The organism is Streptomyces sp. NPDC002640 (assembly GCF_053592575.1).
In genome coordinates this window covers 1-57,671 of sequence record NZ_JBSFVZ010000002.1, presented here as the reverse complement: position 1 = coordinate 57,671, position 57,671 = coordinate 1, and the positions used below count along the sequence as shown (strand labels likewise).

45 protein-coding genes (1 of these 45 running past the window's edge) are annotated in these 57,671 nt (G+C 74.1%); 31 read left to right on the top strand and 14 right to left on the bottom strand.

Features of this window, described 5'->3' with window-relative positions; translation table 11 throughout:
* On the top strand, window positions 1-218 hold the 3' portion of the coding sequence (locus ACWD3O_RS02900; RefSeq protein WP_451410781.1) for a hypothetical protein. Its footprint begins 49 nt before the window's first position; the window shows 218 of its 267 coding nt (coding positions 50-267); the start codon falls outside the window, past its left edge; its stop codon occupies window positions 216-218.
* 166 nt (window positions 219-384) lie between these two features.
* Here ACWD3O_RS02900 and ACWD3O_RS02895 read toward each other — a convergent pair whose 3' ends face one another.
* A complete protein-coding gene (locus ACWD3O_RS02895; protein ID WP_451414673.1) occupies window positions 385-3,603 on the bottom strand; it encodes a tetratricopeptide repeat protein in 3,219 nt (1,072 codons plus the stop codon).
* Window positions 3,604-3,898: 295 nt separating this feature from the next.
* Window positions 3,899-5,755, bottom strand: coding sequence for a phosphoenolpyruvate carboxykinase (GTP) (locus tag ACWD3O_RS02890; protein ID WP_451410779.1), 1,857 nt, complete (start codon window positions 5,753-5,755; stop codon window positions 3,899-3,901).
* A gap of 298 nt (window positions 5,756-6,053) precedes the next feature.
* Here ACWD3O_RS02890 and trhA point away from each other — a divergent pair, with 298 nt between their 5' ends.
* Window positions 6,054-6,722 carry a PAQR family membrane homeostasis protein TrhA gene (gene trhA / locus ACWD3O_RS02885; protein ID WP_451410778.1) on the top strand — a complete coding sequence of 223 codons (669 nt, stop codon included), beginning with the start codon at window positions 6,054-6,056 and terminating at the stop codon, window positions 6,720-6,722.
* A gap of 147 nt (window positions 6,723-6,869) precedes the next feature.
* On the top strand, window positions 6,870-7,622 hold the full coding sequence (locus ACWD3O_RS02880; protein ID WP_451410777.1) for a Mut7-C RNAse domain-containing protein: 753 nt from the start codon (window positions 6,870-6,872) through the stop codon (window positions 7,620-7,622).
* A 252-nt stretch (window positions 7,623-7,874) separates the two neighbouring features.
* Here ACWD3O_RS02880 and ACWD3O_RS02875 read toward each other — a convergent pair whose 3' ends face one another.
* A complete protein-coding gene (locus tag ACWD3O_RS02875; protein WP_451414672.1) occupies window positions 7,875-9,917 on the bottom strand; it encodes a thioredoxin domain-containing protein in 2,043 nt (680 codons plus the stop codon).
* A gap of 140 nt (window positions 9,918-10,057) precedes the next feature.
* Between ACWD3O_RS02875 and ACWD3O_RS02870 the strand changes: the two genes are divergently transcribed.
* A complete protein-coding gene (locus ACWD3O_RS02870; protein WP_451414671.1) occupies window positions 10,058-10,624 on the top strand; it encodes a Uma2 family endonuclease in 567 nt (188 codons plus the stop codon).
* A 75-nt stretch (window positions 10,625-10,699) separates the two neighbouring features.
* On the opposite strand, the gene ACWD3O_RS02865 is transcribed toward ACWD3O_RS02870, so the two are convergent.
* Window positions 10,700-11,083: a hypothetical protein gene (locus ACWD3O_RS02865; RefSeq protein WP_451414670.1), complete on the bottom strand. Its 384-nt coding sequence runs from the start codon at window positions 11,081-11,083 to the stop codon at window positions 10,700-10,702.
* A 190-nt stretch (window positions 11,084-11,273) separates the two neighbouring features.
* Between ACWD3O_RS02865 and ACWD3O_RS02860 the strand changes: the two genes are divergently transcribed.
* Window positions 11,274-11,708 (top strand): hypothetical protein, encoded by a 435-nt coding sequence (locus ACWD3O_RS02860; RefSeq protein ID WP_451414669.1) that lies wholly within the window; start codon window positions 11,274-11,276, stop codon window positions 11,706-11,708.
* Window positions 11,709-11,792: 84 nt separating this feature from the next.
* On the opposite strand, the gene ACWD3O_RS02855 is transcribed toward ACWD3O_RS02860, so the two are convergent.
* Window positions 11,793-12,221, bottom strand: a complete 429-nt coding sequence (locus ACWD3O_RS02855) for an SCO4983 family protein (RefSeq protein ID WP_451414668.1) — start codon at window positions 12,219-12,221, stop codon at window positions 11,793-11,795.
* Between the two features lie 102 nt (window positions 12,222-12,323).
* Window positions 12,324-13,535, bottom strand: coding sequence for a pyridoxal phosphate-dependent aminotransferase (locus ACWD3O_RS02850; protein WP_451414667.1), 1,212 nt, complete (start codon window positions 13,533-13,535; stop codon window positions 12,324-12,326).
* A 117-nt stretch (window positions 13,536-13,652) separates the two neighbouring features.
* Between ACWD3O_RS02850 and ACWD3O_RS02845 the strand changes: the two genes are divergently transcribed.
* The gene (locus ACWD3O_RS02845) at window positions 13,653-14,588 is read left to right on the top strand and encodes a hypothetical protein (RefSeq protein ID WP_451414666.1); all 936 of its coding nucleotides are present in this window, start codon (window positions 13,653-13,655) and stop codon (window positions 14,586-14,588) included.
* A gap of 51 nt (window positions 14,589-14,639) precedes the next feature.
* Here ACWD3O_RS02845 and ACWD3O_RS02840 read toward each other — a convergent pair whose 3' ends face one another.
* Entirely contained in the window at window positions 14,640-16,268 is a 1,629-nt protein-coding gene (locus ACWD3O_RS02840; RefSeq protein ID WP_451410704.1) for an N-acyl-D-amino-acid deacylase family protein, read from the bottom strand.
* Between the two features lie 43 nt (window positions 16,269-16,311).
* The gene (locus tag ACWD3O_RS02835) at window positions 16,312-17,586 is read right to left on the bottom strand and encodes an amino acid deaminase (RefSeq protein WP_451414665.1); all 1,275 of its coding nucleotides are present in this window, start codon (window positions 17,584-17,586) and stop codon (window positions 16,312-16,314) included.
* Between the two features lie 86 nt (window positions 17,587-17,672).
* Between ACWD3O_RS02835 and ACWD3O_RS02830 the strand changes: the two genes are divergently transcribed.
* From ACWD3O_RS02830 to ACWD3O_RS02815, 4 genes are all read left to right on the top strand, one after another.
* Window positions 17,673-18,080, top strand: coding sequence for a RidA family protein (locus ACWD3O_RS02830; RefSeq protein WP_451410702.1), 408 nt, complete (start codon window positions 17,673-17,675; stop codon window positions 18,078-18,080).
* A gap of 267 nt (window positions 18,081-18,347) precedes the next feature.
* Window positions 18,348-21,161 (top strand): ATP-binding protein, encoded by a 2,814-nt coding sequence (locus tag ACWD3O_RS02825; RefSeq protein ID WP_451414664.1) that lies wholly within the window; start codon window positions 18,348-18,350, stop codon window positions 21,159-21,161.
* A gap of 84 nt (window positions 21,162-21,245) precedes the next feature.
* A complete protein-coding gene (locus ACWD3O_RS02820) occupies window positions 21,246-21,956 on the top strand; it encodes a hypothetical protein (RefSeq protein WP_451410700.1) in 711 nt (236 codons plus the stop codon).
* 73 nt (window positions 21,957-22,029) lie between these two features.
* Window positions 22,030-23,319: an Nramp family divalent metal transporter gene (locus tag ACWD3O_RS02815; protein WP_451414663.1), complete on the top strand. Its 1,290-nt coding sequence runs from the start codon at window positions 22,030-22,032 to the stop codon at window positions 23,317-23,319.
* 32 nt (window positions 23,320-23,351) lie between these two features.
* On the opposite strand, the gene ACWD3O_RS02810 is transcribed toward ACWD3O_RS02815, so the two are convergent.
* Together ACWD3O_RS02810 and ACWD3O_RS02805 are read right to left on the bottom strand one after the other, a co-directional pair.
* Window positions 23,352-23,987: a class I SAM-dependent methyltransferase gene (locus ACWD3O_RS02810; protein WP_451414662.1), complete on the bottom strand. Its 636-nt coding sequence runs from the start codon at window positions 23,985-23,987 to the stop codon at window positions 23,352-23,354.
* 226 nt (window positions 23,988-24,213) lie between these two features.
* Window positions 24,214-25,944: a chitinase gene (locus ACWD3O_RS02805; protein ID WP_451410697.1), complete on the bottom strand. Its 1,731-nt coding sequence runs from the start codon at window positions 25,942-25,944 to the stop codon at window positions 24,214-24,216.
* Window positions 25,945-26,267: 323 nt separating this feature from the next.
* On the opposite strand from ACWD3O_RS02805, the gene ACWD3O_RS02800 reads away from it, so the two are divergent.
* The 11 genes from ACWD3O_RS02800 (at window position 26,268) to ACWD3O_RS02750 (ending at window position 36,064) form a co-directional block, all read left to right on the top strand.
* Window positions 26,268-27,569: a hypothetical protein gene (locus ACWD3O_RS02800; protein ID WP_451414661.1), complete on the top strand. Its 1,302-nt coding sequence runs from the start codon at window positions 26,268-26,270 to the stop codon at window positions 27,567-27,569.
* Window positions 27,570-27,670: 101 nt separating this feature from the next.
* Window positions 27,671-28,381, top strand: a complete 711-nt coding sequence (cpaB, locus tag ACWD3O_RS02795) for a Flp pilus assembly protein CpaB (RefSeq protein WP_451410695.1) — start codon at window positions 27,671-27,673, stop codon at window positions 28,379-28,381.
* Between the two features lie 10 nt (window positions 28,382-28,391).
* Window positions 28,392-30,017, top strand: coding sequence for an AAA family ATPase (locus ACWD3O_RS02790; protein ID WP_451414660.1), 1,626 nt, complete (start codon window positions 28,392-28,394; stop codon window positions 30,015-30,017).
* A 347-nt stretch (window positions 30,018-30,364) separates the two neighbouring features.
* A complete protein-coding gene (locus ACWD3O_RS02785) occupies window positions 30,365-30,700 on the top strand; it encodes a TadE/TadG family type IV pilus assembly protein (RefSeq protein ID WP_451414659.1) in 336 nt (111 codons plus the stop codon).
* Between the two features lie 18 nt (window positions 30,701-30,718).
* The gene (locus ACWD3O_RS02780; RefSeq protein WP_451414658.1) at window positions 30,719-32,095 is read left to right on the top strand and encodes a CpaF family protein; all 1,377 of its coding nucleotides are present in this window, start codon (window positions 30,719-30,721) and stop codon (window positions 32,093-32,095) included.
* Window positions 32,092-33,033: a type II secretion system F family protein gene (locus tag ACWD3O_RS02775; protein WP_451410691.1), complete on the top strand. Its 942-nt coding sequence runs from the start codon at window positions 32,092-32,094 to the stop codon at window positions 33,031-33,033. The genes ACWD3O_RS02780 and ACWD3O_RS02775 overlap by 4 nt, the downstream gene beginning before the upstream one ends.
* 4 nt (window positions 33,034-33,037) lie before the next feature.
* A complete protein-coding gene (locus ACWD3O_RS02770; RefSeq protein ID WP_451410690.1) occupies window positions 33,038-33,946 on the top strand; it encodes a DUF5936 domain-containing protein in 909 nt (302 codons plus the stop codon).
* Window positions 33,947-34,006: 60 nt separating this feature from the next.
* The gene (locus ACWD3O_RS02765; RefSeq protein WP_451414657.1) at window positions 34,007-34,198 is read left to right on the top strand and encodes a hypothetical protein; all 192 of its coding nucleotides are present in this window, start codon (window positions 34,007-34,009) and stop codon (window positions 34,196-34,198) included.
* Window positions 34,195-34,797 (top strand): pilus assembly protein TadG-related protein, encoded by a 603-nt coding sequence (locus ACWD3O_RS02760; RefSeq protein WP_451414825.1) that lies wholly within the window; start codon window positions 34,195-34,197, stop codon window positions 34,795-34,797. Before ACWD3O_RS02765 ends, ACWD3O_RS02760 begins: the two co-directional genes overlap by 4 nt.
* A 296-nt stretch (window positions 34,798-35,093) precedes the next feature.
* Window positions 35,094-35,402, top strand: a complete 309-nt coding sequence (locus ACWD3O_RS02755) for a hypothetical protein (RefSeq protein WP_451414656.1) — start codon at window positions 35,094-35,096, stop codon at window positions 35,400-35,402.
* Window positions 35,403-35,404: 2 nt separating this feature from the next.
* Complete coding sequence (locus ACWD3O_RS02750; protein ID WP_451414655.1) at window positions 35,405-36,064, top strand: OmpA family protein; 660 nt, start codon at window positions 35,405-35,407, stop codon at window positions 36,062-36,064.
* A gap of 68 nt (window positions 36,065-36,132) precedes the next feature.
* On the opposite strand, the gene ACWD3O_RS02745 is transcribed toward ACWD3O_RS02750, so the two are convergent.
* The 4 genes from ACWD3O_RS02745 to ACWD3O_RS02730 all read right to left on the bottom strand — a co-directional run bounded on the left by ACWD3O_RS02745 (window position 36,133) and on the right by ACWD3O_RS02730 (window position 43,256).
* Window positions 36,133-39,168, bottom strand: coding sequence for an NACHT domain-containing protein (locus ACWD3O_RS02745; protein ID WP_451414654.1), 3,036 nt, complete (start codon window positions 39,166-39,168; stop codon window positions 36,133-36,135).
* 140 nt (window positions 39,169-39,308) lie between these two features.
* Window positions 39,309-40,859: a DHA2 family efflux MFS transporter permease subunit gene (locus ACWD3O_RS02740; protein WP_451414653.1), complete on the bottom strand. Its 1,551-nt coding sequence runs from the start codon at window positions 40,857-40,859 to the stop codon at window positions 39,309-39,311.
* 356 nt (window positions 40,860-41,215) lie between these two features.
* Entirely contained in the window at window positions 41,216-41,380 is a 165-nt protein-coding gene (locus tag ACWD3O_RS02735) for a hypothetical protein (protein ID WP_356138426.1), read from the bottom strand.
* Between the two features lie 163 nt (window positions 41,381-41,543).
* Window positions 41,544-43,256 (bottom strand): hypothetical protein, encoded by a 1,713-nt coding sequence (locus ACWD3O_RS02730; protein ID WP_451414652.1) that lies wholly within the window; start codon window positions 43,254-43,256, stop codon window positions 41,544-41,546.
* Window positions 43,257-43,782: 526 nt separating this feature from the next.
* Between ACWD3O_RS02730 and mscL the strand changes: the two genes are divergently transcribed.
* The 10 genes from mscL (at window position 43,783) to ACWD3O_RS02680 (ending at window position 57,480) form a co-directional block, all read left to right on the top strand.
* A complete protein-coding gene (gene mscL / locus ACWD3O_RS02725; RefSeq protein ID WP_451414651.1) occupies window positions 43,783-44,274 on the top strand; it encodes a large conductance mechanosensitive channel protein MscL in 492 nt (163 codons plus the stop codon).
* Window positions 44,275-44,647: 373 nt separating this feature from the next.
* Complete coding sequence (locus tag ACWD3O_RS02720; protein WP_451410681.1) at window positions 44,648-45,400, top strand: sporulation protein; 753 nt, start codon at window positions 44,648-44,650, stop codon at window positions 45,398-45,400.
* A gap of 254 nt (window positions 45,401-45,654) precedes the next feature.
* Complete coding sequence (locus ACWD3O_RS02715) at window positions 45,655-48,897, top strand: DEAD/DEAH box helicase (RefSeq protein ID WP_451414650.1); 3,243 nt, start codon at window positions 45,655-45,657, stop codon at window positions 48,895-48,897.
* Entirely contained in the window at window positions 48,894-50,345 is a 1,452-nt protein-coding gene (locus ACWD3O_RS02710; RefSeq protein ID WP_451414649.1) for an SWIM zinc finger family protein, read from the top strand. Before ACWD3O_RS02715 ends, ACWD3O_RS02710 begins: the two co-directional genes overlap by 4 nt.
* Window positions 50,346-50,349: 4 nt before the next feature.
* Window positions 50,350-50,913, top strand: a complete 564-nt coding sequence (locus ACWD3O_RS02705) for a dihydrofolate reductase family protein (RefSeq protein ID WP_451414648.1) — start codon at window positions 50,350-50,352, stop codon at window positions 50,911-50,913.
* A gap of 81 nt (window positions 50,914-50,994) precedes the next feature.
* The gene (locus tag ACWD3O_RS02700) at window positions 50,995-51,936 is read left to right on the top strand and encodes an endonuclease/exonuclease/phosphatase family protein (protein ID WP_451410677.1); all 942 of its coding nucleotides are present in this window, start codon (window positions 50,995-50,997) and stop codon (window positions 51,934-51,936) included.
* 450 nt (window positions 51,937-52,386) lie between these two features.
* Window positions 52,387-53,160 carry an isoprenyl transferase gene (locus tag ACWD3O_RS02695; RefSeq protein WP_451410676.1) on the top strand — a complete coding sequence of 258 codons (774 nt, stop codon included), beginning with the start codon at window positions 52,387-52,389 and terminating at the stop codon, window positions 53,158-53,160.
* Window positions 53,161-53,590: 430 nt separating this feature from the next.
* The gene (locus tag ACWD3O_RS02690) at window positions 53,591-54,916 is read left to right on the top strand and encodes a PhoH family protein (RefSeq protein WP_451410675.1); all 1,326 of its coding nucleotides are present in this window, start codon (window positions 53,591-53,593) and stop codon (window positions 54,914-54,916) included.
* 469 nt (window positions 54,917-55,385) lie between these two features.
* A complete protein-coding gene (locus ACWD3O_RS02685) occupies window positions 55,386-56,081 on the top strand; it encodes an aggregation-promoting factor C-terminal-like domain-containing protein (RefSeq protein WP_451410674.1) in 696 nt (231 codons plus the stop codon).
* Between the two features lie 163 nt (window positions 56,082-56,244).
* Window positions 56,245-57,480: an AI-2E family transporter gene (locus ACWD3O_RS02680; protein WP_451410673.1), complete on the top strand. Its 1,236-nt coding sequence runs from the start codon at window positions 56,245-56,247 to the stop codon at window positions 57,478-57,480.
* The last annotated feature ends 191 nt before the right edge of the window (window positions 57,481-57,671 follow it).

The following is a 57,671-nucleotide window of genomic DNA, read 5'->3' as shown; positions in this document are numbered from 1 at the left end:
AATTCGACAAGGACAAGGTCACCCCGGGTGTCCTCGGCTTCATCGTCTTCGCCCTGATGGCGCTGGCGGTGTGGGGGCTCATGAAGTCCATGAGCAAGCACATGGAGCGGGCCAGGATGGTCGGCCGCGAGGAGGAACCCGCGGACGGCGGGAACGGCGCGCCCGCGTCGACGCGGGCGGACGCGGCGTCCTCCGCGCCCACCACCGCCGAGAAGTAGTCCCCGCCCGCACGGCGTGCCCGTGCCCGGTCCCCGCACCGCCGCTCCGGCCGTGGTGCGCCGGGACGCGCGGCGCGGGCCGTCGTGCTGCCCGCCCGGCACGGGACCGCCCGGCACGGGACCGGGGCCTGCCCGCCCGGCACGGGACGGTGCGGTGCGGGGCCGGTCAGCCGAGGATCTCGCGGGCGGCCCTGGTGGGGGTGAGGCCCAGGCGCCAGGCGGGCCAGGGGTCCGCCGGGGGGAGTCCGCGGCGGAGGTAGAGCTCCCAGGTGGTGACGCAGTCCGCCAGGCGGGGGTCCTTCACGTCCGGGGCCAGCGCGGCGAGCTCCCGCTGGGCCGTCTCCGCGCCGTCCGGTGACGTGCACGGCAGCAGCGTGCAGCGCAGGAACCGGCCCCAGGCCTCCGCGCGGGTGTCGCCGCAGGACGCCGCCAGCCCGATCGCCTCGTCGCACAGGCCGAGGGCCCGCTCCTCGCGTGAATTGCCCGCGTCGATCACCGCCAGCTCCAGGCAGGACCACGCCTCGCCGTGCACCACCCCCGCGCGCCGGAAGTCGGCCCGGGCGTCCACCAGGAGCTGCCGGGCGAACCCGGAGTTGCGCAGCGACCCGGCCCGCGCCGCCCGCTGGTCGCGGGTGACCCGGGCGAGGTGGTGCCGGGCCCAGCCCAGGCCGTAGACGTCCCGCATGCGGGAGAACAGCGCCCGGGAGCGCTCCAGCTCCCGGCCGGCCTCGTCGAGGTCGCCCGCCTCCTCCAGCGCCTGCCCCAGGTAGTGCAGGGTCCACGCCTCGCCGCGCAGGTCCTCGACCTCCCGGTGCAGCACGACCGCCTTGCGCAGCCCCTCCACCGCGGCCGCCGCCTCGCCGTCCGCCAGCCGGGCCCGCTCGAGCTGGGTCCGCGTCCACGCCTGCCCCCGGGTGTCCCGGGTGCGCCGGTACAGGTCCAGCGCGGTGCGCAGCTCCTGGCGGCCGCGTTCCACGTCGCCGGTGCGCAGCGCGAGCTGACCGAACTGGTACCGGGCCCACGCCTCGCCGTGCACCGCCTCCGCCGCCCGGTGCAGCGCCAGCGACTGCCGCAGGAGCTGCCGGGCCTCCGCGAGGTCGCCCCGGTCCCGTTCCACCGCGCCCAGCGCGTGCAGCGTCCACGCCCGGTCCGCGGCCAGCTCCGGCGCGGCCTGCAACTGCACCGCCTCCCGCAGCTTCGCGGCGGCCTCCGGGAGGTTGCCCTGGTGGTGCAGGGTGATGCCGAGGGACCCCAGCGCCCGCGCCGCGTCGGCCTCCTGCTCGGAGGCCCGGTAGTCGTCGACGAGGGTGGAGAGCGTGGTCCTGGCCTTGTCGAGGTCGCCGATCTGACGGGCGGCGATACCGGTGCGCCAGGTCACCGAGCGGAGCATCAGCCCCTCGTCGACGGACCTGGCCAGCTCGTTGATCTCACCCAGCCGGTACATGTCGCCGCGCAGCAGGCAGTAGTCGCAGAGCGCGCCCAGCAGGGCGTGCACGGCCGAGCTGTCCACGCCCTCGGCGTGACGCAGCGCGGCGGTGATGAACGCGGACTCGTCGTCCAGCCAGCGCAGCGCCTCCTTCGGGGAGGAGAAGCCCTGCGGGGCGGCGCCGGCCGGGGTGGACAGGCCGGTGCGGGTGGAGACGTTGCCGTCGAGCAGGCGCAGCACCGAGTCGGCGAGCCGGGCGTAGGTGCTGATCAGCCGCTCCTGCGCGGCGGTGCGCTCGGCCGGGGTCTCCTCCTCCTGGAGGCGTTCCTGCGCGAAGGCGCGGACCACGTCGTGCAGCCGGCAGCGGGTGCCGCGGACCGGCTCGACAAGGCCCGCGCGGGCCAGCGAGGCCAGGTGCCGCCAGCCGTCCTGCTCGTCGGTGTCCAGCAGCGAGGCGGCCGCCGCCGCGCCCAGCGAGGCGCGGCCGGCCAGGGCCAGCCGGCGCAGCAGCCGACGGGCCTGCTCCGACTGGTCGGCGTAGCGCAGCCACAGGGCGCGCTGCACCGGCGTGACCGGCCCGTAGGCGCCGAGGTCGTCGGCGAGGCGGGCGGGCGTGCGGGTGCCGAGGGCGGTGCCCGCCACCCGCAGGGCCAGCGGGAGGCCGCCGCACAGCCGGTGGACCCGTTCCAGGGCCGCGTCGTCCTGCGGCCGGTCGGCGCCGGGCGGGGCGTAGGCGGCCAGGGCCTCCCGGGCGGCGTCCACCGGCAGCGGCTGCACGGCGAGCTGGTGGACGCGGGCGGGCAGGTCCCGCGGCAGGACGAGCGGCGTGCGGGAGGTGACCAGCAGCAGGCTCTCCGAGCGCTCCGGCAGCAGGGCGCGCACCTGCTCGGGGTCGGAGGCGTCGTCCAGCACGACGATCACCGGCAGGCCCGCCAGGTGGCGGCGGTACAGCTCGGTGAGGCGGGTGAGCTGCTGCTCGGGGGTGGAGCCCTCGCGGAACAGGAGCTGTTCGCGGGGTGCGCCGAGGCGGTTCAGGAGGTGGAGCAGCGCCATGGGGGTGCCCGCCGTGGGGGTGCCCCCTGCTCGTGCGGAGCCGAGAGCTTGGGGGAGGGTGGGCGGCGGCGGGTCCGAGGGGGAGTCGCCGCGCAGGTCGACCAGGCAGGCGCCGCGGTACTCGTCCCGCAGGTCGTGGGCGGCGCGGGCGGCCAGCGCTGTGCGGCCGGAGCCGGGGGAGCCGTGCAGCACCACCACGGTGGGGCGGCTGTCGGCGTCCGCGCGGGCGGCGCGGGCCCAGCGGCGGAGGGCGGCCAGTTCCTCGCGGCGGCCCGCGAAGGGGGCGTCGGCCGGGGGTAACTGTTCGAACGAGCGCTCCAGCACGGCGCGGCGGCGGGCCGCGGCGCTCTTGTCGCTGCCGCGCAGCCGGGGCGGGGCCGCGGGGGTGCGCAGCAGGCGCCGCTGCTGCTCCAGCCAGGGGCGGACGCCGCGCAGCTCCAGAGCGGTGAGCCACTGCAGGCGCAGGGCCTCGGGCCCGCCGGGCTGCCGGACCGCGCCCGCGTGATGGTGCGCGGCGGGCAGGTGGGAGACGGCGGCCCGGACGACGGCGGTGGCGGAGGCGGTCACCCCCACGGACAGGCCCGCGCCGAGGGCGACGGCGCCGCCGGTGCCCAGGGCGAGGTCGGCGACGGTGGCGGTGGCGGCGGCGACGCCGGCGACCAGCAGGGTGGTGGGGCCTCGGCCGTCGCGGGCGAAGCGCTGGGCGAAGGTCGGACGCGGGGGGTTCGCCGCGTCCAGGGCACCGAGGTAGGCCTCGTACTCCGGCTGGGCGGCGCGGGCCATGCCGTCCAGGGCGGCGCGGGCGCGGGCGAGCAGCGCGGCGGGGTCGGCGCCGGTGCGCCGGGCCTCCTCCGCGACGGTGCGCTCGAGCAGGTTCAGGGCGTCCTGGCGGTGCGGGTCGCGCATGTCCGGTCCCCCTCCGGTGGCGATGCCGTGCGCCTGCGGCGGAGCTCCGGGGCGGGGCTCGCCGCCCGGGCGCCCGAGGCGCCGCCCAGTGTTCCTCCCCCGCCCTCCCCCGTCCCGAAACCGTCCACCCGCCGGGGCGTGCGCCCGGTGCGGCGCCCGAGGGCGGTGGACGGGGCGGGCCGGCCCGGGACGGCGCATCCCCGCGGAGCGTTCCGCGGGGACGGCTGTTCCGCGGCCGGCCGGGGGACGTCGCAGGTCAGGGCATACGTCGGGGCCGGCCGCGGGGTCGGGAGGGTCAGCCGAGACGGCTGACCAGGGACTCGTACTGGTCCCAGAGCTCCTTGGGGGTGTGGTCGCCGAAGGTGTTGAAGTGGTCCGGCACCAGGGCCGCCTCCTGCTTCCAGACGTCCTTGTCGACGGACAGGAGCAGGTCGAGGTCCTTCTCGGGCATGTCGAGGCCCTCGGTGTCGAAGGAGGACTTGGCCGGCAGGATGCCGATCGCCGTCTCCACGCCCTCCGCCCGGCCGTCGAGGCGGTCGACGATCCACTTCAGGACGCGGCTGTTCTCGCCGAACCCGGGCCACACGAAGCGCCCGGACTCGTCCTTGCGGAACCAGTTGACGTAGTAGATCCGCGGCAGCTTGGCCGGGTCCTTGTGCTTGCCGACCTCGACCCAGTGGGCCATGTAGTCGCCCATGTTGTAGCCGCAGAACGGCAGCATGGCGAACGGGTCGCGCCGCAGCTCGCCGACCTTGCCCTCGGCGGCGGCGGTCTTCTCGCTGGCCACGTTGGCGCCCAGGAAGACGCCGTGGTTCCAGTCGAAGGACTCGGTGACCAGCGGCACCGCGCTGGCGCGGCGGCCACCGAAGAGGATCGCCGAGATCGGCACGCCCTTCGGGTCCTCCCACTCGGGCGCGATGATCGGGCACTGGGCGGCGGGGACGGTGAAGCGGGCGTTGGGGTGTGCGGCGGGGGTGCCGGACTCCGGCGTCCAGTCGTTGCCCTTCCAGTCCGTGAGGTGGGCCGGGGGCTCCTCCGTCATGCCCTCCCACCAGACGTCGCCGTCGTCGGTGAGCGCCACGTTGGTGAAGACCGCGTTGCCCCACAGGGTCTTCATGGCGTTGGCGTTGGTGTGCTCGCCGGTGCCCGGGGCGACGCCGAAGAAGCCGGCCTCCGGGTTGATGGCGTACAGGCGGCCGTCCTCGCCGAAGCGCATCCAGGCGATGTCGTCGCCGATGGTCTCGACCGTCCAGCCGCGGACCGTCGGCTCCAGCATGGCGAGGTTGGTCTTGCCGCAGGCGCTCGGGAACGCGGCGGCGACGTACTTGGACTCGCCCTGCGGCGGCGTCAGCTTGAGGATCAGCATGTGCTCGGCGAGCCAGCCCTCGTCGCGGGCCATCACCGAGGCGATGCGCAGCGCGTAGCACTTCTTGCCGAGCAGCGCGTTGCCGCCGTAGCCCGAGCCGTAGGACCAGATCTCACGGGACTCGGGGAAGTGCGAGATGTACTTGGTGGAGTTGCAGGGCCACGGCACGTCCTCCTGGCCCGGTTCCAGCGGGGCGCCCAGGGTGTGGACGGCCTTCACGAAGAAGCCGTCGTCACCGAGCTCGTCCAGGACGGGGCGGCCCATGCGGGTCATGGTGCGCATCGAGACGGCCACGTAGGCCGAGTCGGTGATCTCGACGCCGATGGCGGAGAGGTCGGAACCCAGCGGGCCCATGCAGAACGGGACGACGTACATCGTCCGGCCGCGCATCGAGCCGCGGAAGATGCCGCCCCGGCCGTCCTTGCCCTGGAAGGTCTCCCGCATCTCGGCGGGGGCCATCCAGTGGTTGGTCGGGCCGGCGTCCTCCTCGCGCTCGGAGCAGATGAACGTCCGGTCCTCGACCCGGGCGACGTCCGTCGGGTCCGAGGCGGCGTAGTAGGAGTTCGGGCGCTTGATCGGGTCCAGCTTCGTGAAGGTGCCCTTGCTGACGAGCTCCTCGCAGAGCCGGTCGTACTCGGCCTCCGAGCCGTCGCACCAGACCACCCGGTCGGGCTGCGTCAGTGCGGCGATCTCGTCGACCCACGAGATCAGCCGGGGGTGCCGTGTGGGGGGTTCTTCCGTCGCGTCGGTGGAGACGGCCGGGGGAGCCTCGATGTCGCGCGCCACGAATCGCTCCTAATCAGGGTTGCTGCCGGTGTGCTGTTGCCCGGGACGTGGGTGGTGCGGGGTGATGCCCTTTTGGTGCATGTCGGCCGCCCCGGTCGATTTCGGGTGCTCATTCGGAGCGGATCTCACTCATATGATCTTCGGTGACGAGTGCCCATCTGTCCAGGGGGGCGCACACCTGAGCGGAGTGAGCAACCTCACTGATTGATGGATTTGCTTTCGGGGCAAGGCGGAAGTTGGCTGGTCGCAGCACCCGCCGACCCTGTACTCACCTGTAACTTACGGTTGCGTAGGTACGATGGCCGATATGACCGCACCCTCACTTCCGGAGCAGATCAAGCCCCGGCTGCGCGGCTGGCTGCACCTCGGGATGTTCCCGGCAGCTCTGATCGCCGGACTCGTCCTCACCGCTCTCGCCGACTCCACCCGGGGACGCATCGCCTGCGGGATATACACCCTCACGGCATGTCTTCTCTTCGGCGTGAGCGCTCTCTACCACCGCGGAACCTGGTCCCCCCGAATGGACGGCGTGCTCCGCCGGCTGGACCACTCCAACATCTTCCTGATCATCGCCGGCACGTACACGCCGCTGACGATCCTGCTCCTGCCGGGATCGCAGGGGGAGTGGCTGCTGTGGGGGATCTGGGCGGCCGCGGTGGCGGGCATCCTGTTCCGCGTCTTCTGGGTCGGCGCCCCGCGGTGGCTCTACACGCCCTGCTACATCGCCATGGGATGGGCCGCGGTCTTCTTCCTGCCGGACTTCCTGCGCACGGGCGGGGTGGCGGTCCTGGTGTGCGTGGTGGTCGGCGGCATCCTCTACAGCGTGGGCGGCGTGATCTACGCGCTCCGCAAGCCGGACCCGTCGCCGCGGTACTTCGGGTTCCACGAGGTGTTCCACGCCTTCACGCTGGCGGCGTTCATCGTGCACTACGTCGGGATCTCGCTGGTGGCGTACACCCGCGCGTAGGGGCGGGCCGGGCCGGGGACCGGGGCCGAGGGGCGCCGGAGCGGGCAGGTGGGTGCCGGTGGGCCCCGGAGGGTGCCGGTGGGTGCCGGTGGGTGCCGACGGGGAAATTCCGCCGGTCCGGCGGGCCGGGCGTGTCATTCTGGCCGCATGGTCGGCAGTGCGAGTGCTACGGGGTCAACGGGCATCCATGTGCGGGTCGCGCCGGAGCTGCGGCTCTTCGTGCGCGGGGGAGAGGCGACGGCGGCGGTCGACGGGGTGTCGACGCTGGGGCACGTGGTGGAGTCGCTGGGGGTGCCGCTCACCGAGGTCGGCGAGCTCCTGGTCGACGGCCGGACGGTGCCGGTGTCGCACACGCCGTCGGCGGGGGAGTCCGTCGAGGTCCGGCCGGTGGCCCCGCCGCAGCTCACCCCCGGCGCCCCGGAGGTGCCGCTGCGGTTCCTCCTCGACGTGCACCTCGGCACGCTGGCGCGGCGGCTGCGGCTGCTGGGGGTCGACGTCGCCTACGAGTCGACCGACATCGGGGACCCGGCGCTGGCCGCCCGGTCCGCGGCCGAGCGGCGGGTCCTGCTGAGCCGCGACCGCGGTCTGCTGCGGCGGCGCGAGATCTGGGCCGGGGCGTACGTCTACAGCACCCGGCCCGACGAACAGCTCCGCGAGGTGCTGCGCCGGTTCACGCCCCGGCTGCGGCCGTGGACGCGCTGCACCGCCTGCAACGGCGAGCTGCGGGAGGCGTCCAAGGCGGACGTCGCCGACCGCCTGGAGGCGGGGACGTCGCGGAACTACGAGGTGTTCGCCGAGTGCGGGGACTGCGGGCGCGTGTACTGGCGGGGCGCCCACCACGAGCAACTGGTCGCCATCGTGGACCGCGCCGTCGCGGAGTACGGCCCCGGCACGTCCTGACCCCGCCGCCCGCGGCGGGCCGGGCCGCCGCGGGCGGCACCCTTCGCGTCGGCAGCGCCCTTCACCTCGGGCGGCGTCCTTCGCCTCGGGTGGCGGCTTCCGGGCCGGGCGGTACCGGTTGCGTGCTGCCGGGCAGCAGTGCCCGCCGCCGTACGGCAGCGCCCGCCGCGGAGGCCGGCGCTGCCGCCCCGCCCCGCCCGTGCGGCAGTCGTGTCGCCGCGGGTGTGGTGACCTTGCGACGGTCAGGCGTCGTTACGGGGTCTGGACCTGGACCGCGGCGGCGAGGCGGCCCGGGTCGGTGGTCGGGGCGTCGCAGGTGAAGTTCCGGCACACGTAGGCGGTGGGGGCGCCGTCGGTGAGGGGCCGGCCGGCGAGGAGGGGGAACTCCTCGCCGCCCTCGGGCCCGGTGGCGACGACCGCGCCGGGGGCCGTGCCGAGCAGCGCCGTACGGTGCAGGGCGCGGGTGGCGTCCGCGTCGCGCGGGCCGACCACCGCCACCTCGCGGGGACCGTCGATCCACGCCTCGGCCACGGCGAGCCCCCACCCCACGAACCGCGGGACCCGGCGGGCCAGCAGCTTCACGACGCCCAGCGCCCGCTCGGCCGCCGTCCGGTGCTCCTCGGACCCGGTGTGCGCCGCGTACGACAGCAGCGCCCCGGCCGCCGCCGTCCAGCCCGAGGGGGCGGCGTTGTCCGTGGGGTCCTGCGGGCGGCGGAACAGCCGCTCGGCGTCGGACGCCGTGTCGTACAGCGCCCCCGACTCCGCGTCGGTGAACCGCTCCCGGACGTGGCCGAGGAGCAGCCCGGCGAAGTCCAGCCAGACGCCCTCCCCGGTGACCCCGGCCAGCGTGATCAGCCCCTCGGCGACGTCGCCGTAGTCCTCCAGCACGCCCGCGTTGGCGCCGGCCCGGCCGTCCCGGCTGGTCCGGGTGAGCGCGGCGTGCTCGTCCATGTGCACCCGCACCAGCAGGTCCGCGGCGGCCACCGCCGCCTCCACCAGGTCCGGCCGGTCGAAGTACGCGCCGGTCTCCGCCAGCGCGGCGATCGCCAGGCCGTTCCACGCGGCGACCACCTTGTCGTCCCGCCCCGGCGCGGGCCGCTGGGCGCGGGCCGCGAGGAGCCGCTGGCGGATGCCGTCGATCCGGGCGGCGTCGAACACGCCCTCCACCTGCGGGAGCCGCAGCACCGAGGCGCCCTCCTCGAAGGTGCCCTCCTCCGTCACCCCGAAGTAGCGGGCGGCCAGGTCGCCGTCCTCCTCGCCGAGCACCTCGGTGAGCTGCTCCGGCGTCCAGACGTAGTACGCGCCCTCGACGTGCTTGCCGGTGCCGTCGTCGCTGTCGGCGTCCAGCGCGGAGGCGAAGCCGCCCTCGGCGGTGCGCAGTTCACGGACCATGAAGTCGGCCGTCTCCAGCGCGACCCGGCGCGCGGACTCCGAGCCGGTGGAGCGCCACAGGTGGGCGTAGACGCGGCAGAGCAGCGCGTTGTCGTAGAGCATCTTCTCGAAGTGCGGCACCACCCAGTCCCGGTCGACCGAGTACCGGGCGAAGCCGCCGCCGAGCTGGTCGTACAGGCCGCCGCGGGCCATCCGACCGCAGGTCTCGGCGGCCATCTGCAGGGCGCCCTCCGACCCGGTGCGGGCGTGGTGGCGGAGCAGGAACTCCAGCACCATGGACGGCGGGAACTTGGGCGCGCCCCCGAAGCCTCCGCGCGCCGGGTCGTACTCGCGGGTCAGGCCCAGCAGGGCCGCCGCCATGTCCTCCTCGCCGGGCGCGGTGTCGCCCGCGTCACCGAACGGCGCCGTCCGGCCGGCCAGGTCCCGCACGATCGTGCCGGCGACGTCCGTGACCTCGTCCCGCCGGTCCGCCCAGGCCGCCCGCACGCCCTGCAGCACCTGCAGGAAACCGGGCTGGCCGTGCCGGGGGGAGGGCGGGAAGTAGGTGCCGAAGTAGAACGGCTCGGCGTCCGGCGTCAGGAACACCGTCATCGGCCAGCCGCCCTGACCGGTGGCCGCCTGCACCGCCTCCATGTACACGGCGTCCACGTCCGGCCGCTCCTCGCGGTCCACCTTGACGGAGACGAAGTGCTCGTTGAGGTACGCGGCGACCGTCCCGTCCTCGAACGACTCGTGCGCCATCACATGACACCAGTGGCAACTGCTGTACCCCACGCTGAGCAGCACCGGGACGTCCCGGCGGCGGGCCTCCTCGAAGGCGGCGGGTTCCCACTCCCACCAGTCGACGGGGTTGTCCGCGTGCTGGAGCAGATACGGCGAGGTCGCATCGGCGAGACGGTTCATACGCCCCAGCCTCTCACGCCACCCGACCCGCGGGCCGAAGCCCGCACGGGCCCGCATCGCTGCTGCTCTCCAGGGTCCTGGAACAGTACGCTGGGCTGAGCAGCGCCGGACCTGTCCAGGCTCCTCGAAGGAGGAACACCATGACCGCCGAGATGGTGGCGCCCGCGTGGATGCACACACAGATCAGCGCGGAGCAGTACGACTCCTGGTCCGAGGAGCAGTGCGCCGGCATCGAGATCGTGGACGGGATGGTCGTCGTGAGCCCGAGCGCCTCCAAGCGACACAACCGGCTGGCGCGGGTCCTCGCCAATGCCCTGGACGCCGCCGCGGGACCGGACTGGAACGCGGACACGGACTTCGACGTCCGCCTGCAGGACGTTCCCCTCACCAACCGTCGTCCTGACGTCATCGTCTACCGGGCAGAAACCATCGACCTCACGCCTACCCGACCCGAGCACGTACTCCTGGTCGTCGAGGTCGTGTCGCCCGGCTCGGAAACCACCGACCGGGTCGTGAAGGTGGACCAGTACGCCAAGGCCGGCATCCCCTTCTACTGGAGGGTCGAGCAGGCCGCCACCGGGGTCCCGATCGTCTACACCTACGTCCTCGACCCTGCCACGAAGGTCTACCGGGACGGCGAGATGTTCACCGGCACAGTGAAGGCCACCGCGCCGTTCCATGTCACAGTCGATCTCGGGGCACTGTAAGGAACCGAGGCGGCGCCCGCTGCCGACGGTTGGCTCTCAGCTGGCTTCCGGGCGAGCCGATCCTTGCGTAAGCCATCACGACCGAATCTGGAGCGGTCCGCCTTCTTCAACTGGTCGACGCCACCATTCGGTGGACTTGAAGCAGCCCATGAGCCAGTGCGCTTCGGCACCGTCAAGGATGATGTCCCCGATTGACGGGATGAGATCGAGGTGAAGCATCTGCTCCTGGATGCGCACGGGCTCCCAGTCGAGGTCGTGATGCAGCAACACCGCAAACGGCTCCCCGCGCTTCCGCCAGAAGACCATGGGCTCGCCAACTTCGTTGACGAACGGTTTGACGATGTCGTTCGGCTCGAAGTCGACATCCGCCATGTCCGCCCACCTGCCGACACCCTCGCGCTCCCGAGCCAAGTAGTTGCGCATGCGCCGGACGAAGGCGTCGAGGGTGGACTCGTCCAACGTGGACTCCCGCCGGACGACAACGGACCTCAACGTCTTGCGTAGCGCTTCTGCTCGGCGAAGCTGACGGGTCGCATTGGCCCAGAAGAGGCTGTTCCGCTCGGGATCGTGGACGACGCAGAGCACCGGTAGGCTGCCGTCGCGCCAGTTGTCCCCATGATCCCCGACCTGGACGCGGTACCCCCGCCGGGTGCGCGACGACGGGACCTTCGTCGTCTACGACGAGCCGGAGCGGGCGGGCCGGGCCACCTACCGGATCACCTACGCCGGTGACCTGCTGGTCCGCCCGGCCGAGGACGCCGTCCTCACGGTGGACGTGGCCAGGGCCGCGTCCGGGATCTCGCTGACCGCGCCGGCGGAAGCCTCCCGGGCCGCCGGCGTCGAGTTCACCGGCGTCCTCCGCGTCCAGGGCGTGCCGCTGGACGACCCGGCCGTGCTCACCGTGCGCGCGACCGGCCGGGACGGCACGGTGGAACTCGCCCCGGTGACCGTGGCCGCCGACGGCTCCTTCACCGTCCGGGACACCGCGCCGAGCCGGGGGAACGTCACGTACACGGTCGGCTGGCCGGGTGACGCCCTGCACGAGGGGGCCGAGGCCTCCGCCACGGTGCGCGTGCGTCGCTGACCGCCGCGGCTCCCGGTCAGGGTTCGTGGCGCCCGGTCCGCGCCGCTTCGTGGCAGGCGCGGACCGGGGCCGATCGGGGGAGCCTCAGCAGGGGCTCAGGGGGCGCTCGAGGGCCTCGGCGTGGGCCTCCATGCGCTGGGCGGCGAGGATCGCCGCCCGGGTGTCGGCACGGGACGCGGCGACCACGAGCGCGCGTCCGGCCAGGTCGTGCGCCCGGCGGTGCAGGGCGGCGACCCGGGTCTCCGGGTCGTCCTCCCGCGCCGTCACCGGGAGGGCCGCGCGGGCCGGCAGCCCGCCGCCGCGCAGTCGTGCCACCTGCTGGGCCAGCTGCTCGGCGGCCTCGTCGAGGTCCGCGCACGGCGCCTGGGAACGCAGCTCGTCGGTAAGGGCGAGCAGCGCGGCCAGGTGCCCGGCGAGCTGGAACTCCAGCTCCGCCTCACGGGACCGGCGGGGGACGTCCGAGCCTTCGGCGGCCATGGTGTGCACCGACTTGCCGCGGATCGGTTCGTACATGGGATGGCCTCCTGTGCTCTGGCAGGACGCCATCCTACATTGGAATGAGTCTAAAGTTGTGCCGAGTCGCGAACGCGGGGTCCGGACGCGCCGCGTGGTTCCTCAGCCCTGCCGGTACCCCTCCAGGAAGCGTCCGATGCGGCCGATGGCGTCGCGCAGATCGGTGACCGAGGGCAGCGTGACGATGCGGAAGTGGTCCGGCTCGGGCCAGTTGAAGCCGGTGCCCTGGACGACCATGATCTTCTCGCGGCGCAGCAGGTCGAGGACCATCTGCCGGTCGTCCTTCACCGGGTAGACCTTGGGGTCCAGCCGCGGGAAGAGGTACAGGGCGCCCTTGGGCTTGACGCAGGTGACGCCGGGGATCCGCGTGAGCATCTCGTGCGCGACGTCCCGCTGCTCGCGCAGCCGCCCGCCCGGCAGGACCAGGTCCTGGATCGACTGCCGGCCGCTGAGGGCGGCGACCACGCCGTGCTGGCCCGGCATGTTGGCGCACAGCCGCATGTTGGCGAGGATGTTGAGGCCCTCGATGTAGGAGTCCGCGTGCGCCTTCGGGCCCGAGATGGACATCCAGCCCACCCGGTAGCCCGCCACCCGGTACGACTTCGACATGCCGTTGAAGGTGAGGGTCAGCAGGTCGGGGGCGATCGCCGCGGTGGGGGTGTGGGTGGCGTCCTCGTAGAGGATCTTGTCGTAGATCTCGTCCGAGCAGACCAGCAGGTTGTGGCGGCGCGCGATGTCCGTGAGCCCGCGCAGCAGGTCGTCGCTGTAGACGGCGCCGGTCGGGTTGTTCGGGTTGATGATCACGATCGCCTTGGTGCGGTCGGTGATCTTGGACTCTATGTCGGCGAGGTCCGGCATCCAGTCGGCCTGCTCGTCGCAGACGTAGTGGACCGGGGTTCCGCCGGAGAGCGCCACGGCCGCCGTCCACAGCGGGTAGTCCGGGGCGGGGACGAGCACCTCGTCACCGTTGTCCAGCAGGCCCTGCATGGCCATCACGATCAGCTCGGACACGCCGTTGCCGACGAAGACGTGCTCGACGTCCGTCTCCACGCCCAGCGTCTGGTTGTGCATCACCACCGCGCGGCGGGCGGCCAGCAGGCCCTTGGCGTCGCCGTAGCCGTGCGCCGAGCCGACGTTGCGCAGTATGTCCTCGAGGATCTCCGGCGGGCACTCGAACCCGAAGGCGGCGGGGTTGCCGGTGTTCAGCTTGAGGATGCGGTGACCGGCGGCCTCCAGCCGGGTCGCCTCCTCGAGCACCGGGCCCCGGATCTCGTAACAGACGTTGGCGAGCTTGGACGACTGGATCACCTGCATGACGTGAGCCTACGGGGAGACGGCCACGGCCGCCTCGTGTTCTCCGACACGTCGCGGCGCGGCGAACCGGGGCTCCGGGTGTGGCCTGCGCCACGCGGGTCCTTACAATTCGCACCCATGTCCACCACCCCTGATCACGGGCCCGGCACGTACGGGGTCCCGGAGCCGCCGACGCGTCCCCCGTCCGAGGGACCCGCGCCGTTCGCCGCGTGGCCCGGAACGGGTGACGCGGAGGCCACCCGCGTCCTGCCGCCGGTGCCGGGAGGGCCGGACGGCGCGGCCGGGGCGGCCCCGGCGGTGCCGTACGGCGGCGCGGAGGGGTACGCGGGGCCGCCGCCGGGGGAGGAGCCGACGCGCGAACTGCCGGTGACACCGGGCGACCCGTACGCGGGGGCCGCCGGCCCTGGGGCGCACCCCGGGCAGCACGCGCCCGGCGGGTACGACGGCGCCCACCGCGGCCCGGGGGCCAGCGGGACCCACGGCAGCGGGGCCGCCGCGCCGTACGGGGTGCCGCAGGCACGGGGGGCCGTCGGGGCGCCGGGCGGGCGGGCCGCGGCGCGGCAGGCCGGCCGGGCGGCGGAACGGCAGGCGGTGCGGCGGCGGTGGACGCGGAGCCGGCAGACGCTGCTGGCGTCCTGCGTCGGCCTGGTCGGGCTGGGCGCGCTGACGGTGCTCGGCGTCGCGCTGTCCTCCGGCTCCGAGGAGGAACCGGCCGGGCGCGGCGGCGGCATCGCGCCCACCGGGCCGGGACTGTCGGTGGGCGACGTGACCGACCCCTCGCCGACGCCGTCCGACCGGGCGCCGCAGGAGGCGTCGGGCGCACCCACGCCCGACCCCCGGCCGACCCGCAGCGCCAGCGCCTCCCCGTCGCCCACCCGCGGCACGTCCGCCCCGCCCTCGCCGAGCAGGACCCCGGCCGAGAGCGCCTCCCCCTCCCCGCCGGCACCCACCGACCGGCCCTGGGACGACGACGACCCGTACGAGTGGGACGAGGACGAGGACGACGACGGCCGCGGCAACGGCTGGGGCAACGGCAGCCGCCGCCCCCGCTGACGCCGCGCCCCCGGCTGACGCGTCACCGGCCCGGCCGCCGCCGCTGACGCGTCACCGCCCCCGCCGTACCGCCCGTCCCGCCAGGACGTCGGTGCGGCGTCCGTCCTCGACGGCGAACCGGCCGTCCACCAGGACGTACGGGATGCCCAGCGGCCCGGTCCGCGGCGCGGCGAAGGTCGCGCCCTCGGCGACCGTGGCGGGGTCGAAGAGGACCAGGTCGGCCCGGTGGCCCTCGCGGACCAGGCCCCGGTCGGTGAGCCCCAGCCGCGCGGCCGGCCGTGAGGTGAGGTGGGCGACGCACTCCTCCAGGGTCAGCACCCCCGCCTCCCGCACGTACGTGCCGAGGTAGCGGGGGAAGGTGCCGTACGCGCGCGGGTGCGGCTTGGCGCCCCGCAGGATGCCGTCGGAGCCGCCGGTGTGCGCCCGGTGCCGCATCAGCGCGCGGACGTTCTCCTCGTGGCCGACGTGCTGGAGGATCGCCGTGCCGAGCCGGTCGGCCAGCAGCAGGCGGCGCGCCGTCTCCCACGCGGAGGTCCCCGCCGCGGCCGCCGAAGCGGCGACGGTCCGTCCCACGTGGTCCGCCAGGGAGGGGTCGACCACCCCGGAGATCTCCACCGTCTCCCACTCCACCGGCACCCCGTGGCAGCCGTCCGAGCCGGTCACCTCCAGGTCCTGCCGGATCCGCTCGGCGACCGCGTCGTCCCGCAGCCGCTCCAGGATCGCCCCCGGGCCGCCCTCGCTCGCCCAGCCGGGCAGCAGCGCGGCCAGGGTGGTGGCGCCCGGGGTGTAGGGGTAGGTGTCGAAGGTCAGGTCGCGGCCCGCGTCCAGCGCCTCGTCGAGCAGGGTCAGCAGTTCGCCGGAACGGCCCTTGTTCTCCGCGAAGTTGAGCGTCGCGTGGGCCAGGTGGAGGGCGCAGCCCGCCTCCTGGGCGATGCCGATCACCTCGCGGTAGGCCTCCAGCGCGCCCGCGCCGTAGGACCGGTGGTGCGGGCAGTAGTAGCCGCCGAACTCCGCCACCACACGGCAGAGTTCGGTCAGCTCCTCACGGCCGGCGTACATGCCGGGCGCGTACGTCAGCCCGGAGGACAGGCCCACCGCGCCCTCGCGCAGCCCGTCCGCCACCAGCTCCCGCATCCGGTCCAGCTCGGCGGCGGTCGGCGGGCGCTTCTCCCAGCCCATCGCCAGCATCCGCACCGAACCCTGCGGCACCAGGTAGGCGGCGTTGACGGCGATGCCCTCGCCGTCGAACCCCCGGTCCAGCCGGTCCAGGTACCCGCCGACCGAACGCCAGTCGAAGTCGACGTCGTCCCCGGGGCCGTTCCAGCCGGCCACCGCCTGCCGCACCTCGGCAAGGGTGCGGTCGTCGACGGGCGCGTAGGAGAGGCCGTCCTGGCCGAGGACCTCCAGGGTGACGCCCTGCGCCAGCTTGGCCGAGTGGTCGGGGTCGGTGAGCAGCGCCAGGTCGCTGTGGGCGTGCATGTCCACGAACCCCGGCGCCAGGGCGAGCCCTTCCGCGTCCAGCATCCGCGTGCCGACCGGGCGCTGGCAGCCGGCCGCCGCGGCCTCGCGGACGATCTGCACGACGCGGCCGTCCTTCACGGCCACGTCGGCCCGGTAGGACGGCCCTCCCGAGCCGTCCACCACCTCGGCGTCCCGGACGACCAGATCGGCGAGGTGCATGGCGGCTCCAGAGGGGCTGCCGGTCAGGAGGACCGGCTGTCGGTCAGAAGAAGGTGCGGATGTAGTCCACCACCGTGCCGTCCGCCTCGACCAGGGGGATCAGCTGCCACTTGTCGAAGACGGTGCACGGGTGCGAGAGCCCCATGCCCACCCAGTCGCCGACCTCCAGGTCCGCGCCCGGGGCGGTCTCCAGCCAGGCGTGCTGGTCGGAGAGCTTGGTGACGGTGACGCCCTCGGCCTCCCGCTCGGCCCCGCCGCGGCGCACCACCTGCGCCTCGGGCATCCCCAGGTCGTAGGCGGCGTCCCGCTTGCCGGCGTTGAGGAAGGCCTGCCCGCCGGCCGGGCGGGAGACGACCTGCGCCCACAGCCGGAAGGCGGGCTCCAGCGCGCCCTCCTCGGGGATCCGGGTGAACGGCGTGACCGTCCGGTAGTGGCCGTCGTCGTGCGAGACGTAGGCGCCGGAGCGCAGCAGCTTCAGCGCGGGCAGGCTGAGGGCCGGCAGATCGGCGAAGACCTCGGCGACCGTGTCGAACCAGGCGCTGCCGCCCGCGCTGACCACGATCTCCTCCAGGCCGGTGCCGGCGAACAGCCCCGCCCCGTCCAGCTTCGCGGCCAGTTCCACCAGCCGCACCAGCCAGGCGCGGACCCGCTCCGGCGTGGCGTCCGGGACCTCGCCCTCGTAACCGGCCACGCCCGCCAGCCGCAGCGAGGGCGCCGCGGCCACCGCCTCGGCGACGGCCAGGCACTCCGCCTCGGTGCGCGCCCCGGTCCGGGCACCGTCCCCGGCGGCCAGCTCCACCACCACGTCGACGGGCCGCCCGGCGTCCGGGCCCAGGGCGGCGCTCATCAGTTCCACCCCGCGCACCGAGTCGGCGTAGCAGACGAGGCGGAAGGACGGGTCGGCGCGCAGCTCGGCCGCGATCCAGCGCAGGGCGGCCGGGTCGACCAGTCCGTTGGCGAGGAAGATCCGCCGCACGCCGAAGGCCCGCGCCACCCGCACCTGGTGCGGCACGGCCAGCGTGATGCCCCAGGCGCCTTGGTCGAGCTGGTCCCGGAAGAGGCGCGGGGCCATGGTCGTCTTGCCGTGCGGGGCGAACGCCAGGCCGTGGCGCTCGGTGTACTCCTTCATCAGCCGCAGGTTGTGCCGCAGCCGTTCCGCGGAGAGGGTGAGCACCGGGGTGGTGAAGCCGCCGGTGAACAGGTTCCGCCGCTGGGCGGCCAGTTCGCCCACGGTCAGACCGTCCGCGTCCGGCGGCAGGCCCCTGAAGCGGTGGTCGATCCGCTCCTCGGCGAGACGGGCGACGGCATCCGCGGACATTCGGCCTCCTGTGCGCTGGGGGGTGCGGGGCTGGTTCACTCTCCCATGATCGGAACGCCGCCCACGAGCACCCGGAGGATTCCCGCATGACCGAGAAGACCGCGCTGACCCCCGCCACCCACACCGCACCGCCCGCGGCCTTCTCGCACGGGCTGCGCAAGGGCAACATCCTGCAGGTGGCCGGACAGGTCGGCTTCCTGCCCGCCGAGGAGGGCAAGCCCCCGACGCCGGCCGGTCCCACGCTGCGCGAGCAGACCCTGCAGACCCTCGCCAACGTCAAGGCCGTGCTCGACGAGGGCGGCGCCGGCTGGGACGACGTGATGATGCTCCGCGTCTACCTGACCGACGTGGACCACTTCGCGGAGATGAACGAGATCTGGAACGCCTACTTCGCCGAGCACCTCACCCAGCCCCCGGCCTGCCGGACCACCGTCTACGTGGGCCTGCCGCCCGGGCTGCTGATCGAGATCGACGCGCTGGCCGTCCTGGGCTGATCCGCCCGGTCCGCGGTCCCCGCCGGGCCACGCCGACGAGGCCCGGCGGGGACCTCTCCTTCGCGGGGCGCCCACATGATGGCCCCCATGTTCCCCGGCGCCCGCGAAGGAGGACCGCGCTCGACGGTCCCCCGGTCCCGGTGAGTGCGGCCGGACCCATCCTGACCCCCCGACGCGTTGACCACCCGGCGCCCGGGCGCCACTGGACAATTCCCGGTCAACGTGAGATCAAAGCGAGCATCGCCGATTGGCCGGGGGGCACACGTCATGGGACGCCGGGAGAAGCCGATCGAGCCCGGGCAGGGGAAGGCCGCCGACTTCGCGGCGGACCTCCGCGCGCTGCGGCGCCGCACCGGCAACGTGCCCTACCGCGAACTCGCCTCCCGGGTCCCCTACTCGGCCTCCAGCCTCTCCGCCGCCGCCTCCGGGCACCGGCTGCCGGGCTGGCCGGTGGTCGCCGCCTACCTGGAGGCCTGCGGGGTCGCCGGCACCGCCGAGTGGTACCGCCGCTGGCGGGACGCCGCCGGCCTGCCCCCGGAACCGGCCCCCGGCCCCGCCCCGCCGGCGCCGCACCCGCCCGCCGCGCCCGCCGCGCCCGACGGGGCGCCGGGCACGCCGCCCCACGGCCACGGAGGATCCCACGGCGGATCCCACGGCCACGGAGGACCCCACGGCCACGGAGGATCCCACGGCGGATCCCACGGCCACGGAGGACCCCACGGCCACGGAGGACCCCACGGCCACGGAGGACCCCACGGCGGATCCCACGGCCACGGAGGGCCCCACGGAGGACCGCCCGGACCGGCGGCGGGCCCCCGGTCCTGGGCGGCCACCGCCCCGGGAGCCCGCGCCCCGGTGGCCCGCGCCCCGGCGGCCGGCGCCCCGGCGGCCCGTGGACCGGACGGGACGGTCACCGGGACGGGTGGCTTCGCCGAGGGCCGCGCACCGCGCGGCGTACCCGACCCGCCCACCCGCTTCGTCGGCCGCGGACGTGAGGTCGACGAGGTCTGCCGGCTGCTGGACGACCACCGGCTGCTCACCCTCACGGGCGTCGGCGGCGTCGGCAAGACCCGCCTCGCCCAGCGCGCCGCCCGCACCGCCGGCCTGCTGCTGCGGGACGGCGCCTGCTGGGTGGAGCTCGCCGAGGTCACCAGCCCGGACGTCCTGCCGTACGTCCTCGTCGAAGGCCTCGGGCTGGCACCCGTGCCGCCGCAGTCCACCCCGGAGGACCACCTGGTCGGCGCGCTGCGCGACCGCGAACTGCTGCTGGTGCTGGACAACTGCGAGCACCTGGCCGCCGCCTGCGCCCGGCTCGCGCACCGGCTGCTCGCCGCCACCACCGGCGTCCGCCTGCTCACCACCAGCCGGCTGCCGCTCGGCCTGGCCGCCGAACGCCTCTACGTGGTGCCGCCGCTGCCCGAGGACGCCGCGCTCGCCCTACTCACCGACCGCGCCGCCCTGCTGTCCGGCGCCGCCTGGTCGGCGGACGACCTGGAACACGCCCGCGCCGTCATCCGCCGTCTGGACGGCCTGCCGCTGGCCATCGAGTTCGCCGCCCGGCGGCTGCGCGCCCTCTCGCCCGGCCAGCTCCTCGACCGCCTCGACGAGCGCCTGCCGCTGCTCAACAAGGGCGACCCGGTGGCCCCCGAACGGCACCGGTCGCTGCGCGCCATGCTCGACTGGAGCCACCAGCTCTGCACGCCCGCACAGCAGCGGCTCTGGGCCCGGCTGGCGGTCTTCACCGGCTCGGTGTCGCTGGAGGCCGCGTCCGCCCTGTGGGAGGACACCGGGAACCCCGCGCCCGGCGAGGACGCCGCCGCCCGCCCGGGCCGCGGCACGGACGGGCGGGAGGACCCGGAGGAGCTGCTGGACGCCCTCGACGGCCTGATCGGCCACTCCCTGCTGCTCACCGAGCCCGGCGACGGCGACGGCCTGCGCTACACCATGCTCGAGACGGTCCGCGAGTACGGCCGCGACCGGCTGGCCCGCGCCGGGGACCTCGACCAGGCCCGGGACCGGCACCTGCGGTGGATCCGCGACCAGGTGCGCGACGCCCACGAGCGCTGGGCGGGCCCCGGCCAGGGCCGGCGCCTGGACCGGCTGCGCCGCGAACTGCCCAACATCCGCCACGCCATGGAGTACGGACTGCGCGAGGGCGCCGGGCCGGGGCAGGCGCTCGCCGCCCTCGACGTCGCCCGCCGCATGCAGTGGTACTGGACGGCCACCGGGACGGCCGGCGAGGGCACCGGCTGGGTGCGCCGCGCCCTGACGGCCACCGCGGCCGCCGACCACGACCCGCGGGTCCGCGCCGCCCGCACCCGGGCCATGGCGGCCTGCGCGTTCCTGTGCGTGTTCCCCGCCCACCTGGAGGCGGCCGGCGAGTTCGCCGACGCGGCCGTCGCACGGGGCCTCGCCGAGGGCGATCCGGCCTCCGCCGGCTGGGGCGAGACGGTGCTGGGCCTGTCCGCCGAGATCAGCGGCCGCCCGGACTCCGCGCTCACCCACCTGTGGGCGGGGCTGGAGCACTTCGAGGCGAGCGACGACCGCTACGGCGAGCAGCAGCTGCTCAGCATCCTGGCGAGTGCGCTGTGGGCGGTGGGCCGGCGGGAGGAGTCGGCGGCGTGCGTGGACCGCGGCCTGCGCGTCGCGCACGCGCTGGGCGAGACCTGGCACCGGCCCTACCTGCACTGGGTGCTGTCCCTGAACCGCGTCACCGAGCGGCGGCTCACCGGGCCGGACGGCGCGCTGGCGCACGCCCGCGCGGTCCTGGAGCCCCAGCGCGTCTTCGCCGACCCGCGCGCCCTCGCCCTGGGGCACGACGCCCTCGCCCACAGCGCCTGGCTGCTGGGGCGGCACGAGGACGCCGCCCGCCTGTTCGGCGCCTCGCAGGCCTGCTGGCCCGGCGAGGAGACCACGCTCGTCGCCTACCGGACGGATCCTCTGGGCACCGAGGAGTGCGTGGCCGACCTGCGGGCCGTGCTGGGGGAGGAGGGCTGTGCCCGGGCCTGGGAGGAGGGGGCGAGGACACCGCCCGAGGACGCGCTGGAGCGGTCCATCCGTTTCGCCGCGGATGCCATGTAAGTCCCCCGCGAACCTCACCTGTTCCTCGTAACGATGCGACGACGGGTTTTCCGCGGGGTGCGGTCGTGGACCATACTGCGGGCTGTGGAGCAGAGCATCGGTTCGAACACCAAGCCCCTGACCCCGCCCGCCGCCGTGGACCCGGCCCTCATTCCGGGGCTGACGGTGCCGGTGGCGGCCGACGGCACGCCCGAGGACGCCCCGCGCGACGCGGCGCCGGACGCGGCCGCCGTGGAGGACGCCGCGCCGGAGCCGGAGGAGGCCGCGGGAAGCGGCGCCGCCGACGCCGCCGAGGCCTCCGACGACGCCGCGGATTCCGCGGAGGAGCCGGCCGAGGACTCCGGGGCCGGTGCGGAGGCCGCCGCCCCGGTGCCGGACGGCCCGGTCTTCGAGGCCAAGGACTTCCGCGCGCGCATCGTCGCCGACCACGCGGGCATCCGCCTCAGCCTGGACGACCAGGAGTGCGACTTCCGCTGGGACGAGATCGGCGCCGTGGAGACGTCGACCTCGCGCCTCGGCAAGCGGTACACGGTCGTCGTCCACACCCCGGAACGCCGGTGGTACTGGATCGAGGTCGACGCCAAGTCCCGCGCGGACGTCTCCCGTTGGGAGACCGAGCTGGACGCCGTCCTCGACGCCTACTTCGAGGAGGCGACCGAGGAGTCCGCGGAGCCCGCGGACTCGGCGGAACCGGTGGAGCCCGCCGGGTCCGGGACCGAGGCCGAGGCCGCCGTGGACGAGAAGGCCGCCGGGGACAAGAAGGCCGCCGGGGACGAGAAGCCCGCCGGGGCCTGAACGGGCCGGGGTGAAGGGTTCCGTCCTGCCGGGACCCTTGCCCGGGGGCGGTGTTGTCCGTTAGGTGATCACCATGGCTGACAACGCGAGCAACAACCCAACCCGCAAATCGAGTTGGAAGTACATCGGCCCGGGCATCGTCGTCGCGGCGACAGGTGTCGGGGCGGGTGACCTGGTGGCGACCCTGGTGGCCGGCGCCAACTTCGGCTACACGCTGCTCTGGGCCGCCGTCATCGGCTGCGTGGTCAAGATCGCCCTCGCCGAGGCGGCCGGCCGGTGGCACCTGTCCACCGGCCGCACCCTGTTCGACGGCTGGGCCTCGCTGGGCAGGTGGACCACCGCCTTCTTCGTCGTCTACGTCGTGATCTGGGGCTTCGTCTACGGAGCCGCCGCCATGTCGTCGAGCGGACTGCCGCTGCAGGCGCTCTTCCCCGGCGTGATGGACCTGGAGTGGTGGGCGGTCGCGACCGGTCTGGTCGGACTGGTCTTCGTCTGGTTCAACCGGTACGCCGTGTTCGAGAAGGTCATGACGGTCCTCGTGGGTGTCATGTTCCTGGTGACCGTCTACCTGGCGATCCGCGTCGTCCCCAATCTGGGTGGTCTTCTCGCCGGCCTGCTGCCGGTGCTTCCCGACGGCCAGGACTCCGTCCTCAACACCCTGGGCCTGATCGGCGGCGTCGGCGGCACCATCACGCTGGCCGCCTACGGCTACTGGGTCAACGCCAAGGGCTGGACCGGCCCCGGCTGGATGAAGGTCATGCGCCTGGACAACCGGGTCGCGTACATCACCACCGGCGTCTTCGTCGTCGCCATGCTCATCGTCGGCGCCGAGCTGCTGCACTCCTCGGGCGTCGCGATCGCCTCCGGCGACAAGGGGCTGATCCAGCTCGGCGACATCCTGGAGGAGGAGTACGGCGCGGCCACCGCGAAGTTCTTCCTGATCGGCTTCTTCGCGACCTCCTTCACCTCCCTGATCGGCGTCTGGCACGGCGTGAGCCTGATGTTCGCCGACTTCGTCGCCCGCTACCGCACCAAGCGGGCCGCCACCGGCGAGGAGGTCGCCGAGGGCCGCCGCGAGAGGTCCTGGGCCTTCCGCGGCTACCTGCTCTGGCTGACCTTCCCGCCGATCGTGCTGCTCTTCCAGGGCCAGCCGTTCCGCCTGATCATCATCTACGGCGTCCTCGGCGCGGCCTTCATGCCGTTCCTCGCGCTCACCCTGATCTGGCTGCTCAACTCCTCGCGCACGCCCGCGGAATGGCGCAACGGCGTGCTGAGCAACGTGATGCTCGCGGTCGCCGGACTGCTCTTCCTGGTGCTGTGCGTCAAGCAGGTCTGGGACCAGGACTGGGCCGCGTTCTTCTAGCTCCTCCCGGGAGCCGGGGCCCGGCCGCCCGTTCAGGAGGTGTGGCGCTCCGCCCGCAGCACGGTGTCGTGGACGGTGACCTCGCGTCCCTCGTAGGTCGTCGTCCTCGGCCGGGCGTCCTGGGTGCGGACGGTCCAGCCGCCGGCCGGGAGCAGGTCCCCGGCCAGTTCCTCGGCCGTGCTGAACAGGTCGGGCTCCGGAGGGCGCGGGACCACGCCGTCCGTGAGGTCCCGGGGGTGGTGGGCGATCACCACCAGGCTGCCGCCCGGGGCGACGGCCTGGGCGAGCCCGGCGAAGACCGGACGGCGGGTGGCGGACGGCAGGTGCAGGAACGCGGTGACCACCAGGTCGTAGGCGCCCGCCTCCGGAAGCCAGTCGAGCACGTCGGCGCGCCGCCAGGTGACCCGGGCGGCCAGCTCCGGCGGCGTGTGCGCGGCGGCCCGCTCCAGGGCCACCTCCGAGACGTCGGTACCGGTGACCGTCCACCCCTGGCGCGCCAGCCAGAGGGAGTCCGCGCCCTCCCCGCACCCGACCTCCAGCGCCCGGCCGGGCGTCAGGCCGGCCACCTCGTCCACCAGGGCGGGGTTGGGGTTCCCGCTCCACAGACGGTCGGCGGAGGAGTAGCGGTCGTCCCAGAACGCGGCGGTGTACCGCGGGTCGTCGGTCATGGGCCGCAGGGTATCCGACCACCTCGGTGAGATCGTGCACGTCGCGGCGGCGGGAGCCGGCCAGGGCGCCGGGCCCGGGAACAGACCCGGCCTGGGAACGGAGCCGGCCCGGGAGCAGACCCGGCCCCGGGAACAGACCCGCCCCCGGGGCCGGGAAGGCCGCGGGGGCGGGCCCGCCTCCGTGGCGGGGGGAGGGTGCGGAGGCGGGGCGGGGGAGCCGGGAGGCTCAGCCGAGGGCGTGGACGTGCGGGCCGACGGCGTTGGACCAGGCGTTGCCGGCGGTGGCGTCCCAGTTGGTCGACCAGGTCATCGCGCCGCGCAGGTCCGGGTAGGCCTTGGACGGCTTGAAGGAGCCGCAGTTGGTGAGCTTGGTCAGGCAGTCCAGGGCGTTGTTGACGATGGTCGGCGAGACGTAGCCGCTGCCCGCGCCCCGGGTGGAGGCGGGGACGCCGATGCCGACCTGGGAGGGCGCGAGCCCGCCCTCGAGCTGGATGCAGGCGAGCGCGGTGAGGAAGTCCACCGAGCCCTGCGAGTAGACCTTGCCGTCGCAGCCCAGCATGGAACCGCTGTTGTAGTACTGCATGTTGACGACGGTCAGGATGTCCTTGATGTTGAGCGCCGTCTGGAAGTACGAGTTCGACGTCGACTGCATGTCGATGGTCTGCGGAGCCATGGTGATGATCAGGTTCGGCCCGGCCTTCGCCGACAGGGCGCGCAGCGCCTGCGTCATGTAGGTGGCGTTGAGGCCGTTCTCCAGGTCGATGTCGACGCCGTCGAAGCCGTACTCCTGCATCAGCGCGTACACCGAGTTGGCGAAGTTGGTGGCGGAGGCGGAGTCGGCCACGCGGACCGAGCCGAGCTCGCCGCCGACCGAGATGATGACCTTCTTGCCCGCCGCCTGCTTGGCCTTGACGTCGGCCTTGAACTGCGCCTCGGTGTAGCCGTTCAGGCCGGCCGAGTCGAGGGTGAAGTCGACGGTGCCCGGCGTGGCCGTGGCGTCGGCGAAGGCCACCGCGATGATGTCGTACTGGTTCTGGACCTGGGCCAGGGTCTGCACCGCGGCGCCGTTGTTGAAGTTCTGCCAGTACCCGGTGACCACGTGCTTGGGCAGGGCCCCGCCGCCGCCACCGCCGCCGGTGGCCTGGGTGGTGGCGTTCACGGTCGCCGACCTGGCGGACTCGCCGGCCGCGTTGGTGGCGGTGACCTGGAACGAGTACGCGGTGGACGCCGTCAGCCCGGTGACCGTGGCCGAGGTGCCGGTGGAGGTCGCCACCCGGGTGCCGTTGCGGTAGACGGTGTAGCCGGTGGCGCCCTGGACGGTGTTCCAGGTGAGGGACACGGAGGAGGACGTCGTCCCGGCGACCGTCAGACCGGCCGGGGCCGCGGGCACGGCCGGCTGCTCGGGCTCGCCGCCCCCGCCGCCTCCGCCGTCGGGCCCGAAGACCGAGAAGTCGTCGACGTGGTAGGCGGCCTGGCCGTACCAGCCGTGGGTGTAGACCGTCACCGAGGTGGTGTTGGCGCCCGTCGTGAAGGTGGTCCGCAGCTGCTTCCAGGAGGCGGAGTCCGGGGTCCAGGTGGACGTGTCCGTGGTGCCGGTGCCGGTCACGCCCAGGTAGGCGTAGCCGCCCTGGACCCAGGAGCTCAGCGTGTAGGTGGAGTTGGGCCGCACGGCGACCACCTGGGTGCACCGGGCGTTGTCCTGCCCGGCCGGGGTGGCCTTGAGGGCCCGGGAGCCGCCGTGCACCGGGGAGGTGACGGCCGCGCCACTGCCCGCCGAACAGGTCCAGTCGGTGAGACCCGACTCGAAGCCGCCGTTGCGCACGTTGTTCACGTCGGCCGCCGCGGCCGGGGTGACGGCCAGGGCGGTGCCGGCCAGGGCCAGCGTGGCGGTCAGGGCCGTCGCGAGTAGACGGGGTCTCGCCGGGGGAGGAGTGGTGGTGGAGCGCGTGAGCTGCATGGGGGCTCCCTGCGGATGAGGGGTGGGAGGTGCGGGGTCGCCGAGGAGGCCGGACGGCCGGAAGGCCGTTCCTCCGACGGCGGGTTCAAGCCGGTCTAGACCAACTTGGTCCAGACCAATGCCGGTGTCAAGAGTGATGCGTCCACGGCAACTGAGGTGCGGTGAGCGCCGGTTGGCGCATATGCCGACACGGCGTGATCATCGGACAGGTCGCGGTTGAGACGATCTCGACCAATCAGGTGTCGGACGCCGGAACCCGGGGATATCGTGCTGGTGAATGCGCTGCGCACGTGAAGACGGGGGCCGACGGGGAGGGTGGAGCGGTGCCGACTGCCATCAGCGTGTCCGGTTCCGGCCTGGTACTCCCCTCCGACGACCGGCACACCCCGCCCGCCGTCCTCCAGCCCCGGGCGACCGTCGAGGAGACCGTCTACGAGCTCAACGCGCTGGTGGAGCAGCAGGGTTACGTGGTCGCGGTGCACCCGGCGGTGACGGACCCCGCGGTCGTCCGCCGGCTGCACACGGCCCGCTCGCTGCTGGAGACCGACCGCGTCGCCATCGTCCCCGCCGACCTCCCGCCGCTGGGCGTCGCCGTACTGGTGCGCCAGCTGCGGCAGTTGAGCGTCTGCGACTTCGGGCCGGGTGTTCTCGCCTCGGCGGCGCGGCTGCTCGCGCACTACATCTACGCCGGGGCGCTGCTCAACTCCGTGGCCAAGCTTGACCATGTGCCCGTGACACTGACCGCGCACGCCAAGTCCTGGATGCCGGGTGCCCAGTTCGCGGTGCTGGCGACGCCGCGGCCCGCGCTGGTGCGGCTGGGTGGCGAGGACCGGCTGCCGGGGCCGGAGTTCGCCACGCGCATGGTGTCCGCCACCGGCCAGGGGTTCGGCGGCGCCACCCCGCCGGACTGGGTGAGCGCGACGCTCGCGCCCGGCTGGCGGGTCCAGCACTTCTCGACGGTGCCGGCGCCGGCCGAGTCCGCGTCCTGGTGGGGGACGCCCAAGCTGGTCGAGTTCGCCGCGGGGCTGCCGGACGTCTCCGTGCTGTACCAGCTGGTGTCCTCCGTGCGGCGGGACCTCTGCCGGTGGTGCCGGCTCGAGATCATCGGTGACCGCTGCGCGTTCTGCTCCTCGCCGCTCGCCCCGCCGCCCGAGTTCCCGGCCGCCACCGCCACCTCCCACGCCACCGGGGCCGTGTCCGCCCGGGCCGCCGCCCCGGCCGGACTCACCCGGGCGCCGGGGCCCGCCGCCGCCATAGGGCCCGGCGGAGGCCCCCGCACCGGCGCCGACGGGCTGCGCCCGATCCCCGCCCCACGGCCGTCCGCCCCGGGCCCCGCGACCCGGCCGGGCTCGGGCACCACGGCGGCCGGGCCCGCCCCGGTGCCCGCGCAGCGGCCGGGCGCTGGTGCCGCCGCGGCCGTCGAAGCCTCCGGGGATCACGGGGCCGGCGGCGTCGCCGGGGCCGTCCGGCGTCCTGGCACGCCGGAGGGGTACGACTGGGGCGGGTCCGTGCCGGGCGGTGAGGCGCGGAGGGGGCACGACCCGCGCGGGCGCGCGCCCGGTGAGGGCCGGACGGAGGGGCCGCCCGCTCCCGGAGGACCGGTACCGCCGCCCCCCGCACCCTGAGCCCGACGCGAACGACGAGACCGACGGGCCCGACGAGGCCGACAGAACAGAACCGACAGAACAGAACCGCACCGCCCCCGACCCTCGAGGTGAGACAGACCGTGAACTCCCGCCAGCGCCGCGGCGTCCTGCTGCTGGTCCTCTCGGTGGCCGCCGCCCTCGCGGCGTTCGCCGGAGTGCTCGCGGTGGTCCGCGACGTGAACTCCAAGGTCGGCCCCGAGGTGACCGCCTACCGGCTGAAGGCGGACGTCGCGCCGTACCAGGAGCTGGACCCCGGCCAGTTCGAGAGGATCAGCATGCCGGAGCGCTGGCTGTCCGCGACCGCCGTCACCGACCTGTCCGAGATACGCGGGAAGATCGCCGTCACCCAGCTCCGCAAGGGCTCCCTGCTCCAGTCCGACATGGTGGTCGACCGCCCCGAACTCCGGGCCGGGGAGCAGGAGATCGCCATCATGATCGACGCCTCCACCGGCGTCGCCGGCAAGATCACCGCGGGCGCGCGGGTCAACATCTACGCCACCTTCGAGGGCGAGGAGAAGGCCCAGGACCAGTCCCGCCTCATCGTGCAGAACGCCCGCGTCATCGACGTCGGCAAACTGACCGCCCTCCAGCCCGACGGCAGCGGCGCGAACCGCCGCGCCGCCACCGAGGCCGTGCCGATCACCTTCGCCCTCTCCGCCGCCGACGCCCAGCGCGTCGCCTACGCCGAGTCGTTCGCGGAACACGTGCGCCTCGCCCTGGTGGCCGGCGGCGACGACGGCTCCGTGCCGTCCGCCGACCGGACGTACACCCTCGAGCAGGACAAGCAGTGAGGGGCCGCCGATGAGCGTCCGCATCCTCCCCGCCGTGGGAGACGTCGACTCCGCCCGCGCCCTCGCGGCACTCCTCGACCAGCTCCCCGACGTCGTCCCCGCACCGCCCGTGCACGACTCCGCCACCCTGCTCGACGCCCTCGGCGCGGGCGCCGCCGAGTCGGTGGACGAGCTGCCCGAGGTGGTCCTGGTCCACGAGCGGATCGGCCCGGTGCCCGCGCTGGAGCTGATCCGCGAGATCGTCCTGCGCCACCCCGCCGTCGGCGTCGTCCTCATCACCGCCGACTCCTCCTCCACCACCCTCACCGCCGCCATGGACTCCGGCGCCCGCGGCATCGTCACCCTCCCGCTGAGCCCCGAGGGCCTCGCCGAACGCGTCCACGCCGCCGCCACCTGGGCCGCCGGGATGCGCCGCCACCTCTCCGCCGGAACCGGCGGCGACCCGTACGGGCGCGGGGCGGGCGGCACCGTGGTCACCGTCACCGGGGCCAAGGGCGGCGTCGGCGCCACCGTCACCGCCGTGCAGCTCGCCCTCGCCGCCCGCGCCTCCGGCCGCACCGTCGCCCTCGTCGACCTCGACCTCCAGGCCGGCGACGTCGCCTCCTACCTCGACGTCCAGTACCGGCGTTCGGTCGCCGACCTGGCCGGCATCCACGACATCAACCCGCGGGTCCTTCAGGACGCCGTCTACACCCACGACAGCGGCATCGCGCTGCTCCTCGCCCCCGCCGAGGGCGAACGCGGCGAGGAGGTCGCCGACCGCACCGCCCGCCAGATCCTCGCCGTCCTGCGCTCCCGCTACGACGTCGTCGTCCTGGACTGCGGGGCGCGGATGGACGCCGCCACCGCCGCGGCCGTGGAGTCCGCGGACCACGCGCTGCTGGTCGTCACCCCCGACGTGATCGCGGTGCGCGCCGCCAAGCGCATGGTCCGCCTCTGGGACCGGCTCCAGATCCGCAAGGCCGAGGACACCCTCACCGTCGTCAACCGGCACGCCCGCGGCTCCGAGATCAACCCGCAGCTCGTCCAGCGGGTCACCGGCACCCGCACCGCCGCCACCCACGTGCCCGCCGCGTTCAAGGAACTGGCCGCCGTGGTCGACGCCGGGCGGCTCCAGGACCTCGACGCCAAGTCCTCCGTGAAGCGCGCCCTGTGGACGCTGGCGGGCGAACTCGGCCTGGTCGCCGCCGCGTCCGACGACGAGACCGGCGGGCGGGGCCGCCGCCGCAAGCCCGGCGGGGGGCTCGCCCTGCGCCGCGGCGCGGGCGACCGGGGCTCCGTCACCCTGGAGTTCGCCGGGATCTTCCCGATCCTGCTCGTCGTGATGGGGCTGCTCTGGCAGGCCGTGCTCTGGGGCTACACGTTCTCCCTGGCCGGCAACGCCGCCGACGAGGCCGCCCGCGCCGCCACCGCCGCCCACGCCGTCCACGGCGACGTGGCCGGCGCCTGCTCCGCCGCGGGCACCCGCAACCTCCCCGACGCCTGGAGCGGCGCCGACATCAGCTGCGCCGCCGACGGCGACCTGATGCGCGCCACGGTCCGCGCGGACGTCCCCCTGTTCTTCCCCGGCGTCGACGCGGGCTGGTCCGTCAACGGCACGGCGGGGGCGGCGCTCGAGGGGGGTGACCTCGGATGACGACGACCGCGGGTCCCCGCGCGGCGGGTGAGGCCCGCTTCGGCACGGCGCGTGGGGTGGGTTCCCGCGCGGCGGGTGAGGGGCGTTCCTGCTCCGGCACGGCGCGTGAGATGGGTTCCCGCGCGGCGAGGGAGGCCCGCCTCGGCACGGCGCGTGGGGAGGGCCCCAGCGCGGCAGGTGAGATGCGCTCCTGCTCCGGCACGGCGCGTGGCGCGGCCCCCTGTGCGGAGGCGGAGTGCGGAGGCCCCCGTGCGGAGGCGGCGCGCGGAGGCCCCCGTGCGGCGGAGGCGGCGTGCGTCCCTGCCGGGCTGGGCGGGCGGCTGCGGCGGGCCCGCGGTGACCGCGGGGTGTCGTCGCTCGAGCTCGCGGGCTATCTGCCCGTCCTGATCGTCGTCGCCATGGCCGCCCTGCAGCTCGGCCTCGTCGGCTACGGCGCCAACCAGGCCGGCACCGCCGCCCGCGCCGCGGCCCGCGCGGCCTCGCAGGACGGCGACGGCACGGCCGCCGGCGCCGCCGCCGTGAGCGACTGGCTCGACCCCGCCGTCAGCACCGCCCCCGGACCCGAGACCACGACCGCCCGGGTGACCGTGCACGTCCCGTCCGTGATCCCCCTCTTCGGGGACGGCTGGGACGTCGTCCGCGAGGCCACCATGCCCACCGACCGCACCGCCGCCGCCGGCTGACCGGGAAGGAGACCGCCCATGAGCCTGCGCTCCCGCCTCGCCGCCACCGGCCCCGAGGGCACCCCGTCCGCCGTGCCCGGACAGGACGGCGCCGCCGGCCACCGCGAGGAGAACCACCTCGTCGCCGTCTACCGGGCCAAGCTGCTCGAGGAGATCGACCTCGCCGAGATGTCCGCCCTCGGCGCCACCGAGCGCCGCACGCGCCTGGAACGCGTACTGGGCCACATCATCAGCCGCGAGGGCCCCGTCCTCTCCTCCACCGAACGCGCCCGCCTGATCCGCCGCGTCGTCGACGAGGCCCTCGGTCTCGGCGTCCTCGAACCGCTGCTCGCCGACCCGTCCATCACCGAGATCATGGTCAACGGACCCGACTCGATCTTCGTGGAGCGCGCCGGCCGCGTCGAACACCTCCCGCTCCGCTTCGCCTCCGCCGACCAGCTGATGCAGACCATCGAGCGCATCGTCTCCACCGTCAACCGCCGCGTGGACGAGTCCAACCCGATGGTCGACGCCCGCCTCCCCACCGGGGAACGCGTCAACGTGATCATCCCGCCGCTCGCCCTGACCGGCCCCACCCTCACGATCCGCCGCTTCCCGCGCTCCTACACGCTCCCCGAGCTGATCGGCCTCGGCTCCCTGGACGAGCAGATGCTGCTCCTCCTCGCCGCGTTCGTCCGCGCCCGCTTCAACATCATCGTCAGCGGCGGCACCGGCTCCGGGAAGACCACCCTGCTCAACGCGCTCTCCGGCCTGATCCCCTCCCACGAGCGCATCATCACCATCGAGGACTCCGCCGAACTCCAGCTCCAGCAGCAGCACGTGATCCGCCTGGAGTCCCGCCCGGCCAACATCGAGGGCAAGGGCCAGGTCACCATCCGCGACCTGGTCCGCAACTCCCTCCGCATGCGCCCGGACCGGATCATCGTCGGTGAGGTCCGCGGCGGCGAGACCCTCGACATGCTCCAGGCCATGTCCACCGGCCACGACGGCTCCCTCGCCACCGTCCACGCCAACACCGCCGAGGACGCCCTGATGCGGCTCCAGACCCTCGGCTCCATGTCCGAGGTCGGCATCCCCTTCGAGGCCCTCACCGACCAGATCAACTCCGCCGTCGACGTCGTCGTCCAGCTCGCCCGCCAGGCCGACGGCACCCGCCGCGTCGTCGAGATCGCCCTGCTGGTCTCCCGCGGCCGGCAGCCGTACCGCATCGCCACCGTCTCCCGGTTCGTCCCGCAGCCGATGACGCCGGACCGCGTCGTCCGCGGCCACTACCAGCACCTGCCCCTCCCGCGGCAGGCCGCCGACAAGCTGTTCCTCGCCGACGAGGCCGTCCCGCCCGCCTACGGCGTCACCGACGCGCTCGACACCCGCAACACCCGGGAGGCGCTGACGTGAACTGGTCGCTCCTCGCCCTCGGGGCCGCGCTGCTCGCCTGCCTCCTCGCCGTCGGCGGCGTCCACGTCTACGCCTCCGGCCGTGCCCAGCGGCAGGCCCTGGTCGACCGGCTGGAAGCCGAGCAGGGCGCCGTCGGCCTGGTCGGCGGCCGCCCCCGCCGCTTCACCGCCGTCGACCGCCGCCTGCGCCGCACCCGCCTCGGCCGCGCGATGCAGCTGCGCCTCGCCGCCACCGGACTGGACGTCACCGTCGGCGAGTTCGCCGCGTACGCCACCGGGGCGGCCGTCGCGCTGTGGCTCATCGCCTCCACCGTCCTGGCGCCCTTCTTCGGGCCCATCGCGGCCTTCGTCGCCCTCTGGTCCGCGGGCGTCTACCTCAACTGGCAGCGTCAGCGCCGCATCGAGGCGTTCATCAATCAACTCCCCGACGTGGCGCGCCTGATCGCCAACGCCACCGCGGCCGGACTCGCCCTGCGCACCGCCCTCGCCATGGCCGCGGAGGAACTGGACGACCCGGCCGGCTCCGAACTCGCCCGCGTCGCCGACCAGCTCACCCTCGGCCGCACCATCGACGACGCCCTCGGCGAGCTCGCCGAACGCCTCCCCTCCCGCGAGCTGATCGTCCTCGTCACCACCCTCGTCCTCTCCAACAAGGCCGGCGGCTCCGTCGTCTCCTCCCTCCGCAACCTCACCAAGACCCTCGAGGAGCGCAAGGAGACCCGGCGCGAGGTCCGCACCATGCTCTCCGAGGTCAACGCCACCGCCCTGACCGTGCCGCTCCTCGGCATCGGCTCCCTGCTCCTGATCGACACCTCCAACGAGGGCGCGCTCGCCCGGGTGACCGGCTCCCCCGTGGGGCAGGTCCTCGTCCTGATCGCCCTCGGCCTGTACGTCGTCGGCTTCCTCGCCATCCGCCGCCTCGGACGGATCGAGGTGTGACCCGATGACGACGTCGCCGCTGCTGCCCCTCCTCCTCGCCACCGTCACGGGTCTGGCCGTCGCCGGGGCCCTCCTCGGCCTCCGCCTGATCCGCGCCGAGGCCAAGCTCCCCGACGACCTCGCCCTCGCCCTCGAGGTCGGTGCCACCCGCGTCGGGCGCCGCGACTCCGCCGTCGACCGCCTCGGCATGCGCTTCGCCCCCACCGTCCTGCGGCTCATGGGCCCGCGCCGCGCCGACGCCAAACGCCGCCGCATCGACATGGCCGGCAACCCCGGAGGACTGACGCTGCAGCGCTACGCCGCGCGGCGCGCCGTCTACGGGCTCTTCGGCGCGTTCATGTTCCTCGTCTTCGCGAGCGCGCGGTCCTGGCCCATGGCCCTGGTGTCGCTGGCCTTCGGCCTCCTCGCCGCCGACGCGCAGATCTGGCAGGCGGTCCGCGAACGCCGCGAGGTCATCGACCGCACGTTGCCGGACTTCCTCGACGTCCTCGCCGTGGTCGTCTCCGCGGGGCTCGCCTTCCGCCAGGCCCTGGACCGCGTCGCCGAACGGTACGAGGGGCCGTGGGCCGACGAACTCCGCATCACACTGCGGCAGATGGACATGGGCGTCCCCCGCCGCCAGGCCTTCGACGAGCTGCGGCGCCGCAACGACAGCGAACAGGTCGCCCAGTTCGTGTCCGCGCTGCAGCAGGGGGAGGAGCTCGGGTCGCCGATCGCGGAGACGCTCATCCAGATCGCCACCGACATGCGGCGCACCGACGCCCAGAACGCCCGGCGGCGCGCCGCCAAGACGATCCCCAAGGCCACGCTCGTGACCCTGCTGTTCATGCTTCCCGCGACGCTGATCCTCATCGCCACGGGCATGTTCCTCGGCACGGCCACGGGTATCGGTTCCATCCTGGGGGGCGAATGACCACGCCCCCGCCCCCGCCGACCAGCACCCCCACCCCACCCACCCAACGGGAGGCCCACCATGACCCGACTCCACACCTGGACCAGGACCACGTTCACCCGCCTACGGGGGGACCGGGGGGCGAGCTTCGTGGAGTACGCGGGACTGTTGATCATCGTCGCGGGCATCTTCGTCCTCATCGACCAACTCGGGCTGGACGGCATGATCTCCGGCGCGATCCGCAACGCCGTGAGCGACGTTGTCGGGGGCTGATTCCTCGGCTTGCCGATGACCAAGGCGGAAGCCTGCCCATATACATCTGGCTGACCGGCATTCTTCTGTTCGCAGGGTTGGCATTCTTCGCCTTCGCCCAGGCCGCTGCGACCAGGAACACGGCTCAGACGGCCGCAGATGCCGCAGCTCTCGCTGCCGCGGGGGAAGCCCGGGACCAGATCGTGGAGCAACTCTCGCAGGCCATCGCCGAAGGCGAGGACTGGCAGGACTGGCTCACGGACCCCACGGCCCCCGGGCCTTTCGGCGGCGCAGCCGAGCGACTCGCATCGGCGAACGGCGCCAGCCTTGTGGCGGGTCCCCAGTTGACAGTGGTGAGCGGCTATCCGGGATTCCGAGTACAGGTCCAGCGGAACGATTCCGTCGGTGAGACCGTCATTCCGGGTACCGAAGGCATGTATGCCAAGGCTGACGCCGTTGCCGTGCTACAGCCTCGGTGTGAACTCGACGGTGATACTGAGCCCGACGAACCCGTGGAGCTTGACTGCGACGGGGAGATCGTGGACATCGACCCAGAGAACTTCGAACCGGACGATCTTCCGGACGCGTCCGTGCTGTTCTCGGTGAACCTGGCCGAATAGGAGAGGGAGGCGTGCGGATGACCATGCGACGAACCCAAGGGTGGCGAGCTGCGTGCTCGGCAGCGGTGATGGGAGCCGTGCTCTTTGCAACTGGCGCGTGCAGTGGTGACGGTTCCGACAAGGGCAATGCGAAGCCTTCTTCATCGAGGACGGCGCAGGGCAGTGAGGCGGAGGGGCAGAAGGGAGAGGAATCGACCCCACAGTCCGCTCTGGCGGAGGTCAAGAACGGTGACATCACCCTCGCAATCACCTCAGCTGTCCGTGAGGAGGGTGGCTTCCTGACTGTCAGCGGCACGGTGACGAACAGCGGGGGCGAGTTCTGGACCGCCGCCGAGTGGAAGAGTGACGAGAACGAACTGAGCTCCAACGGAGCCTCCCTGGCCGGCGCGAGCCTGGTGGACGACAAGAGCAAGAAGAAGTACCTCGTGCTGCGGGACACCGAGGGGAAGTGCCTCTGCACCCGCTTCACCGGCGCAGGTGTGGACGCGGGTAAGGCCGCCGACTGGTACGCCCAGTTCCCCGCACCGCCCGAGGACACCACCGAGGTCAAGTTCCAGGTCGGCTCGATGCCGCCCGCCACCGTCGCACTGTCAACGGGGGAGTAGCCATGCCGCCCACCCCTCGCCCCACTCCCACCGCCCTCACCACCCTTGCCGTCTTCGTCACCCTCGCCGGCGCCCCCGCGCACGCCGACAACGGCGGGCCGAGCGAACCCCCCGGGTCCGTGAGCTCCGCCGCGCCGCCGGAGGTGGACGGCGGGGCCTCCGGCCTGCGGCTGGAGCCGGGCGCCCAGCTCGCCCCCGCGAAAGTGCTGGACATCAAGTCCGTCGTCGAGGACCTCGGCGGCGAGGAACGCCGCGAGGACACCCCCGCGACCGTCACCCTCGCCCTTCAGGCTGAGGTCCTGTTCCCCAAGAACAGCTCCCGCCTGAACCCGGAGGCGAAGTCCCGCATCGCCGCGATCGCGGAGGAGATCAAGGGCCAGCAGGCCACCACCGTCCGCGTCTTCGGCTTCACCGACAACCTCGGCAGCTACGCGCACGGCGAGAAGCTGTCCAAGGACCGGGCCAACCAGGTGCAGCGCGAACTCGCCGCCAGCCTGGGCGGGGACGTCTCCTACGAGGTCCGCGGGTACAGCGAGGACTACCCCATCGCCGACAACTCCACCGAGGAGGGCCGCCGCAAGAACCGCCGCGTGGAGATCACCTTCCAGAAGGCCCCCGACCCCGACCTGTCCGCCTCCACCCCCGCGGCGGCGACGGGCTGAGGACCGTGCGTGCGCCCGTGCCCGGCCCGGCACGGCTCGGCCCGTCGCGGCGGGCACAGCCGTCGGAGTCAGAAGGACACCACCTCGACCCCCTCCGGGGCGAGCGTGGTGAGGCCGGCCGGCGGGGTGATGCACCCCAGCAGCGTCAGTCTCGTCAGGTTCGGCGGCAGGGTCGTCCGCTGCGGCCAGTCGGACAGGTCCGCATCCACCAGGTCGAGGCGCTCGAGCTCGCGCAGGCTCCGCAGCGTGCCGGGATCCAGCGGCAGACGCCCAGGGGCATGCGAGGACTCCAGGGTCAGCCACCGGAGCCGCTCGTACGACGACAGGAGCGAAAGGTCCGCGTCCGGCTCGATGTTGTGCACGGAGAGATCGCTCAGGCGCCGGGGCACGGAGAGCTCCGAGAGGGGAGCCAGGGTCGCCGCAGGCAGCACCATGCTGTCCAGGTGGGGCAACCGGTCGAGCATGCTCACCGCTGTGACGTTCACCGCCGACCAGAAACCCAGCCGTTCGAGCCCGGGGGTGGCCCGCAGGGGCGTGAGATCGACGTCCCCGCGGAAGCCGGTGAAGTCCAGGCGGCGCAGCCGTGTGAAACCGCTGAGGTCGGGGATCTCGTCGAGGCGGAAGCCGAAGGAGATGTTGCGGAGCACGGTAGACAGACCGCGTGCCCCGGCCCACTGGGTGGGGTAGGCCATGGTCACCCTGAGCCGGTCCAGAGGCAGATGGGCCAGCACCTGCTCCGCATACGCCTCGGCGTCGAAGTAGTGCCAGGCGTCGACGAGTTCCGCGATCACCCCTCCGCGGCCGTCCGCGGTGTAGGCGCTGAGCAGCCGCAGCGCGGTGCCGCCGCCGATCAGTGCCACCGTGCGCACCGTCTGCGCGGCCGCCCTCTCGGTCATGCCCTCCAGCGAGGTCGGCATCAGCCGCAGCAGGCTGGTGCCCACCGCGGCCAGGGCAGGGGGGTCGGTCTCGCGCCGTGCGGGCAGAAGGAGCCCCACCGCGTTCTCCAGACGTTCCGCCAGAGCCTCCGGCACCGTCGGCATCGTCTCCTGGCAGGCGGCGGCGAGCAGCCGCAGGGCCCGGGCGTGGCGGGGCTCCGCCTCCGCGCGGTCGAGGATGCCGTTGATCAGCTCCTCGCGCTGGCCGCGGTTGGCGTGGCCGGCGGCCATGACGATTGTCTCGCGCCATACGTCGAGGTGGGCGCGGCCGACGAGGTTGCCGATGCGGTCCTCCTCGGCGACCTCCTCCGCCGCCAGGTACTCCTGGAAGGTGCGGTGGACGAAGTCGATGCGGTCGACGGCGGGGGCGCGCAGGAGGCCCGAGCGGTCACGGAGTTGTTCCAGGACCTGCGCGCCGTCCATCGGGTCGAGGTGGCGCATGGCGCGCAGCCGCGCGTCGACGTACCTCGCGGCGCGGGTGACGTCGATCTCCGTGCGGTTGTTGTCGGAGAGGCGCCACGCGAGGTCGCGGAGCAGGATCAGCTTGTCGCCGAGGCTGAGTTTGCCGTCGACGGCGCTGGGGACGTTGCGTTCGGCGTCGCGGTCGTGGACCAGGGTGTGGAGGGCGTTGCGGTAGAGCTCCATGCGGTCGCGCGGGAGCTGGCGACCGTGGTTGAGGTGCATGGAGCACAGCATCGCTGCGAGGAGCGGTGTGCCGGCCAGGTGCTGCAGGTGCGGGCGGTCCATCAGGCTGGTGAGGAGGGAGTGCTCGTACTGGGGGAGTTCCTCGACCGGGCACGGGAGCGCTCCGCCCAGTTCGCGGATCGCCTGGTGCCATTGGCGGACGAAGGTGGCCAGGTCGGGCGGGGTCATGCGATCGACCTGGAGGTGGGTGAAGTCCTCGTCGGCGAGCCAGTCCGCGGCGGCCGCCGCGGGGCGTGAGGTGACCACCACGTGGACCTTGTCGTAGGCCGCGAGCAGCGTGCGCAGCCAGTCGCGGACGCGGCGGCGCTCGCGGTCGAGGAGTTCGTCGACGCCGTCGATGAGGAGGAGGGCGGCGCCGTCGTCGAGCTGCCGTTCCACCCAGCCCCGCGGCATGATCCCGGCGAGGGGCGCGGCGACGCTGTCCAGCATCTCCTCCGGGCGAGGCAGCGGCCGCCCGCTGTATTCGCGGAGTTTGACGAAGACGGGGGTCAGGCCGTTCCAGGCGGCCAGGTCGCCGGTGAACGCGCCGCGGGCGGCGGTGACGGCCAGCCAACGCAGCAGTGTCGTCTTGCCGCAACCGGCCTCGCCGCGGAGCAGGACGCGGGTCGTGCCGCCCAGCGCGGTTTCCATGCGCATGCCCGCGCCGGAACCGGAGCTCTCGCCGCCCGGGTCCCACTGGCTCATGTCGGGCCGGAGCAGGGGCAGGGAGCGGCCGCCGCGGCGGCCGTCGTCGCCGCTGGCGCGGAGGCTGACGTAGGCGACGGACAAGCGGACGCGGGAGGCTTCGGTCCGGCCGGGGGAGCTACGGAAGAGTTCGATCTCGTCGAGCTGCGAGCTCACCAGTTCCAGGTAGCGGCGGCGGAACGCTGTGTCCTGGTCGGTTCCCTCGGGTGCGAGCAGGGAGCGATCGGGGAGCCGGCGCAGCAGCTGGGCGACCTCGCGGCCGAGGGTGGTGGTCCGCTCCAGCAGTTCGGCGGCGGCGCGCTCCTCGAAGACGGGCAGGGTGCGGACGATGTGGAGGTAGTACTCGACGCACTCGGCGAAGAGGACCGTGTAGAGGCGGGACTCCGGCTCGTTCAGGCCGACGGGTGGCTTGGCGGCGGAGGTGATGCGGCGGGTGAGCTCGGCCGGTTTCGCGTCGGCGGCGAGGATGGCGTCGTCGGACAGGTCGGCCGCGGCGAGGGTGTCGCAGACGGCGTCGACGACGGACTCGCGGGAGTTCTCCTCCAGGCGGCGGAACTCGTGGTCGAGGTAGGGCTCGAGGCGGTCGAAGACGGCGTCGGTGATCTGCTCGAACTGGTTGCGGATCTCGCGCTGGAGGCGGAGCCCGCCGACCCTGGTGCGCACCAGTTCGTCCATGGAGAGGCGCTGTTCCTGCTGCCGTCGCATGCCGCCCAGCCACAGCCGTGCCGCGGCTGTCGCCACCGTGCTTCCCAACCGCAGCGCTGCTGCTTCCGCGACCATGCCCGCCCCCTCACTCGCGTACTGATCCAGACGTAACACGTGAGGGCGGGGACGTGGACGGAAACGGCAGGAAAGAGCCGCTCCGCCTCCCGGAACGACCGGGCAGGCGGAGCGGCTCGAGCAGCCGGCCGCGGAGGCGGTCAGTGACCGGTGGGCATCGCGCCCTTCACGTCGCCGCCCACGGGGGCGGGCCGGCGCAGGGTGAGGCCGATGAGGAGGGCGGTGACGAGGACGCCGGCGCCCACCAGGAAGGAGAGCTGCGCGCCGCCGGTGAGGGCCGCGGCGCCCGTGACGCCCTCGTCGGCCAGCGACTCGGAGCGGGCCGAGAAGAGGGCCACGAACAGGGCGGTGCCGGCCGCGCCCGCGACCTGCTGGACGGTGTTCAGGGCCGCCGAGCCGTGGGAGTACAGCGCCGGGGTGAGGCCGGCCAGGGCGGTGGTGAAGAGGGGGGTGAACATCATCGACAGGCCGAGGCACAGCGCGACGTGGGAGAAGAGGACCAGGAGCCAGGTGCTGTCCGGCTGCACGGTGGACAGGCCGAGCATGGACAGGACGGTCAGGACCGAACCGGGGACGACCAGCGGGCGCGGGCCGACGCGGTCGTACCAGCCGCCCACCACCGGGCCGAGCAGGCCCATCAGGATCGCGCCGGGAAGGACGATCAGGCCGGTGGACAGGGGGTCGAGGTGCATGGCCTCCTGCAGGACCAGCGGCAGCAGGATCAGCGCGCCGAACATGCCGAGGGCGGCCACGGACATGGCGGCCAGGGACTTGGAGAAGCCGGGGGCGCGGAAGGCGCGCATGTCCATCAGGGCGTCGTCCGTGCGCTGCAGGCGGACCTGGCGGAAGGCGAAGACGGCCAGCACCGCGAGGCCGCCGACGACCGGGATCGCCGGGTGGACGGGGGCACCGCCGCCCTCACCCATGGCGGAGAGGCCGTAGACCAGGCCGCCGAAGCCGAGGGCGCTCAGCGGGAGCGAGGGCAGGTCCAGCTTCTGCCGCTTGCGCTCGGAGACGTCCTTGACCATCACCGCGCCCAGGACCAGCGTGGCCACCGAGATGGGCAGCATCACCCCGAAGACACCACGCCAGCCGAGGGGGCCGACGAGCGCACCGGACATGGTCGGGCCCAGGGCGGGGGCGGCGGCGATCACCAGCGAGACGTTGCCCATGAAGCGTCCGCGCCGGGCGGGCGGGACCAGGTTCATCACGGTGGTCATCAGCAGCGGCATCATCACGGCCGTGCCGCTGGCCTGGACGGCGCGGGCGACGACCAGGACGCCGAAGGTCGGCGCCAGGGCGGCCAGCGCGGTGCCCGCCGTGAAGAGGCCCATGGCTATGAGGAACGAGCCGCGGGTGCCGAGGCGCTGCAGCAGGAAGCCGGTCATCGGGATGACCACGGCCATCATCAGCATGAAGATGGTGGTCAGCCACTGGCCGACGCCGGCCGAGACGCCGAAGTGGTCCATGATCGGCGGCAGCGCCACGCCCATGGTGGTCTCGTTGAGGATCACCACGAACGCCGCGACGAGCAGCAGCGCGATCACCGTGAAGTGGTTGCGGGCCAGCTTGCCGTCCGCGGGGGCCACGGGCGCGGCGGGCGCGCCCGGTGGATCCGTCGTCACCGGTGGGGCGTGTTCGCCGTTGACCTCGGGCGACGGTGTGTTCGGGCGGGCGGACGCGGTGTCCATGAAACCTCCGGGCTGCTGCTGGTGACTGGGCGACCGTGTGCCGTGATCCCGCGCATGCAACCCGCGCGGGGGGCGGGGGCATTCCTCCGCCCGCCTCCGGGTGACAGGTGTCACGCCGGGACGGGCGGGCGGGGTGGGCGGGGCGCCGGCCGACGCCCGGGTGCGGGACGAACGTCGCCGGCAGGTATCGGTCGTCCGTGCAGAAGTTTCTCAGATTGTCCGCATGGCGTCCGGTCCATTACGGGGGCCGGACGTGCGGCGCCGCGTCCACGGCGCCGGTCGTGCGGCGCCAGGGGCGTACGGCGCCGGTGGTGCGGGGCGGGCCGCCGGCAGCCCGGAGCCGGCGGCCCGGGAGCTCAGTGGCGCGTGCGGCGGCCGCCCAGGCCGGCGAGGTGCAGGGCGACGGCCGCGAGGCCCAGGAGGGTGAGGTTGCCGGAGCTGAACACGGCGTTGGTGTCCAGTTCGGTGACGTTGATCAGGAAGGCGATGACGAACAGCACGGCACCGGCTATCGCGAGCATGGGCTGACTCCTTGTTCGGTTGTCTCCGTCGTCTCGAACGGGGGGCGGCGGCCCTTGCGTCCCCGAGCCATGGCCGCCGCCCGCCCGTGCTGTCCGTCTGCCCTGCTTCCGGGTGATCAGGCTCACTCCGCGTGAGGCGCGGGCCCGGGCCTCACGCGGAGTGTCAGTTGGTGCGCGTGTTGGTCAGGTGGGCGCCTATGTAGCCGACGATCACCCGGCCGGTGATGCCCTTGGTGTCGTCGAGGAAGTAGACCCGGGGCGAGGTGCTCCCCTTGCTGTCGATCTTCAGGTGGGACTGCATCTCCGCCGTGCCCGACGCGTCCACCGCCTCCGGCACCGGGAAGATCCGTTCCTCGCCCCAGCGGTTCATGGTCGTCTCCGACTCCACCAGGGCGACCTGCTTGCGCGGCCACTCGCCGCCCGACTGCGGGGAGGAGCAGTACTGGTAGAAGCCGCCCTTGAAGCCGTCCTTGGCCGCCCGGGCGTAGGAGTTCAGCGCCCTCAGGCCCTTCCACGCCTTGGCGGCCCAGATGTGGCCGCGCTGGGCGTCGTCGAGCTCCAGCGCGCGCTGGAGGTCGGCCGTGACCAGGACGCCGTCGAGGGTGTCCAGGCGCTCCCACACCGTGCGGAAGGACTCGGGGGCGCCGGCCGGGTCCTTGACGACCGTCTCCTCGTAGCGGCCCTCCTCGCAGAGCCGCTCGCGCAGGACGTACAGCTCGGACCGGGCGGCCTCCTCGCCGTCCATCGCCCGCAGGGCCGTCTCCATGTCCTCCTCGGCCCGGGTGACGGCCTCGGCGTACCGGTCCTCCAGCGACGCCGTGGCGCGCGCCGACAGCTCAGCGTCCTCCCGGGCCCGGCGCAGGTCCTCGCGGACCCGGTCGAGCTCGGCCCGCAGCTCCTCGTTCTCCCGGCGCAGGCGCGACGCCTCGTCGGGGCCGGACGGGAGGAGGAGGGGCGGGGCGGCGGAGTCCCGGTCCGCGCCGGCGCGGTGGCGCGGCGCCGTCTCGTGCGGGAACAGCACCGTCCGCAACGGCCGGGGCACCGGCGCCTCGGTGGACAGCCGCTGCACGGCCCGCACCATGCCGAACCAGGCGCGGTCCTCGGCGTCGCACATCCGCGCCGCGCTCAGGAAGCGGTGCCGTGACGCGTCCCTGCCCCAGGCCGGGTCCACGTCCGTGAGGTAGGTCCGCACCGCGCCCGGCGCCACCCCGTGGTCCTCGCCTATCGCCTCCCGGAAGGCGTCCACCGCCTCCAGGTCGGCCAGCCGGTACAGGGAGGCCGCCCCCGCGGCCTGCCGCACGATCCGCTCCAGCCGCTGGGACCAGACGCCCTCGGCCGCGGGCCGGACCGGCTGCGCCGCCACCACGACCGGCAGCCTGCGCTCCGGGTCGCACAGCACGTCCATCAGCGTCTCCACCCCGCCGGCCTCCACGCACTGGGCGTCCGGCGTCAGCCGGGCCGAACCGTCCTCGGGCCGCAGCGCCGCCACCAGGTCCCGGACCAGCTCGGGGCGGCCGGGACCGCGGTACGCGCCCGCGGCGCCGAGCCGGTCGGGGAACACCTCGAGGCCCACCGACACCGCGGCCACGTCCTCCGAGGCCAGGGCCGTGATGGTGGTGCGCCACACCGCCTCGTCCCGCTCCTCGCGCAGCTGCAGGCGTATCGCGCGTTCGGTGCCGTCGGGGAGGCAGGCCGTGTGGTTGGTCAGCACCGTCGTCGCGTCCAGGCGGTGCCACCCCGGTTCCAGGGGAGCGGCGCCGAACCTGCTCTCCAGCCATCGGGCGCTGGTCCGGCGCACGTCCTGGAAAAGGGTGTCGGCATCGGGAACGGTCAGTACGGATCGGTGGGCGAGTGGATGGTCGCTGAGGTCCGTCACGGTCGGTACTCCCTCCACGCAGGCGGAGCCTTCCGGCCCCGCACCTCTCGCAGAGCCCCTGTCCGGCACCCTGCCGTCCACAGGAGTTCGACGCTTGTTCCGGGAACGAGCGTGAAAATGCGTGAGTTCCAGCTGTCGGCCGAACGGGTGACAGCCTGGGGCTTCGTCCGAACCGAGAGATTTTCTTCCGTTTCGGCGCATGAACCGGCGGGTCCGGGCAATCAGGGGAGAACGTCGCGGCCGGGTGCGCCGAACGGGGCGTGTGCGGCCCACGGGCCGCACGACGGCGACGTCCCCTCCCGCGCCCGGCCCCGACGACCCTCCCCCTCCCTCCCCTCCACGACGCGACCCGCCTTCCCGGCCACGGCCACCCGGCAGGACGCCGGCTGCGCGCCAGGGCTCCGCCCGGACGGTGCCGAGCGCACCGGATTGTCGTGAACCGATGCCCGCCGCCTAGGGTTCTGGATCGTTGTGTTCTCGACGGCGGCACGCGTGTCGGCGCTTCTCGGTACGGAAGGGGCCTCGGGTGAGCGAGGAGAAGGTCAGTGTGCTGGAGGGCTTCAAGGCCTTCCTGATGCGGGGCAACGTCATCGACATGGCCGTCGCGGTCGTGATCGGCGCGGCGTTCACCAACATCGTGAACAAGATCGTCGAAGGCGTCATCAATCCGCTGGTGGGCGCCTTCGGCAGCATGGACCTGGCGCGGTACAGCAGCTGCATCAAGGGCGACTGCACCAAGGAGGGGCAGGGCGTCGAGATCATGTGGGGCCTGGTGCTCAGCGCCACCCTGACCTTCCTGATCACCGCCGCGGTCGTGTACTTCCTGATGGTCCTGCCGATGTCCCGCGTGCTGGCCCGTCAGGCGGCGCGGCGCAAGGCCAAGGAGGCGCAGCATGCGCTGGCGGAGGAGCCGGTGACCGTCACCGAGCTGGAGGTGCTGCAGGAGATCCGCGACGCGCTGGTGCACCAGCGGCCGGGCGGCACGGCCCCGAACACCAACGTGGTCTCCCCGCGCTGACGGCCCGACGACACCGCCCCGCGCCGCCGGCCGCTCCCGTCGCGCCGCCGGCCCCGCGCGTCGGGCCGGGGGCCACCCGTGTCGCGGCGAGGGCCACCCGTGTCGCGGCGAGGGCCGCCCGCGTCGTGGTGAGGACCGCCCGCGTCGCGGCGAGGGCCACCCGCGTCGCGGCGAGGACCGCCCGCGTCGCGGCGGGGAACGACCGCCGCGCAGGCGGGAATTGTCCGCGTCGCGGTGCGGCTGCGACGGCCGCGTCCGAAGATCGTCGCAGGATCGCCACAGGCCCTCTCCCGCCCGTCACGGGGACCGGCGGGCCTCGTTAAGGTCGCCCCGCGGCGGACCGAAGGGGGGCGCCGGGAGGGGAGACAGCACCATGGCATTGCGCACGTTCCTGCGGACGCTGGGCGCCAACGCGCCCAAGGTCGAGACCGTGCTCGGCGGCGACCGGGTCCGCCCGGGCGAGGAACTGCCGTACACGGTCACGCTGCACGGCGGTGGCGCGGACGTGGAGCTCGAACGGCTGGCCGTCGAGCTGATCATCCGTCTCGAGGACAAGGAGGAGACGGAGACCGGCTGGACCAACCCGCACGTCCTGCTGGAGAACGTCCTCGCCGGCCCGTACACCCTCGAGGCCGGTGAGGTGCGCCGGCTCGACGGAACGTTCCGCCTGCCGTGGGAGATGCCGTTCACCCACTCCCGCGGCCTGCGCGTCAAGGGCCCGCGCTGCGCGGTCCGCACCCGCCTGGAGCTCGACAGCGCCGTGGACCGCGGTGACTTCGACGAGGTGGAGGTGCACGCCCTGCCGGCGCAGGACGCCGTGCTGCAGGCCTTCGCCGAGCTCGGCTTCCGGATGGAGGAGGCGGAGGTGAAGGCCGGGATGCTGGGCAACCAGAAGACCCAGACGCTGCCGTTCTGGCAGGAGAACGAGCACTGGTTCCCGCCGGCCTACAACTGGGGGAGCGGCGCGGAGGCCCAGCTGGAGGTCGCCGTGATCACCCCGGGGCCGGACACCGTCGAGGTCGTCACCGGCGCGGTGGAGACCCATGTCTTCACCCCCGCCGAGGTCCTCGCCCCCGGCTGGACGGACTGGCTGGACCGGCACTGCCGCGGCCACTTCGCCCGCTGAACCGGCACGACCCACGGCCGGGCCCCCGCTCCCGCGGAGGGGCCCGGCCGCGTCGGTCCGGGAAAACCCGCCCCGACCGCGGCAGCCGTCATTAAGGTCGTGCGCATGACGAGGGGGACGGTGACATGAGCCCGCCCGCTCGACGTCCTCCCCTGCCCCGCGGAACCCGGCCGTCCCCCACCGGCGGAGCATCCGGCAGGCCCGCCGACGCCGACGCGCCGGGCGCGCCCTTCACCCTGAGGGAGACTGTGCGCATGGTGTGGTTGACGCGGGGCCTGGCGGCGGAGCTGGCGCGGTGTGCCGCGGTCTTCGAACCGGGGGACCCGGCCCGCACCGGGCACGTCGTCTTCCGCCGCCCCGACGGCTCGCCGCCGCCGAAGGTCCCGGCGGGGGAGCGCGGCTGGGCCCGGCTGGTCGTGCGGGACGGCACGGCGGCCCCGGTCCTGCGCTCCGTCCCCGTCCTGCGGCTCACCGTGGGCGAGGCGATCCCCGTGCTCGCCCTCGCCCGGCGCGAGGCCACCACCGGCCCGTCCGCCGCCCATGCCGCGTCGGCCGCCCATGCCCCGTCCGCCGCCCGAACCCCGGCCGCCGGCGCGGGCACCCGGACAGCCGCCCGCACGACCACCCACCCGCCCGCCCGCACACCCGGCGGCGGCAGACCGGACGACGGCACGCCCCCGGCCGAACTCCCGGCCGCACTCCCGGGCACGCCCCCGGCCGGACTCCCGGGCACGCTCCCCGGCGGACCCCCGGCCGCACTCCCGGCCACGCCCCCCGGCGGACCCTCGGCCGGCCCCCCGGGCACACCCCCGGCCGGCAGCCCCGACGGAGCGGCGGCGGACGCCCCGCACCCCGCCACCGCCTTCTGGGGCGCAGCCCTCGCCCTCGCCCTGCACCTCCTCGCCAGGGAGCGGGCGCTGCCCGGCGTGTCGCCGGGCGGGTACGACACCTGGCGGGCCGGCCCGTTCGACGCGGAGGACGTGGAGCGGCTGCGGGAACTGGTGCGCGCCGTCCCGCCGGAGGCCGTCGCCGGACCCGACGCGGACGTGACCGCCCTGGTGCGCGGCTTCCTGGACGCCGTCGCCGACACCCTGCCCCGCACGCCCGCCGCCCGGACCGCGACCGGCCGTGCCGCCTTCGCCGCCGTCGAGCCGCAGTACGTGCCGCAACTGCGGGCCTGGGCCGACGAGATCTCCTCCGGCGTCGACTCCGGGGTCCGGGTCTCGCTGCGGATCGAGATCGTCGAGCAGCCCGGGCCGGGGGACGCGCCCCTCGACGCCCCCGCCACCCGACTGGTGCCGCGCGCCCACAGCCTCGCCGACCCCACCGTCGCCATGGACGCCGACGCGCTGTTCGCCGGCGCCGACCACGCGCTGGGACCGGCCGCGCAGACGGACATGGTCCGCGCCCTGCGCCGCGCCGCCGACGTGTGGCCGCCGCTGGAGCGCCTGCTGCCGGTGCCCCGCGCCCTCGACCTCACCCCCCGCGAACTGCGCGACCTGCTGGGCCCGGTCGGCGACCGGCTGGCGGCGCACGGCGTCGAGGTCGTCCGCCCGGCGGGCGCGGAGGCCGGTGCCCTCACCGCGCGCGCGGTGGCCGGCCCCGTGCCGGGCGGCGCCGGGGACGCGCGGCCCTTCTTCGGCCGCCCGGGCGGGGACGGGGAGGAACGGGAGGGCGGCCCCGTCCACCTGAGCTGGCAGCTCTGCCTGGACGACGACCCGCTCACCGAGGAGGAGGCCGCCGAGGTCACCGCCGTGGTGGAGGCGGGGGGCTCCGCCGTCCGGCTGCGCGGCCGATGGGTGCTGATCGGCGACGCCCCCGCCCGCACCGTCCGCGACCGGGGCGGGCTGCGGCCCCTGACCGCCGTCGAGGCGCTGGCCGCCGCCCTCACCGGCGGGACCGAGGTGCACGGCGCCGAGGTGCCGGTGCTGCCCGACGACCGGCTGGTGGAGATCGCCCGCCGCCTCACCGCGCCCGGCCGGGGCGACGACACCGACCTCCTCGAGCCCCCGGCCGCGCTCAGCACCACCCTGCGCGACTACCAGCTCCGCGGCCTGACCTGGCTGCACCGGCTCACCTCGCTCGGGCTCGGCGGCTGCCTCGCCGACGACATGGGCCTCGGCAAGACCGTGCAGCTCATCGCCCTCCACCTGCTGCGCCGCGAGCGCGGCGAGGCGACCGGCGGACCCACCCTGGTGGTCTGCCCGGCCTCCCTGCTCGGCAACTGGGAGCGGGAGGTGAAGCGTTTCGCCCCGGGCGTCCCGGTCCACCGCCACCACGGCCCCGGCCGCACCCTGGAGGGCGTCGAGGACGGTTTCGTCCTCACCACCTACGGCACCATGCGCCTGGACGCGCCCCGCCTGGCCGAGGTGCGCTGGGACCTGGTCGTCGCCGACGAGGCCCAGCACGTCAAGAACGCGTACTCCTCCACGGCGAAGGCGCTGCGCCGCATCGGCCGGGACGCCGTCCGGATCGCCCTCACCGGCACCCCGGTGGAGAACAACCTCTCCGAACTCTGGTCGATCCTCGACTGGACCACCCCGGGCCTGCTGGGCGGCCACGCCCGCTTCCGCCGCCGCTGGATCGCCCGCATCGACGCCGAACGCGCCGGAACCGCCCCGCCGGCCGGCGCGGGCGCGGGCGAGCTGCCCGCCGCCGAGCAACTGGCGGCGCTGGTCAGCCCGTTCCTCCTGCGGCGCCGCAAGAGCGACCCCGGCATCGCCCCCGAGCTGCCGCCCAAGACCGAGACCGACCGCCCCGTTCCGCTCACCGCCGAGCAGGCCGCGCTCTACCGCGCCCAGGTCGACCGGGCCATGGCCCGGATCCGCGCCGCGGGCGAACCCGTGCGCGGCGAGGGGGCGTTCGCCCGCGCCGGAATGGTGCTGCGGCTGCTCACCTCGCTCAAGCAGATCTGCAACCATCCCGCGCAGTTCCTCAAGGAGGACCCGGACGAGGCCCGGCTGGCGGGCAGGTCCGGCAAGCTGGAGCTGCTGGACGAACTGCTCGGCACGATCATCGCCGAGGACGGCGCGGCCCTGGTCTTCACCCAGTACGTCACCATGGCCCGGCTCCTGGAACGCCACCTCACCGCGCGCGGGATCCCCGCCCTGCTCCTCCACGGCGGCACACCGGTCGCCGAACGCGAGCGGCTGGTGCGGCGGTTCCAGGACGGCGAGGCCCCCGTCTTCCTGCTCTCCCTCAAGGCGGCCGGCACCGGCCTCAACCTCACCCGCGCCGAGCACGTCGTCCACTACGACCGCTGGTGGAACCCGGCCGTCGAGGCGCAGGCCACCGACCGCGCCCACCGCATCGGCCAGACCCGCCCGGTCCAGGTGCACCGCATGATCGTGGAGGGCACGGTCGAGGACCGCATCGCCACCCTGCTGGAGGCCAAGAAGGAACTCGCCGACGCCGTCCTCGGCTCCGGGGAGCAGGTGCTGGCCCGGCTGTCCGACGACGAACTCGCCGACCTGGTCGCGCTGAGGAGCACCACATGAGCCACGCGGCCGAACCGCCGCCCGGGACGCCCGGCCCCCGGACCCTCCCCGCCTTCCCCGCCCGCCGCGGCGGACCCGTCCGGGGCCGCACCGTCTGGGCGCGGGCCTGGTCGGCCGCCGTGGAGGAGATCTGGCCGGAGCCCGAGCCGCTCAAGCGGGGCCGCGCCTTCGCCCGCACCGGACGCCTCGGAGCCGTCACCGTCACCCCCGGCAGCGTCCGGGCCGTCAGCTACACCGGCGCCGCCGCGTACCCGACCGAGCTCACCGTGCCCGTCCTCGACGACGTGGCCTGGGAGCGGCTCCTCGAACGCGCCGCGGCGCGGACCCGGTTGACCGCGGCTCTGCTGGAGGAGGAACTGCCCGCGGAGTTCGCCGAGGCGGCTCAGGAGGCCGGCGTGCCGCTGCTCCCCGGCCACGGCGACCTCGGGACGCACTGCGGCTGCGACACGCCGGAGCACCCGTGCCCCCACGTGACCGGGCTCGCCGTCCAGACGGCATGGCTGCTGGACCAGGACCCCTGGCTGCTGCCGCTGCTGCTCGGCCGGACCCGCGAGGCGGTGGTGGACGACCTCAAGGCGGAGTTGCTGCTGCGGGCGATGACGGAGGTCACGGCCCACGCCGACGACCGCGCCGGGGAGCCGGAGGAGCCGGAGGACCGGACCGGGCCGTCGCAGCCGTCGGAGTCCGGGGACGACGCGGAGGCCGCCGACGGGGAAGCCGGCGGGGAGCCCGAGGAGTCCGCGGAGGACGACGACCCCTTCGCCGCCGGACCGCCCGAGCCCGACGCCCGCGCGCCCCGCGGCAGCCGCGCCCTGTACGCCCGCGAACGGCTGCCGCTGCCGGGCCTGCCCCCGCTCCCGCCACCCCCGGCCGGGGCGGAGGAGTCGCCCGCCACCGGCATCGAGGCCGACCCGCTGGACCGCCTGGTCGCCGACGCGGCGGTGCGCGCGCGGGAACTCCTGGCCCATCTGCACGGGGCCGGGGACGCCGAGCCGCCGCCCCCGCCGGACGACTGGCAGGACACCGTCCGGCTCGCCGCCACCCACCCGGACCCGCGGGCCAGGGACCGGCTGCGGCAGGCCGTGGCCGACCGCGCGGCGCGCCGCGGCCTCGACCTGGACGTCGACCTGCTGACCGAGGCGTGGCGCACCGGCGGGGCCGCGGGCCTCGACGTGCTGGAACGCCCCTGGACGCCGGGCCGGCGGGAGACCGCGCGGGCCAGGACGGCACTGGCCGAGGCGTGGTCGCCGGACGAGGAACCGGTGCTCACCGTGGAGGACAACCGCTTCACCTTCGGGGCCGAAGGGCCGCAACTGCGCCTGGGACGCGACGGGCGGTGGTACGGATACCTGCGACAGGGCGGGGCCTGGTGGCCCACCGGCGAGCCGGACCCGGATCCCGCCGCGGTGACCGCCGAACTGCTGGCGGCGAGCGAAAGGCACCCGTGAGGTCATGAGGAACGTGGTCCTGAACATGTCCGTGTCGCTCGACGGATACATGGAGGCGCCGGGTCAGGACATCTCCTGGCACCTGGTCGACGAGGAGGTGCACCGGCAGGTCAACGCCTACCTCGCCCCCGCCGGAGGCTTCCTCTGCGGACGCCGCAACTACCGGCTGATGGAGGACTACTGGCCGCACGCCGACCAGGACCCGGACAGCGACGAGGTCACCCGCGACTTCGCCGCCCTGTGGCGGGCCACCCCCAAGGTCGTCTACTCGCGCACCCTGGACGAGGTCGGCCCGAACGCCACCCTGGTCCGCGAGGTCGTCCCCGAGGAGGTGCGCGCCCTCAAGGAGCAGCCCGGCGGGCCGCTCTTCGTCGGCGGGGCCGTGCTCGCCGAGTCGTTCCTCCGGCACGGGCTGATCGACGAGTTCCACCTCTACGTCCACCCGGTGCTCCTCGGCCGGGGCCACCGGCTCTTCCCCGAACTGGACTCCCTCCGCACCGGCCTCACCCTCGTCGAATCCCGCACCTTCTCCAACGGCGTCGTCCTCCTCCACCACCGCAAGGACTGACCACGGGTCGACGCGGTGCGGTTCCACGGGTCGGGCGCGCCCCGTGGAACCGCACCGCGCCCGCGCGCGTCCTGCCCCCACATGGCCCGCATCCCGATACGACGACACGGCCCCGCCGCGCTCGCCCTGCTGGTGTTCGCCCTGCTCACGGGGCACGCGCTGGTACCCAACGCCGGTCCCCGCCTCGGCAGCCTGCTCGAGACCTTCCTGCCCTGGCTGGGACTGGCCGTCCCGCCGCTGCTGCTCCTGGTCCTGCTCCGCCGCCGCACCGCGGCCGCTGTCGTCGCGGTGCTGCTCCCCGCCGCGGCCTGGGCGTGGCTCTTCGGCCCGCACCTGCTCCCGTGGCGGGAGAGCGGCCAGGACCTCGTCGTCGTCCAGCACAACATGAGCGACGAGAACCCCGATCCGGCCGCCACCGCCCGCGCCCTCGCCACGTCCGCGCCCCGGCCCGACCTGATCGCCCTGCAGGAGGTCACCCCGGCCGCGCTGCCCGCGCTCCGGACGGCCCTCGCCGCGGACCACCCGCACCACGCCGCCCACGGCACGGTCGCCCTGTTCTCCCGCCACGCCCTCACCGACGTCCGCCCGGTCGACATCCGCCCCTCCGGCGTCGACCCGTCCTGGCAGCGGGCGCTGCGCGCCACCGTGCGGCTCCCGGCGCACGGCGAGATCGCCGTCCACGTCGCCCACCTGCCCTCCGTACGGGTCTCCCCGACCGCCGGCCTGACCTCCGCCCGCCGCGACGAGAGCGCCCGCCTCCTCGCCGCAGCCCTCGACGCGGAGCGCTCCCCACGCGTCGTCCTCCTCGGCGACCTCAACGCCACCCTCGACGACCGCGGCATCGACCCCCTGACCTCCCGCCTCTCCGCCCCCGTCCACGGCCTCTCCTTCACCTGGCCCGCCGCCCTCCCCGCCGCCCGCATCGACCAGGTCCTCGCCCGCGGTGCCCGGGGCGTCGCCGTCGAGCCCCTGCCCCCCACCGCGAGCGACCACCTCCCGCTCCGGGCGCGGATCCGGCTCTGACACGGCGGACACGTCAGCCACGGCGTGTCGGGCGTCCCCCGGACGGAGGACGTGGGACGCGTGGGGACCGATGGGATGGTGGTCTGGGAATCAACGGGTGAGGGGAGGGTGAATCCTTGGAATGAAATGTGATGTCGGCCTCACGACTGGACAATCGGCCCTCTGTCGACAAGCGGTGAGGGTGAAATGCGTGGTTTGCGCTACGCGCCGCGTCGCCGCGCGACTTCGGAGAGTAGTTGTTTGCCGCCAATGTACGCGCCATCCCTTACGAAGGGTTATGGTGGAACTCCCCCCCCTCGGGCCGGTCCGTCTCCCCCCCACGGACCGGCCCGTTTTCTTTGCCCCGGCCGTCCGGTGCGCGCGGGCCCCGGGCCCCAGGGGGCGGGCCGGGGCGGTGCATGACAGGGGTACGCTTCCCGGGGGATCCCGCACGGAGGGGCTGACATTCACGTGAAGCTGCGCGACAACCTTCGCCGCCTGCTTGTCAGGGTCTACGCACGCCGCGTCGAGGGCCACCTCGACCACGACCAGGTGCCCAAGCACATCGGCGTGATCATGGACGGCAACCGGCGCTGGGCGAAGGCGGCCGGCGGCACCACCGTCGAGGGCCACCAGGCCGGCGCGGAGAAGATCGAGGAGTTCCTCGGCTGGTGCGCCGAGACCGACGTCGAGGTCGTCACCCTCTGGCTGCTCTCCACGGACAACTTCGACCGTCCGCAGGAGGAGCTCGTCCCGCTGCTCGGCATCATCGAGGGCGTGGTGACCTCGCTGGCCGCGGACGGGCGCTGGCGCATCCACCACGTCGGCACCACGGACCTGCTGCCGGACGGGATGCGGCGCACGCTCAAGGAGGCCGAGGAGGCCACCGCGGCCAACCGGGGGATACTCGTCAACGTCGCCATCGGCTACGGCGGACGGCAGGAGATCGTCGACGCGGTGCGGTCGGTGCTGCAGGACGCCTCCGCGCGCGGCGCGACCCTGGACCAGGTCGCCGAGACCCTGGACGTCGAGCTGATCGGACGTCACCTCTACACCGGGGACCAGCCGGACCCCGACCTGGTGATCCGCACCAGCGGGGAGCAGCGGCTGTCCGGCTTCATGCTCTGGCAGACGGCCCACTCGGAGTACTACTTCTGCGAGGTCTTCTGGCCGGCCTTCCGCAAGGTCGACTTCCTCCGCGCGCTGCGGGACTACGCCGCCCGCCACCGCCGCTTCGGCGGCTGACGACCGCGGCGGCCGACGGCCGCCGCGGGAGTGCCGGGACCGCCACGCAACCGCCGTGCGGACCCGCGCACGCCGGGCGCACCGGCGGCGCCGACGGCCGGACTTCTCCAACGCCCCTGTGAATGGAGCGAGTTGATGTGCCCGCCGGGGAGCGCGGAGGAGCAGTCGTACGACGAGGCGCGGCGACGGCATGGTGAGGGTCGCGGACGGGCATAACCCCAGCAGGTCGACGCCCGAACCCCGGGCGTCACACCTCAGCGGGCGGCACAGCGGCCGTCCGTCCGGGAGGCCCTTTGCACCAGCCCGAGCGTGCCGCAGCGGCGGTCACGGACGAAGCGGGGGGCCGGCTCTCGGCCCGCGCAACGGCGCCCGAGACCGGCCCGAGACCCGTCGTCGCTCCCCGACCTTCCCCGAGGGGGTACGTCCTTCCGTGGTGACCAGCGCACAGCGCCACAAGCCCGACCGGCGCACCTATGTTCTCGACACCAGCGTCCTGCTGGCCGATCCCAACGCCATCCACCGCTTCGACGAGCACGAAGTCGTGCTCCCCGTCGTCGTGGTGACGGAACTGGAGGCCAAGCGGCACCATCCCGAGCTGGGGTACTTCGCGCGGCAGGCGCTCCGCCTGCTCGACGACCAGCGGGTGCGCCACGGGCGGCTGGACGCGCCCATCCCGCTCGGAGACCTGGGCGGCACCCTCAGGGTCGAGCTCAACCACTCGGACCCCAGCGTGCTGCCGTCCGGCTACCGGCTGGGCGACAACGACTCCCGCATCCTCGCCGTCGCCCGCAACCTCCAGGCCGAGGGGCACGACGTCACGGTCGTCTCGAAGGACCTCCCGCTCAGGATCAAGGCGTCGTCGGTCGGGCTCCTCGCCGAGGAGTACCGCGCCGAGCTTGCCATCACGGACTCCTCCGGGTGGACCGGAATGTCCGAACTCACCCTTTCGGCGGAGCAGGTGGACCTGCTCTTCGAGGAGGGCGTGGTCCACGTCCCCGAGGCGACCGACCTGCCGGTCCACACCGGGCTGCGGATCAGCTCGGACCGCGGCAAGGCGCTCGGCCGGGTCACCGCCGACGGCGACGTCCGCCTGGTGCGCGGGGACCGCGAGGCGTTCGGTGTGAAGGGCCGCAGCGCCGAACAGCGGGTCGCCCTGGACCTGCTGCTCGACCCGGACATCGGCATCGTCTCGATGGGCGGCAGGGCCGGCACCGGTAAGTCCGCGCTGGCGCTCTGCGCCGGCCTGGAGGCGGTGCTGGAGCGGCGTCAGCACAAGAAGATCATGGTGTTCCGGCCCCTGTACGCGGTGGGCGGCCAGGACCTCGGCTACCTGCCGGGGTCCGAGAGCGAGAAGATGAACCCCTGGGCGCAGGCGGTCTTCGACACGCTCTCCGCGGTCACCAGCCGCGAGGTCATCGAGGAGGTCACCTCCCGCGGGATGCTGGAGGTCCTGCCGCTGACCCACATCCGCGGCCGCTCGCTGCACGACGCGTTCGTGATCGTCGACGAGGCGCAGTCCCTGGAGCGCAACGTGCTCCTGACCGTGCTCTCCCGGATCGGCGCCAACTCGCGGGTCGTACTGACCCACGACGTCGCCCAGCGGGACAACCTGCGGGTGGGGCGGTACGACGGCGTGGTCGCCGTGGTGGAGCGGCTCAAGGGCCACCCGCTCTTCGCCCACGTCACCCTCAACCGGTCCGAACGGTCCCAGATCGCCGCGCTGGTGACGGAGATGCTCGAGGAGAGCGCCATGTGACGGCCATCGGGCAACCGGGAAGCCGGTGAGGGCGGAAAGTCGGATTGTCATCCGGTTGTCCGGTAGGCCCGGTCCCCTCAACTAGCCCGTCCCTTACGGCAACTCGGACGCCGTCCGGCAAAGGCAGGAGAGCCTAGCCGGGCGGCGTTCGCGCGTCCGCCGTATCGGTGAAATTCCCCTGTGCGTGGGCCATGTGAGCTTTCACACGGCACCGGGAATTGCCTTGCGGTGTCCGGTTACGGCAGAGTCTCACTCCTGTCAGGCCCCGCATACGGCTCATCGGTACCCCCAGCGGTCCCGCCCCCCATGAGTTTCAAGGCCAACTGCATAGCGCAGCCGTATGCCGCCCGAGCTACACGTGGCTCTCCCGCACCGGGAGTTGCCCACCGGGCCCGCGCCTCCGTGACCCGTTGTTGGGAGGCCAGCGCCAGGGGCACGAACGCGTCCGCCAGGGTCACCGATGCGGGCGATGCTGGAAGGAAATCGTGTGAGCCGGATCTCGGTCCGGGGATTCGCGGTGGCTTCGGCCACTGCGGTCACCGCTGTCGGAAGTGTGGTCGGCGTCGCGACGGGCAGCACCGCCCAGCCCAACGACACCCAGGCTGCCGCCGAGGGCACCACGCTGCTCCTCGCGGACATCCCGGCCGGCCAGCAGGCCGACGTCCAGGTCGCGCACCTGGAGGCCCAGGCCGACGCACAGGCGATCGCCGCCGACTACGAGGCCCGCAAGGACGCCGAGGCGGAGGCCCGCAAGGTCGCCGCCCAGCAGGCCGTGGCCAAGAAGGCCGCCGCCGAGCGCGAGGCCGAGAAGCAGAAGGCCGACCGGGCCGCCCGCGAGGCGGCCCCCACTACCTTCGCCGCGCAGTCCTCCTACACGGTCGCGCAGATCCAGGCGATGGCCCGTTCCATGGTCGCCGCCGACCAGTGGCAGTGCTTCAGCAACATCGTCGACCACGAGTCGGACTGGAACTACAAGGCCGTCAACCCGTCCTCGGGCGCCTACGGTCTCTTCCAGGCCCTCCCGGCCGGCAAGATGGCGTCCGCCGGCGCCGACTGGCAGACCAACCCGGCAACCCAGATCAAGTGGGGCCTCAACTACATGGAGTCCCGCTACGGCAGCCCCTGCGGCGCCTGGGACTTCTGGCAGGTCCACAACTGGTACTGACCGGGTCCGTACCACCGTGACCGGGGGTTCGCCCCCGGGACACCCCGCGTTCGTGTGGCAGCCCCTCACCGTCCTACGGTGAGGGGCTGCCGCCATGTACGGTCGTCCGGTACGTGAACGACACGCCCGGAGTGACGGGGTGAGACGGGGGCAGAGGACGACCATGGCGCGACTTCCTGACTGGGCGGGCCGGCTCGGCGCCGGACTCAACGCCGCGGGCAAGCGGTGGGAGGAACGGCGGGCCGAGGCGCGCCACGGGGAGGGGAACGACTCCGACCACGAGCCGATCCTCGTCCAGCAGGTGGTGGTGCGGCCCGACCCGGCCCAGGTGGTGCCGTGGGGGCTGCGGGTGGCCGCGGAGGCCGGCTGGCGGCTGCTGGTGCTGGCCGGCACGGTCTGGGTGCTGATGAGAGTCATCAGCTCGGTCCGGCTGATCGTGCTCTCCTTCGCGGGAGCCCTCCTGGTGACCGCGCTGCTCCAGCCGCTCGCCGCCCGCCTGCACCGCAAGGGACTGCCGCGCGGCGCCGCCACGGCCTTCACCGCGGTGCTCGGCTTCGCCGTGCTGGGCCTGCTGGGCTGGTTCGTGACCTGGCAGATCATGGAGAACGTCGAGAACCTGTCGCGCCAGGTGCAGGGCGGCATCGACGACCTGCGGCGCTGGCTCCTCAACTCCCCGCTCCACGTGACGGAGAGCCAGATCAACGGCATCGCCGAGAACCTGCGCGAGGCGGTCGGCTCCAACACCGAGTCCATCACCTCCGCCGGCCTCACCGGCGTCACCGTGGTCGTCGAGGCGCTGACCACGCTGCTGCTGATGATCTTCTGCACGCTGTTCCTGCTGCACGACGGCAAGAAGATCTGGCGGTGGACCCTGAAGCTGGTCCCCCTGGCGGCCCGGCCCGGCGTCGCGGGCGCCGGCCCGATGGCCTGGCGGACGCTCACCTCCTACGTGCGGGGCACCGTGGTGGTGGCGCTCATCGACGCCGTCTTCATCGGCCTCGGCATCTACTTCCTGGACGTGCCGATGGCCGTGCCGCTGGCCGTCGTCATCTTCCTGTTCTCCTTCATCCCGCTGGTCGGCGCCTTCGTCTCCGGCGCGCTGGCGGTGCTGGTCGCCCTCGTCACCCAGGGCGTGTTCGTGGCGGTGATGACGCTGGTCGTGGTGCTCGCGGTCCAGCAGATCGAGGGCCACATCCTGCAGCCGTTCATCCTCGGACGGGCGGTGCGGGTGCATCCGCTGGCGGTGGTGCTCTCCGTGTCGGCCGGCGGCATGATCGCGGGGATCGGCGGCGCGGTGGTCGCCGTCCCGCTGGTCGCCGTCCTCAACACGGTCGTCACCTACCTGCACCGGCACGCGCACCGGGCGAGCGTGCCGCCGGGCGGGGCCACGGCGGTCTGACGCCGGGCCGGCTCCTCGGGCGGGTCGTCGTTCCGGATCCTCGGGCAGGCCCTACGCGAAGGGAGGGGCGGGGGGGGGGGGGGGCCCCCCCCCCCCCCGCGGGGGCGGGGGGCGGGGGGGGCGGTGGGGGGGCCGGCCGCCGCCCCCGCGGGGGGGGGTGGCCCCCCCGCGGGGGCAGGGGCGCCGGTGGG

Bases quoted from the DNA above. Each gene is read 5' to 3' on its own strand.
- ACWD3O_RS02855 (WP_451414668.1), bottom strand. From the start codon at position 12,221: ATGTACGAACCGATCCGCGGCAAGTCGGTGCACACCATGGCCGCCGAA.
- ACWD3O_RS02840 (WP_451410704.1), bottom strand. From the start codon at position 16,268: ATGCACCTCGCCGATCTGGTCGTCCGGGACGCCGAGGTGGTGGACGGC.
- ACWD3O_RS02750 (WP_451414655.1), top strand. From the start codon at position 35,405: ATGCCGCCCACCCCTCGCCCCACTCCCACCGCCCTCACCACCCTTGCC.
- ACWD3O_RS02770 (WP_451410690.1), top strand. From the start codon at position 33,038: ATGACGACGTCGCCGCTGCTGCCCCTCCTCCTCGCCACCGTCACGGGT.
- ACWD3O_RS02880 (WP_451410777.1), top strand. From the start codon at position 6,870: ATGGTCGGCAGTGCGAGTGCTACGGGGTCAACGGGCATCCATGTGCGG.
- ACWD3O_RS02805 (WP_451410697.1), bottom strand. From the start codon at position 25,944: ATGCAGCTCACGCGCTCCACCACCACTCCTCCCCCGGCGAGACCCCGT.
- ACWD3O_RS02700 (WP_451410677.1), top strand. From the start codon at position 50,995: ATGGCCCGCATCCCGATACGACGACACGGCCCCGCCGCGCTCGCCCTG.
- ACWD3O_RS02685 (WP_451410674.1), top strand. From the start codon at position 55,386: ATGCTGGAAGGAAATCGTGTGAGCCGGATCTCGGTCCGGGGATTCGCG.
- ACWD3O_RS02825 (WP_451414664.1), top strand. From the start codon at position 18,348: ATGGGACGCCGGGAGAAGCCGATCGAGCCCGGGCAGGGGAAGGCCGCC.
- ACWD3O_RS02850 (WP_451414667.1), bottom strand. From the start codon at position 13,535: ATGCAGGTGATCCAGTCGTCCAAGCTCGCCAACGTCTGTTACGAGATC.
- ACWD3O_RS02715 (WP_451414650.1), top strand. From the start codon at position 45,655: ATGGTGTGGTTGACGCGGGGCCTGGCGGCGGAGCTGGCGCGGTGTGCC.
- ACWD3O_RS02845 (WP_451414666.1), top strand. From the start codon at position 13,653: ATGTCCACCACCCCTGATCACGGGCCCGGCACGTACGGGGTCCCGGAG.
- trhA (WP_451410778.1), top strand. From the start codon at position 6,054: ATGGCCGATATGACCGCACCCTCACTTCCGGAGCAGATCAAGCCCCGG.
- ACWD3O_RS02740 (WP_451414653.1), bottom strand. From the start codon at position 40,859: ATGGACACCGCGTCCGCCCGCCCGAACACACCGTCGCCCGAGGTCAAC.
- ACWD3O_RS02780 (WP_451414658.1), top strand. From the start codon at position 30,719: ATGAGCCTGCGCTCCCGCCTCGCCGCCACCGGCCCCGAGGGCACCCCG.
- ACWD3O_RS02875 (WP_451414672.1), bottom strand. From the start codon at position 9,917: ATGAACCGTCTCGCCGATGCGACCTCGCCGTATCTGCTCCAGCACGCG.
- ACWD3O_RS02705 (WP_451414648.1), top strand. From the start codon at position 50,350: ATGAGGAACGTGGTCCTGAACATGTCCGTGTCGCTCGACGGATACATG.
- ACWD3O_RS02835 (WP_451414665.1), bottom strand. From the start codon at position 17,586: ATGTCCGCGGATGCCGTCGCCCGTCTCGCCGAGGAGCGGATCGACCAC.
- ACWD3O_RS02790 (WP_451414660.1), top strand. From the start codon at position 28,392: ATGAGCGTCCGCATCCTCCCCGCCGTGGGAGACGTCGACTCCGCCCGC.
- ACWD3O_RS02830 (WP_451410702.1), top strand. From the start codon at position 17,673: ATGACCGAGAAGACCGCGCTGACCCCCGCCACCCACACCGCACCGCCC.
- ACWD3O_RS02810 (WP_451414662.1), bottom strand. From the start codon at position 23,987: ATGACCGACGACCCGCGGTACACCGCCGCGTTCTGGGACGACCGCTAC.
- ACWD3O_RS02710 (WP_451414649.1), top strand. From the start codon at position 48,894: ATGAGCCACGCGGCCGAACCGCCGCCCGGGACGCCCGGCCCCCGGACC.
- ACWD3O_RS02765 (WP_451414657.1), top strand. From the start codon at position 34,007: ATGACCCGACTCCACACCTGGACCAGGACCACGTTCACCCGCCTACGG.
- ACWD3O_RS02815 (WP_451414663.1), top strand. From the start codon at position 22,030: ATGGCTGACAACGCGAGCAACAACCCAACCCGCAAATCGAGTTGGAAG.
- ACWD3O_RS02720 (WP_451410681.1), top strand. From the start codon at position 44,648: ATGGCATTGCGCACGTTCCTGCGGACGCTGGGCGCCAACGCGCCCAAG.
- ACWD3O_RS02895 (WP_451414673.1), bottom strand. From the start codon at position 3,603: ATGCGCGACCCGCACCGCCAGGACGCCCTGAACCTGCTCGAGCGCACC.
- ACWD3O_RS02680 (WP_451410673.1), top strand. From the start codon at position 56,245: ATGGCGCGACTTCCTGACTGGGCGGGCCGGCTCGGCGCCGGACTCAAC.
- ACWD3O_RS02870 (WP_451414671.1), top strand. From the start codon at position 10,058: ATGACCGCCGAGATGGTGGCGCCCGCGTGGATGCACACACAGATCAGC.
- ACWD3O_RS02735 (WP_356138426.1), bottom strand. From the start codon at position 41,380: ATGCTCGCGATAGCCGGTGCCGTGCTGTTCGTCATCGCCTTCCTGATC.
- ACWD3O_RS02745 (WP_451414654.1), bottom strand. From the start codon at position 39,168: ATGGTCGCGGAAGCAGCAGCGCTGCGGTTGGGAAGCACGGTGGCGACA.